The organism is Pseudomonas ovata (genome assembly GCF_003131185.1).
Lineage (GTDB): Bacteria > Pseudomonadota > Gammaproteobacteria > Pseudomonadales > Pseudomonadaceae > Aquipseudomonas > Aquipseudomonas ovata.
In genome coordinates, this window is the sequence record NZ_QFFU01000029.1 from 1 (window position 1) to 57,671 (window position 57,671).

At 64.0% G+C, this 57,671-nt stretch carries 40 protein-coding genes and 2 pseudogenes (1 of these 42 running past the window's edge); 26 read left to right on the forward strand and 16 right to left on the reverse strand.

Annotation, left to right across the window (positions count from 1 at the left end):
• On the forward strand, positions 1 to 89 hold an 89-nt coding region (locus DGA31_RS30955), incomplete at its 5' end, for an IS3 family transposase (protein ID WP_152035083.1).
• 219 nt (positions 90 to 308) lie between these two features.
• Here the strand turns inward: DGA31_RS30955 and DGA31_RS26050 are convergent.
• The 3 genes from DGA31_RS26050 to DGA31_RS26060 all read right to left on the reverse strand — a co-directional run bounded on the left by DGA31_RS26050 (position 309) and on the right by DGA31_RS26060 (position 5,093).
• A complete protein-coding gene (locus DGA31_RS26050; protein WP_109514449.1) occupies positions 309 to 1,910 on the reverse strand; it encodes an ABC transporter substrate-binding protein in 1,602 nt (533 codons plus the stop codon).
• Positions 1,911 to 1,996: 86 nt separating this feature from the next.
• Positions 1,997 to 4,183, reverse strand: coding sequence for an HET-C-related protein (locus DGA31_RS26055; protein ID WP_109514450.1), 2,187 nt, complete (start codon positions 4,181 to 4,183; stop codon positions 1,997 to 1,999).
• Positions 4,184 to 4,379: 196 nt separating this feature from the next.
• Positions 4,380 to 5,093, reverse strand: a complete 714-nt coding sequence (locus DGA31_RS26060; protein ID WP_109514451.1) for an SIMPL domain-containing protein — start codon at positions 5,091 to 5,093, stop codon at positions 4,380 to 4,382.
• Positions 5,094 to 5,297: 204 nt separating this feature from the next.
• Between DGA31_RS26060 and DGA31_RS26065 the strand changes: the two genes are divergently transcribed.
• The 7 genes from DGA31_RS26065 (at position 5,298) to DGA31_RS26095 (ending at position 13,171) form a co-directional block, all read left to right on the forward strand.
• Positions 5,298 to 6,557, forward strand: coding sequence for an ATP-binding protein (locus DGA31_RS26065; RefSeq protein WP_056835956.1), 1,260 nt, complete (start codon positions 5,298 to 5,300; stop codon positions 6,555 to 6,557).
• Positions 6,554 to 7,123, forward strand: a complete 570-nt coding sequence (locus DGA31_RS26070) for a response regulator transcription factor (RefSeq protein WP_056835954.1) — start codon at positions 6,554 to 6,556, stop codon at positions 7,121 to 7,123. Before DGA31_RS26065 ends, DGA31_RS26070 begins: the two co-directional genes overlap by 4 nt.
• Before the next feature lie 185 nt (positions 7,124 to 7,308).
• Positions 7,309 to 8,058 (forward strand): FadR/GntR family transcriptional regulator, encoded by a 750-nt coding sequence (locus tag DGA31_RS26075; RefSeq protein ID WP_109514452.1) that lies wholly within the window; start codon positions 7,309 to 7,311, stop codon positions 8,056 to 8,058.
• 401 nt (positions 8,059 to 8,459) lie between these two features.
• Complete coding sequence (gene kdgD / locus DGA31_RS26080) at positions 8,460 to 9,371, forward strand: 5-dehydro-4-deoxyglucarate dehydratase (RefSeq protein WP_109514453.1); 912 nt, start codon at positions 8,460 to 8,462, stop codon at positions 9,369 to 9,371.
• A 167-nt stretch (positions 9,372 to 9,538) separates the two neighbouring features.
• Positions 9,539 to 10,918, forward strand: a complete 1,380-nt coding sequence (locus DGA31_RS26085) for an MFS transporter (RefSeq protein ID WP_109514454.1) — start codon at positions 9,539 to 9,541, stop codon at positions 10,916 to 10,918.
• A 10-nt stretch (positions 10,919 to 10,928) separates the two neighbouring features.
• A complete protein-coding gene (gene garD, locus DGA31_RS26090; RefSeq protein WP_056835945.1) occupies positions 10,929 to 12,482 on the forward strand; it encodes a galactarate dehydratase in 1,554 nt (517 codons plus the stop codon).
• Between the two features lie 473 nt (positions 12,483 to 12,955).
• Positions 12,956 to 13,171, forward strand: coding sequence for a PLD nuclease N-terminal domain-containing protein (locus DGA31_RS26095; protein WP_056835943.1), 216 nt, complete (start codon positions 12,956 to 12,958; stop codon positions 13,169 to 13,171).
• A gap of 13 nt (positions 13,172 to 13,184) precedes the next feature.
• Here DGA31_RS26095 and DGA31_RS26100 read toward each other — a convergent pair whose 3' ends face one another.
• Together DGA31_RS26100 and DGA31_RS26105 are read right to left on the reverse strand one after the other, a co-directional pair.
• Positions 13,185 to 13,955 (reverse strand): alpha/beta hydrolase family protein, encoded by a 771-nt coding sequence (locus tag DGA31_RS26100; RefSeq protein ID WP_109514455.1) that lies wholly within the window; start codon positions 13,953 to 13,955, stop codon positions 13,185 to 13,187.
• Positions 13,939 to 15,066 (reverse strand): DUF3182 family protein, encoded by a 1,128-nt coding sequence (locus DGA31_RS26105; protein WP_109514456.1) that lies wholly within the window; start codon positions 15,064 to 15,066, stop codon positions 13,939 to 13,941. Before DGA31_RS26105 ends, DGA31_RS26100 begins: the two co-directional genes overlap by 17 nt.
• A 209-nt stretch (positions 15,067 to 15,275) precedes the next feature.
• Here DGA31_RS26105 and DGA31_RS29715 point away from each other — a divergent pair, with 209 nt between their 5' ends.
• Positions 15,276 to 15,479, forward strand: coding sequence for a hypothetical protein (locus tag DGA31_RS29715; protein ID WP_152035081.1), 204 nt, complete (start codon positions 15,276 to 15,278; stop codon positions 15,477 to 15,479).
• 182 nt (positions 15,480 to 15,661) lie between these two features.
• On the opposite strand, the gene DGA31_RS26110 is transcribed toward DGA31_RS29715, so the two are convergent.
• Positions 15,662 to 16,447 (reverse strand): sulfite exporter TauE/SafE family protein, encoded by a 786-nt coding sequence (locus DGA31_RS26110; RefSeq protein WP_056836075.1) that lies wholly within the window; start codon positions 16,445 to 16,447, stop codon positions 15,662 to 15,664.
• A gap of 277 nt (positions 16,448 to 16,724) precedes the next feature.
• Here DGA31_RS26110 and DGA31_RS26115 point away from each other — a divergent pair, with 277 nt between their 5' ends.
• Together DGA31_RS26115 and DGA31_RS26120 are read left to right on the forward strand one after the other, a co-directional pair.
• Positions 16,725 to 17,111: a con-10 family general stress protein gene (locus tag DGA31_RS26115; protein WP_109514478.1), complete on the forward strand. Its 387-nt coding sequence runs from the start codon at positions 16,725 to 16,727 to the stop codon at positions 17,109 to 17,111.
• Positions 17,112 to 17,383: 272 nt separating this feature from the next.
• The gene (locus DGA31_RS26120) at positions 17,384 to 18,676 is read left to right on the forward strand and encodes an MFS transporter (RefSeq protein WP_109514457.1); all 1,293 of its coding nucleotides are present in this window, start codon (positions 17,384 to 17,386) and stop codon (positions 18,674 to 18,676) included.
• Positions 18,677 to 18,874: 198 nt separating this feature from the next.
• Here the strand turns inward: DGA31_RS26120 and DGA31_RS26125 are convergent, their stop codons facing one another.
• The 7 genes from DGA31_RS26125 to DGA31_RS26155 form a co-directional block, all read right to left on the reverse strand.
• Positions 18,875 to 19,795 (reverse strand): EamA family transporter, encoded by a 921-nt coding sequence (locus tag DGA31_RS26125; RefSeq protein ID WP_056835931.1) that lies wholly within the window; start codon positions 19,793 to 19,795, stop codon positions 18,875 to 18,877.
• Positions 19,796 to 19,869: 74 nt separating this feature from the next.
• Positions 19,870 to 21,150, reverse strand: coding sequence for a TRAP transporter large permease (locus tag DGA31_RS26130; RefSeq protein ID WP_109514458.1), 1,281 nt, complete (start codon positions 21,148 to 21,150; stop codon positions 19,870 to 19,872).
• A complete protein-coding gene (locus DGA31_RS26135; RefSeq protein ID WP_109514459.1) occupies positions 21,151 to 21,678 on the reverse strand; it encodes a TRAP transporter small permease in 528 nt (175 codons plus the stop codon).
• 67 nt (positions 21,679 to 21,745) lie between these two features.
• Positions 21,746 to 22,717, reverse strand: coding sequence for a TRAP transporter substrate-binding protein (locus tag DGA31_RS26140; RefSeq protein ID WP_109514460.1), 972 nt, complete (start codon positions 22,715 to 22,717; stop codon positions 21,746 to 21,748).
• Between the two features lie 61 nt (positions 22,718 to 22,778).
• The gene (locus DGA31_RS26145; RefSeq protein WP_056835923.1) at positions 22,779 to 23,657 is read right to left on the reverse strand and encodes a glucurono-1,5-lactonase; all 879 of its coding nucleotides are present in this window, start codon (positions 23,655 to 23,657) and stop codon (positions 22,779 to 22,781) included.
• Positions 23,658 to 23,683: 26 nt separating this feature from the next.
• Positions 23,684 to 24,490, reverse strand: a complete 807-nt coding sequence (locus tag DGA31_RS26150; RefSeq protein WP_109514461.1) for an NAD-dependent epimerase/dehydratase family protein — start codon at positions 24,488 to 24,490, stop codon at positions 23,684 to 23,686.
• Positions 24,491 to 24,720: 230 nt separating this feature from the next.
• Positions 24,721 to 25,959 (reverse strand): OprD family porin, encoded by a 1,239-nt coding sequence (locus DGA31_RS26155; protein ID WP_109514462.1) that lies wholly within the window; start codon positions 25,957 to 25,959, stop codon positions 24,721 to 24,723.
• Positions 25,960 to 26,012: 53 nt separating this feature from the next.
• Here DGA31_RS26155 and DGA31_RS26160 point away from each other — a divergent pair, with 53 nt between their 5' ends.
• Positions 26,013 to 26,342 carry a hypothetical protein gene (locus tag DGA31_RS26160; protein WP_152035082.1) on the forward strand — a complete coding sequence of 110 codons (330 nt, stop codon included), beginning with the start codon at positions 26,013 to 26,015 and terminating at the stop codon, positions 26,340 to 26,342.
• A gap of 266 nt (positions 26,343 to 26,608) precedes the next feature.
• Here DGA31_RS26160 and DGA31_RS26165 read toward each other — a convergent pair whose 3' ends face one another.
• Positions 26,609 to 27,232 carry a TetR/AcrR family transcriptional regulator gene (locus DGA31_RS26165; protein WP_109514464.1) on the reverse strand — a complete coding sequence of 208 codons (624 nt, stop codon included), beginning with the start codon at positions 27,230 to 27,232 and terminating at the stop codon, positions 26,609 to 26,611.
• A gap of 143 nt (positions 27,233 to 27,375) precedes the next feature.
• Between DGA31_RS26165 and DGA31_RS26170 the strand changes: the two genes are divergently transcribed.
• From DGA31_RS26170 to DGA31_RS30965, 6 genes and pseudogenes are all read left to right on the forward strand, one after another.
• Positions 27,376 to 28,644, forward strand: coding sequence for a serine hydrolase domain-containing protein (locus DGA31_RS26170; RefSeq protein WP_109514465.1), 1,269 nt, complete (start codon positions 27,376 to 27,378; stop codon positions 28,642 to 28,644).
• A gap of 129 nt (positions 28,645 to 28,773) precedes the next feature.
• A complete protein-coding gene (locus DGA31_RS26175; RefSeq protein WP_109514466.1) occupies positions 28,774 to 30,108 on the forward strand; it encodes an alginate export family protein in 1,335 nt (444 codons plus the stop codon).
• 35 nt (positions 30,109 to 30,143) lie between these two features.
• Positions 30,144 to 30,632, forward strand: coding sequence for a DUF3237 domain-containing protein (locus DGA31_RS26180; RefSeq protein WP_338322870.1), 489 nt, complete (start codon positions 30,144 to 30,146; stop codon positions 30,630 to 30,632).
• Positions 30,633 to 30,725: 93 nt separating this feature from the next.
• Positions 30,726 to 31,898, forward strand: coding sequence for an MFS transporter (locus tag DGA31_RS26185; RefSeq protein WP_056835911.1), 1,173 nt, complete (start codon positions 30,726 to 30,728; stop codon positions 31,896 to 31,898).
• A gap of 209 nt (positions 31,899 to 32,107) precedes the next feature.
• Positions 32,108 to 32,266, forward strand: a pseudogene (locus DGA31_RS30960) (HAMP domain-containing protein); the annotation flags it as partial.
• A gap of 348 nt (positions 32,267 to 32,614) precedes the next feature.
• Positions 32,615 to 33,136 (forward strand): annotated as a pseudogene (locus DGA31_RS30965) (methyl-accepting chemotaxis protein); the annotation flags it as partial.
• A 279-nt stretch (positions 33,137 to 33,415) separates the two neighbouring features.
• Here the strand turns inward: DGA31_RS30965 and DGA31_RS26195 are convergent.
• Positions 33,416 to 34,306 carry a LysR family transcriptional regulator gene (locus tag DGA31_RS26195; RefSeq protein ID WP_109514468.1) on the reverse strand — a complete coding sequence of 297 codons (891 nt, stop codon included), beginning with the start codon at positions 34,304 to 34,306 and terminating at the stop codon, positions 33,416 to 33,418.
• Positions 34,307 to 34,540: 234 nt separating this feature from the next.
• On the opposite strand from DGA31_RS26195, the gene DGA31_RS26200 reads away from it, so the two are divergent.
• The 6 genes from DGA31_RS26200 to DGA31_RS26225 all read left to right on the forward strand — a co-directional run bounded on the left by DGA31_RS26200 (position 34,541) and on the right by DGA31_RS26225 (position 42,514).
• The gene (locus DGA31_RS26200; protein ID WP_056835908.1) at positions 34,541 to 35,923 is read left to right on the forward strand and encodes a glutamine synthetase family protein; all 1,383 of its coding nucleotides are present in this window, start codon (positions 34,541 to 34,543) and stop codon (positions 35,921 to 35,923) included.
• Positions 35,924 to 36,164: 241 nt separating this feature from the next.
• A complete protein-coding gene (locus DGA31_RS26205) occupies positions 36,165 to 37,658 on the forward strand; it encodes an aldehyde dehydrogenase (RefSeq protein WP_109514469.1) in 1,494 nt (497 codons plus the stop codon).
• 34 nt (positions 37,659 to 37,692) lie between these two features.
• The gene (locus tag DGA31_RS26210) at positions 37,693 to 38,970 is read left to right on the forward strand and encodes an NAD(P)/FAD-dependent oxidoreductase (protein ID WP_109514470.1); all 1,278 of its coding nucleotides are present in this window, start codon (positions 37,693 to 37,695) and stop codon (positions 38,968 to 38,970) included.
• A 226-nt stretch (positions 38,971 to 39,196) separates the two neighbouring features.
• Positions 39,197 to 39,952, forward strand: a complete 756-nt coding sequence (locus DGA31_RS26215; protein WP_109514471.1) for a gamma-glutamyl-gamma-aminobutyrate hydrolase family protein — start codon at positions 39,197 to 39,199, stop codon at positions 39,950 to 39,952.
• Positions 39,953 to 40,057: 105 nt separating this feature from the next.
• Positions 40,058 to 41,584 carry an APC family permease gene (locus DGA31_RS26220; RefSeq protein WP_109514472.1) on the forward strand — a complete coding sequence of 509 codons (1,527 nt, stop codon included), beginning with the start codon at positions 40,058 to 40,060 and terminating at the stop codon, positions 41,582 to 41,584.
• 3 nt (positions 41,585 to 41,587) lie between these two features.
• Positions 41,588 to 42,514 (forward strand): cation diffusion facilitator family transporter, encoded by a 927-nt coding sequence (locus tag DGA31_RS26225; protein WP_056835897.1) that lies wholly within the window; start codon positions 41,588 to 41,590, stop codon positions 42,512 to 42,514.
• On the opposite strand, the gene DGA31_RS26230 is transcribed toward DGA31_RS26225, so the two are convergent.
• The gene (locus DGA31_RS26230; RefSeq protein WP_056835895.1) at positions 42,515 to 43,060 is read right to left on the reverse strand and encodes an RNA polymerase factor sigma-70; all 546 of its coding nucleotides are present in this window, start codon (positions 43,058 to 43,060) and stop codon (positions 42,515 to 42,517) included.
• Between the two features lie 301 nt (positions 43,061 to 43,361).
• Between DGA31_RS26230 and DGA31_RS26235 the strand changes: the two genes are divergently transcribed.
• Positions 43,362 to 56,264, forward strand: coding sequence for a non-ribosomal peptide synthase/polyketide synthase (locus tag DGA31_RS26235; protein WP_109514473.1), 12,903 nt, complete (start codon positions 43,362 to 43,364; stop codon positions 56,262 to 56,264).
• A 206-nt stretch (positions 56,265 to 56,470) separates the two neighbouring features.
• Positions 56,471 to 57,671 carry the 5' portion of an aspartate aminotransferase family protein gene (locus DGA31_RS26240; protein WP_056835890.1) on the forward strand. Its footprint extends 197 nt past the window's final position, so only the first 1,201 of its 1,398 coding nucleotides appear in the window; it begins with the start codon at positions 56,471 to 56,473; its stop codon lies off the right edge, out of view.

Consider the following 57,671-nt stretch of genomic DNA (forward strand, 5'->3'; position numbering starts at 1 on the left):
ATTACTACAATCATGACCGGATAAAAGTAAAGCTTGGTGGATTGAGTCCTGTGGAGTTCAGGACTCGCTCTGTAGGCGTATGGCAATAGACTGTCCAACTTTTTGGGGTCAGATCAGTCTGATGCCAGGCCCGAGATCCAGGGCAATCTGGTGGGAGGCGGCTTGCCGGCGATGAGGCCGGCAAGGTCCATACCCCTGCTGCGCCTGTTACACCGTGATCGCCAGCATAGCTGCCTCCCACAGGTCCGCGTCGAGGCTTGACTGATCAGCGCTACCCGTAGACCAGCCCGGCGGGTGACGGGATCGTGCTATTTACCCAGACTCACCCCATAGAACGGCGTCAGCCCGAACGGGCTGATCTTGAAGTCCTGCACCTCTTTGCGCATCGGCTGGAACACTCTGGAGTTGGCAATCGGGGTGATCGGCACCTGGGTCTTGAGAATCTGCTGGGCCTGTTGATACAGCTTGATGCGCTCATCCTGCGACGCCGTGACCTTGGCCTGCTGCACCAGCTTGTCGTAGGACGGGTCGCACCATTTGGCGTAGTTGCTGCCCTTGACCGCTGCACAGCTATAAAGCACGCCCAGCCAGTTGTCCGGGTCGCCATTGTCGCCGGTCCAGCCGTAGATCATGGCGTCATGCTCGCCGGCCTTGGCGCGCTTGATGTACTCGCCCCATTCATAACTGACGATGTTGGCCTTGATGCCGACCTTGTCCCAGTCAGCCTGAATCATCTGCGCCGAGAGCCGGGCGTTGGGGTTGGAGGCGCGCTGCACGGTCATGGCCCACAGGTTGATGACCGTGCCTGGCGCGATGCCGGCTTCCTTGAGCAGGCGGCGGGCCTTTTCCGGGTCGTGCGGGGCGTCCTTGATGCCCGGATCGAAACCCCACTGGCCCGGCGGCAGGGCATTTTCGGCCAGTTGGCCGGCGCTGCGGTACACCGCCTTGATGATCGCCGGCTTGTCGATGGCCATGTCCAGTGCCTGGCGCACCTTGAGCTGGTCCAGCGGCGGATGGGTCACGTTATAGGCCAGGAACCCCAGGTTGAAACCGGGCTGGCTGAGCACCTTGAGATTCGGGTCCTTGCTGATGTCTTCGATGTCCTGCGGGCGCGGGTAACCGCTGACATGGCATTCGCCGGCCTTGAGCTTTTGCAGGCGCACGGCGGCGTCGGTGTTGATGGCGAAGATCAGGTTGTCGATCTTCACGTCTTCAGGTTTCCAGTAGGCGGTGTTGGCGGTGTAGCGGATCTGCGAGTCCTTCTGGTAGCGCTTGAACACAAAGGGGCCGGTGCCGATCGGCTTCTGGTTCAGGTCGGCGGCCTTGCCCTGCTTGAGCAACTGGTCGGCGTATTCGGCCGACTGGATCGAGGCAAAGCTCATGGCCAGGTTCTGCACGAAGGCGGCGTCGACGTTGTTGAGGGTGAAGCGCACGCGCTGGTCGTCGAGCTTTTCGACACTTTTGATCGTGGTGTTCAGGCCCATGTCGACGAAGTAGGGCGATTCGGACGGGTAGGCCTGGCGAAACGGCTGGTTGGCATCCAGCAGGCGGTTGAAGGTGAACAGCACGTCATCGGCGTTGAAGTCGCGGCCGGGGGTGAAGTAGTCGGTGGTGTGAAACTTCACGCCCTGGCGCAGGGTGAAGGTGTAGGCCAGACCATCGGGGCTGACCTCCCAGTCGGTGGCCAGCCCCGGCTCGACCTCGGTACCGCCGCGCTTGAACTGGGTCAGGCGGTTGAACACGGTTTCGGCCGAGGCATCGAAATCGGTGCCGCTGGTGTACTGGCTGGGATCGAAGCCGGCCGGGCTGGCCTCGGAGCAGTACACCAGGGTGCTGGCGGCCTGGGCCATCGGGGCGCAGGCCAGCAGTGCGGCGGTCAGCAACACCGGTTGCAAGACAGTCTTGTCCATGAAGTCCCCATCGTCGGGCAGTGGAAAATGTGTCGATGGAGCATGCCGCACTGTTGGCTTTTCCTACAAGGGCTTGCGGCCTGCGGTCAGGGCCTGACGTTGATCCATGGCAGATTGCCCGGGTTTTGCGTTTCGGCCAGTTTGATCAGCCAGGTTTCAAAGAGGTCCTGAATGTAGTCCCAGGTCTTGCGGCTTTCGTCGGTCAAGGTGTTCAAGACCTGACGGCTGGCATTCAGGATCTGGTCCTGGAGCTTTTTCAGATCCTTCAGGGAACCCGCCTGCTTGATCCCTTCCGGATGCTGCTCTGCCCAGTCGCTCAGCAGCCTGTCCTGCCAGTCGGCGTCATAAGGGTGGGTGAAATAGCTGGCCGCAATCGCCAGCGGGTCTTCGCCGGGCCTGCTGTTCCAGTGGTCGAGCATGGCCTTGGCCACTCTGGCAGAGGCTTGCGAGGCCAGTAGCGCTGCCGGCTCGTGTAAGGGGTGGTCGGCATGATCCTTGGCCAGTTGCGAGTGCGAGGGGTCGGTGGAACCGTCCTTGTTAGGGTCGCCACCGAGCCAGGTCTGCGCCTCATCGACGCTGTTGCCCACCAGCGTCAGCAGGCTGCTTTGCAGTTCGTTCCAGGCATTGCTCAACAGGCGCAAGGGGGAGAGCTTGATCCAGCTCAACAGCTTCAGATACGGATAGGCCTCGGTGGCACGCAGTTCGTCACAGAACGCCAGCCACTTTTCATAGCCCTCCAGCAGGGCCGGATTGTGATGCTCACGTAACAGCACCCGCGTCATCCGCTCATTGGCGGTGCGTTCGTCAGGCTGGCTGAGGCTGAACTGCCAGCTTTCGGAGGGCGCAATCAGCTGGGCGAGAGGCTGGGCCAGGCTGGCGATGATATCGGCACCGCCAAAACGGCCGGTCACCAGGGGTAACTTGTGACGACAATCGGCTTGCGAGGTCCATGGCAGCACCGCATGGCCGAGCTTGATCAGGCCCAGTTCGACGAAGTTGGAGTGGGCGAACAAGTCTTCCAGCACATGCAGGGCCGACCCCAGGCTGTGCAGCCCATCGGTCGTCCGGCCCTGCTGCATGGCTTCCCGAAGCTGGCCCTGCATGAACTCGACCGAACGCTGGATGTAGCGTTTCATCGAGGTGTCGGGGTCGACCTGTAATAACGCGTCCCCGGTCACCACCCAGGGTTCGAAGTCTGGGTCGCGCTCGGCCAGGTCGAAGGTATCGGCCGCCTCCACGCGCGGGTTGTCGATGTGCTCGCTGGGGCGATAGACGCCAAGCCGGGTGCGGGTGACCAAAAAGCTGCCCTTGTCTTCCAGGCGCGGCGCGGCGAAGTGGCGGCTTGCCAGGATGTCGACGACAACGATCAAGGTGTCACGGGACAAGACCTGCGGAAAGTTCTTTTCCATTTCTTTTCCGCGCACCAGCTTGGGGTCCAGCACCTGCGAGTGGTCACGCAGCCAGTTGCCGAAGTAGACCTTCTGGCATTCGTTTTCGCTGAAGCCCAGCTCCAGCAGGACGTTCTCGATCCGCTCATGGCTGAACTTGCCGTCCTCCTCACCGGTGGCCTCGAAAGGCTCCCGGTGCGCGGTGGAGGGGGCTTGGCCGTGATTGCCCAGGGTCGCACGGCAGGACAGCATGCGATGCAGCGCCTTGCGAGGCTCCACCTCAAGGGTGACCGGCTGACCTGCTGCATTCATGTAGCGGGCAATCGTGATCTGCAGCGGTCCGTCCCAGCCGGTCGCGGCCATGCGTTTCACGTAGCGCGTGCCTTCTTCGCTGATGGCGTCGCGTGACAGCGGCGGCGCGCCGGCAGACAGATCCTCGCGCAACAGAGTGTCGAGGTGATGGCCGAATTCATGCAGCAGGATTTCCAGCAGCTCCCAGGTGACCTGTGGGTGGGCCTGCACATAGTCCAGCGCTGCGCTGTGAATACGCATTGTACGGGTGTGGGTGTCGTATTCGGCCGGGTAAAAGCCATCGTGGACGATATGGCACTGAGGGGCACGAATCTGCCCCTCGCGCAGGGCTGCTTGCAGGTTCAGGTAGGTCTGCGGTGCGATATCCAGGCCGAACACCGTTGCCAGCAGCATGACGAATTCCGGCTCGGGGCAATGCCTGGCCAGGCGGGTCAATTGCTCCAGAGCAAAGGTGCTGTGCATCAGGTGGCCGGTCGGGCGATGGCCCTGGAAGGCATGGCGCGGTCGCCCGCCGGCCAACAGCATGGCAGTGCGATGACGGGGACGGCGGGCAGGGGAATTAAGAGGATTCATCCGTGATTCCTTGTCTGGTTGTAAGTAATGTTTACAAGGCCGAGTGTACGGCTCACCAGCAGGATGAAAATCGGACGCAATCGATGCGGCCTGTCAGATCGTCAGGTGCAGAAGAGGGAATCAGGACCGCGAGGGGTAGGAATGCGACCTGACAGGCCAGGAGGGCGAGCCGCGACTCGCACTCCTGGCCAGACGGTCAGGGAATCTGCACCTCGATCATGCCGTCGGCCGCCACGGTGACCTTGCTGGTGCCGGCCTCGACATCCGGGGCAACAGCTTCGGCGCGATCGGCCTTCATCATCATGGGCGCCGGCGAGCGCAGGTACGGTTGTGGGTAACCTGAAGTGTTGAGGTTCAGGTTGACCACTTTGTAGCCCTGGCCGCCCATGGCGTCGGTGACCAATTGTGCGCGGGACTTGAAGGCGGCCACCGCTTCCTTGAGCAGGTCGTCTTCGCTGGCCCGGCGGGTGGCCGACGAGATGGAGAAGTCCATGCTGTCCATCTTCAGGATGGTGAGCAGGTCGCCGGTCAGTTGCGACAGGGCGGCGAAGTCGGCGCTTTCCAGGCGCAGTTCAGCGCGCTCGCGCCAGGCGATGATCTTCTGGCCCTTGTCATCGTAGACCGGCGAGCTGTTGCGGCTGCCCTGGCGTACTTCGACGGCCTTGACCTGGCGCGCCTGGCCGACGGCCTTGTTGAGGCTTTCGGTGACCTGCGCGGCCAGCTTGCCCGGGTCGCGGTCCTGGGCTTCGGTGTAGAGGGTGACCTGCATCAGGTCGCGGGCGACTTCCTTGTTGACCTCGGCGCGCAGCGACACCTGGTTGAAACGCGGCTCATCGGCGGCAACGGCGGCGCTGGCCAGGACAGTGGCGCTCAGGGCCAGCACAGCGGCGGCAGGACGAAGCTTGGACATGTGAACTCCTTGTTGGCGAACAGCGGTCCAACGAGTGTTGGACAGCAACCTGCATCAGACTTCGCACCCGGGGTGCGGTTCAGGTGCCCACGACTTTACCGTAAAAATCCTGTGGCGCATTGCCGCAGGATTCCCGGTCGTGGCCCGTGGCTGGTTATACTCGACCCGATCCACCCGCCCTTCGGGCGTCCAGCAGGAGAGCTCATGCTCGTCCCCGTCCAAATGCTTTCGGCCACACGGCAAAACCTGTGGCGCCTGACGTTCATCCGCGTGATGGTCCTGGCCGCCCAGGCCGGCTCCGTGGGCATCGCCTGGCTGTTCGATGTGTTGCCGCTGCCGTGGCTGCAACTGTCGGTCACCCTGGCCTGTTCGGCCGTGCTCTGTGCCCTGACCGCCATCCGCCTGCGCACGCCGTGGCTGGTGACCGAGCAGGAATACGCCGTGCAACTGGCCCTGGACCTGATCATCCACAGTGCGCTGCTGTATTTTTCCGGTGGCTCGACCAACCCGTTCGTGTCCTATTACCTGGTGCCGCTGACCATTGCTGCGGTGACCTTGCCGTGGCGTTACTCGCTGGTGTTGTCCGGCATCGCCCTGGCGCTGTATACCTGGTTGCTGGCGCAGGCCTATCCACTGGAAAACTACCCCATCTCGCGGGAAAACATGCAGGTCTACGGCATGTGGCTGAGCTTTGTGCTGGCCGCCGGGGTGATCACATTCTTTGCCGCGCGCATGGCCGAAGAGCTGCGCCGCCAGGAGCAATTGCGCGCCGAACGCCGCGAAGAAGGGCTGCGCGACGAGCAATTGCTGGCCGTCGCCACCCAGGCCGCCGGCGCCGCCCATGAACTGGGTACGCCGCTGGCAACCATGAGCGTGCTGCTCAACGAGATGCGCCAGGACCACCACGATCCGGGCTTGCAGGAGGACCTGGCGGTCCTGCAGGAGCAGGTCGGGCAGTGCAAGCACACCCTGCAGCATCTGGTGCGCGCTGCCGAAGCCAACCGGCGCATGGCCGTCGAGTTCCAGACCGTGTCGCGCTGGCTCGACGAGTCGCTCAACCGGTGGCACCTGATGCGCCCGGAAGTGAGTTATCGTTTCCATCAACTGGGCAAGGGCAGCGTACCGATGCTGGCGCCGCCGCCGGACCTGACCCAGGCGCTGCTCAACCTGCTCAACAACGCCGCCGATGCCAGCCCCGACAACCTGCAGGTGATGCTCGACTGGGACAGCGACGAGATTTGCCTGAGCATTCGTGACCACGGTCCGGGCGTGCCGCTTGCCATTGCCGAGCAGATCGGCAAGCCGTTTTTCACAACCAAAGGCAAAGGCTTCGGCCTGGGTCTGTTTCTGAGCAAGGCCAGTGTCACCCGGGCGGGTGGTTCGGTCAGGCTCTATCGTCACGAAGAGGGCGGCACGCTCACCGAGCTGCGCCTGCCGCGTGACAAGCGAGGAGAACAAGCATGAGTGATGACACTACGGTCGAACCGGTCGAGGGCGAAGAACTGCCGCACCTGCTGCTGGTCGACGATGATGCCACCTTCACCCGGGTCATGGCCCGGGCAATGACCCGTCGCGGCTTTCGCGTCAGTACCGCAGGTTCGGCCGAAGAGGGGCTGGCGCTGGCCCAGCAGGACATTCCCGAATACGCCGCCCTCGACCTGAAGATGGACGGTGACTCGGGCCTGGTGCTGCTGCCCCGGCTGCTGGAGCTGGACCCGGACATGCGCGTGGTGATCCTGACCGGCTATTCGAGCATTGCCACGGCGGTCGAGGCCATCAAGCGTGGCGCCTGCAACTACCTGTGCAAGCCGGCCGATGCCGACGACGTGCTGGCGGCCTTGTTGTCCGAGCACGCCAACCTGGACAACCTGGTGCCGGAAAACCCCATGTCGGTGGACCGCCTGCAATGGGAGCACATCCAGCGCGTGCTGACCGAGCATGAAGGCAATATTTCCGCGACCGCGCGTGCCTTGGGCATGCATCGACGTACTTTGCAACGCAAATTGCAGAAACGCCCGGTACGCCGTTGAAACCCTGACCGCCACTGGCAAAGCCGCAGGCTTGAGCGGTGGCGGCCCGGACCAAGAGAGTCAGTTCGCCAGCATCGGGCGATTACGGCATGACCGGCTGGCTTACCCGCATTTTCATGGCGTGTGATCATACAACCGCTGCGCTATGATTGGCCGTCTACAGATCGAGAAGAACCTTGCAGGATATGGAAAATCAGAGCGCTCCACCTCGCGCACGTCGTAAACATCGCAGTCTTGCGCAGGAACTGGTGACCGAACTGTCCGAGCGCATTCGCTCCGGGCAGCTCAAGCGTGGCGACAAACTGCCCACCGAATCGGCCATCATGGAAGAGCAGGGCGTCAGCCGCACCGTGGTGCGCGAGGCCATTTCCCGCCTGCAGGCTTCGGGCCTGGTCGAAACCCGCCACGGCATCGGCACTTTTGTACTGGACATGCCAAGCCCCAGCGGCTTTCGCATCGACCCGGCGACCATTGTCACCCTGCGTGACGTGCTGGCCATCCTTGAGCTGCGCATCAGCCTGGAAGTGGAGACCGCCGGGCTCGCTGCCCAGCGCCGCACCGAGGAACAACTGGCTGCCATGCGCGCCGCCCTTGATGCCTTGAACGAAAGTGCGTCCCACGCCATCGATGCGGTGTCCATGGACTTCCAGTTCCATCTGCACATCGCCCTGGCCACCGGCAACCGCTACTTCACTGACATCATGACCCACCTGGGTTCGAGCATCATTCCGCGTACCCGGGTGAACTCGGCGCGGCTGGCTCACGATGACCAGCAGCATTACAACCTGCGCCTGAGCCGCGAACACGAAGAGATCTACGAGGCCATCGCCCGCCAGGACGCCGACGCCGCCCGCGCCGCCATGCGCCTGCACCTGACCAACAGCCGCGAACGCTTGCGTCACGCCCACGAAGAAGCCGCCGCGCAAAACGCCTGACCCTGCGGCGCGCCGCGTAGACAGCACCCGATCCGTAGGAGCGACCAGCGACCAGCGGTCGCGAAACGACCCGCATGATTGACCGCGGCCTTCGCGGTCTTCGCGACCGCTGGTCGCCCCTACGGGGGATTTCCATACCGATCATGGGGTGTGTCTGATGAGCGCGATTTCCTGCCGATGCCCATCACGCTCCGGGTAGAGTGATCGTATAACTTCTTTCCTCGATCAACCCCCGCAAACGCCTTGTAATCAAAGGCTTACCCCCTCCAGCCAAGCCCCCGCAGAAAAATTTTGCAAATCCCTGTTGAGACATTTTATTTTCAGTTGTACGATGACTTACGACATCGGCACACGGCTGATGACTTATTCACCACAACAATGTCCCCCAGGGTGTTCGAACAATGAATCCACAAGAACTAAAGTCCATCCTTTCCCACGGTTTGCTGTCTTTCCCTGTCACCGACTTCAATGCCCAGGGCGATTTCCATCGCGAAGGCTATATCAAGCGCCTTGAGTGGCTGGCCCCGTACGGTGCCAGCGCCCTGTTCGCCGCAGGCGGCACCGGTGAGTTCTTCTCGCTGACCTCCGGCGAGTACTCGCAGATCATCAAGACCGCTGTCGACACCTGCGAAAAGACCGTGCCAATCCTGGCCGGCGTCGGTGGCCCGACTCGCCAGGCCATCGAAATGGCTCAGGAAGCCGAGCGTCTGGGGGCCAAGGGCCTGCTGCTGCTGCCTCACTACCTGACCGAAGCCAGCCAGGACGGCGTTGCCGCCCACGTTGAAGCGGTGTGCAAGTCGGTCAAGATCGGCGTCGTGGTCTACAACCGCAACGTCTGCCGCCTGACCGCGCCACTGCTGGAAAAACTGGCCGAGCGCTGCCCGAACCTGATCGGCTACAAGGACGGCCTGGGCGACATCGAACTGATGGTTTCGATCCGCCGCCGCCTGGGTGACCGTTTCTCGTACCTGGGTGGTCTGCCGACCGCTGAAGTCTACGCTGCCGCCTACAAGGCCCTGGGCGTACCGGTCTACTCGTCGGCCGTGTTCAACTTCGTGCCGAAGCTGGCCATGAACTTCTACCACGCCATCGCCCGTGACGATCACGAGACCGTCGGCAAGTACATCGATGATTTCTTCCTGCCTTATCTGGACCTGCGCAACCGCAAGGCCGGTTATGCCGTCAGCATCGTCAAGGCCGGCGCCAAGATCGCAGGCTATGACGCAGGTCCCGTCCGCGCACCGCTGACCGACCTGACTGGCGAAGAAGTCGAAATGCTCGCCGCGCTGATGGACAAGCAAGGCAAGCAGTAAGTCTGGTTACAGCCAAAGACCGCAGAGTACGCTCCGCGGTCTTTGTCGTTGCATCGTCTGCAGGTGGAACACGTTGTCGCCACGGCGTTTCCAAGGGGCCTGCAAGGCTACACCTCAAAAAAACAGCAGCACCCGCGTAAAAAAATAAAGAGTGGGAGTTTCACCGCATGCAAAAGTCCAAGCCGACGCACGTCCGCTATTTGATCCTGTTGATGCTGTTCCTGGTCACCACGATCAACTACGCCGACCGCGCCACCATCGCTATCGCAGGTTCCAGCCTGCAGAAAGACCTTGGCATTGATGCCATCACCCTGGGTTATATCTTCTCCGCATTCGGCTGGGCCTATGTGGCCGGCCAGATTCCTGGCGGCTGGCTGCTCGACCGTTTCGGTTCGAAGAAAGTCTACGCCACGAGCATTTTCACCTGGTCGCTGTTCACCCTGCTGCAAGGCTATGTCGGTGAATTCGGCGTCTCCACGGCCATCGTCGCGCTGTTCATGCTGCGCTTTCTGGTCGGCCTGGCCGAAGCGCCATCCTTTCCCGGCAATGCCCGCATCGTGGCGGCCTGGTTTCCGACCGCCGAGCGCGGCACGGCGTCGGCGATCTTCAACTCGGCGCAATACTTTGCCACCGTGTTGTTCGCCCCGCTGATGGGCTGGATCGTCTTCACCTACGGCTGGCAGCACGTATTCGTGGTCATGGGCGCGGCCGGTATCGTGTTTTCCGGCGTCTGGCTGAAAGTCATCCACAGCCCGCGCCAGCACCCGATGATCAACGAAGCCGAGCTTGAGCACATCGCCAACAACGGCGGCATGGTCGACATGGACCAGGACAAGGGCAAAGGCAAGGACAAGCCGGCCAGCAGTGGTCCGAAGTGGGATTACCTGCGTCAGTTGCTGACCAACCGCATGATGCTCGGCATCTACCTGAGCCAGTACTGCATCAACGGCATCACCTATTTCTTCCTGACCTGGTTCCCGGTGTACCTGGTCCAGGAACGCGGCATGACCATTCTCAAGGCCGGCATCATTGCCTCCTTGCCGGCCATCTGCGGCTTTATCGGTGGCGTACTGGGCGGGGTGATCTCCGACTACCTGCTGCGCAAGGGCCATTCCCTGACCTTTGCCCGCAAGGCACCGATCATCTGCGGCCTGCTGCTGTCGACCTCCATCGTCACCTGCAACTACGTCGATCTGGAGTGGGTCGTGGTCGGCTTCATGGCCCTGGCGTTCTTCGGCAAAGGCATCGGTGCACTGGGCTGGGCGGTCATGTCCGACGTGTCGCCCAAGCAGATCGCCGGCCTCAGTGGCGGGTTGTTCAACACCTTCGGCAACATCGCCTCGATCACCACCCCGATCGTGATCGGCTACATCATCAGCACCACAGGCTCGTTCAAGTGGGCCCTGGTGTTCGTGGGCGCCAACGCGCTGCTGGCCGTCATCAGCTACATCTTTATCGTCGGAGACATCAAGCGTGTGGAATTGAAAGAGCCGCCTGTACAGGGGCCTGCGCTGAACGACAGCGACCTTTCCCAAGCCAAATCCTGAGGAAACCGTGATGAACCTGATTCAACATGCCGATTCGCCACGGCATATCCGGCTCCACCCGCTGGATAACGTGGTTGTAGTGGTCAATGACCAGGGTGTGCCTGCCGGCACCCGCTTCGAGGATGGCCTGGAGACGATCGATAACGTCCCCCAGAGCCACAAGATCAGCACCGTCGACCTGGCCGAAGGGGATCCGGTGATCCGCTACGGGCAGACCATCGGCTATGCCTTGCAGCCGATCCCGCGCGGCAGTTGGGTCAGGGAAGACCTGTTGCGCATGCCGTCGGCGCCGGAGCTGGACAAGCTGCCGATGTCCGATGCCGTGCCGGAAAAGGAAGCGCCGCTGGAGGGCTACACCTTCGAAGGCTACCGCAACGCCGACGGCACCGTCGGCACGCGCAATATCCTGGGCATCACCACCACGGTGCAGTGCGTGACCGGTGTGCTGGACCATGCGGTCAAGCGCATCCGTGACGAACTGCTGCCCAAATACCCCAACGTCGACGACGTGGTGGCCCTGACCCACACTTACGGTTGTGGCGTGGCCATCACCGCCACCGACGCCTACATTCCGATCCGCACCGTGCGCAACCTGGCGCGCAACCCGAACCTGGGTGGCGAGGCGCTGGTGATCAGCCTGGGCTGTGAAAAACTGCAGGCCGGGCAGGTCATGCACGAGCAGGACCCGTCGGTGGACCTCAGCGAACCGTGGCTGTACCGCCTGCAGGATGCCAGCACCGGCTTCAACGAAATGATCGAGCAGATCATGGAACTGGCCGAAGTGCGCCTGAAAAAACTCGACCAGCGCCGCCGTGAAACGGTGCCGGCCTCCGAGCTGATCCTGGGCATGCAGTGCGGCGGCAGCGATGCGTTTTCCGGCATCACCGCCAACCCGGCGCTGGGCTATGCCTCGGACCTGTTGCTGCGCGCCGGGGCCACGGTGATGTTTTCCGAGGTCACTGAAGTGCGCGACGCCATCTACCTGCTGACCTCGCGCGCCGAGAATCAGGAGGTGGCCCAGGCACTGGTGCGCGAGATGGACTGGTACGACCGCTACCTGGCCAAAGGCGAGGCCGACCGCAGCGCCAACACCACGCCGGGCAACAAGAAGGGCGGGTTGTCGAACATCGTCGAGAAATCCCTGGGGTCGATCGTCAAGTCCGGCAACAGCGCCATCAACGGCGTGGTTGGCCCCGGGGAGCGGGTCAGCAGCAAGGGCCTGATCTTCTGTGCCACCCCGGCCAGCGACTTTATCTGCGGCACGCTGCAACTGGCGGCCGGCATGAACCTGCACGTGTTCACCACCGGCCGCGGCACGCCTTATGGGCTGGCGATGGCGCCTGTGGTCAAGGTCTCGACCCGCACCGAACTGGCCCAGCGCTGGCCGGACCTGATCGACGTCGACGCCGGCCGCATCGCCACGGGGCGCGCCAGCATCGAAGAACTGGGCTGGGAGCTGTTCCAGTACTACCTGGACGTGGCCAGCGGCAAGAAAAAGACCTGGACCGAGCACTACCGCCTGCACAACGACCTGGCGCTGTTCAACCCGGCACCGGTGACCTGATCGCACGCAGGACTGATGCCAGTCAGTCAAGCTGAACGTCGTCGAGCGCGGGTCGCTGTTTTTGTGGGAGCGACCCGCGGTCGCGAAAGGGCCGGTGGATTCAAGATCTTCAGTGCCTGACCGCCTGCATTCGCGACCGTTGGTCGCTCCTACGGGTAAGGCCAGGCACTCAAGCTGAATTTCGTCGAGCGCAGGGCGCTGTTGTGGAAGGCGGCTTGCCGGCGATGACGGCCTGACAAGCCCTGCGCCTGTACCGCCGCATTCGCCAGCAGAGCGGCCTCCCACAATTGAGTGTCAGACGCAAAAGCGGGTGAAAACCGGCTTGACTGAGCGGCATTGGCACGCAGGACCGTCCGGCAATTGCCCTGCGTTTTATCCGACTTCTCTGAACTTTCCCCAGCGTGCCGCCTCTTCTATTCAAGAGCGTCGCATTTGGCGCCGAGGCAATAAACCGAAAGGTCAGGAGGTTTCAGATGCCAATGTCAGAAACAGGGCTGTGGGGAGTCGTACTGCTGGTCGCGCTTATCATCCTGTCGGACCTGTGGGCCGTGATGCGGGTCCGCTCCAGCCACACCAGCGCAAGTAACAAAGCCATGTGGATCATCGGCATCGTAGCCGTACCGGTTCTCGGCGTACTGGCCTGGGTGGTTGCCGGTCCGCGACATCAATCGGGCCCGGCGCGTTATTGATATCCACCCGTGTTCAAGACCAGGTGGCCGAATGATGGGGATAGCCCGTCAAGCGGTCACCGATCACCATTTCACTGACCCAGTTGGTCAACATCGAGCTGTATACGCTCTGGCTGATGTCGCTGCTCAGCGCATGGTCAGCGCCGTCTACCAGACGGTACGTCAGTGAATGGGCCTGCTCGAAGGCGCTGCGGTAACTCATCAGGGTCGCGTGCGGCACATAGTCGTCCTGCTCTGACTCGATCAGCAACACATCCCCCTTGAATTCCTTGCACGCCGCCAGCGCGCGGTTGTCGGCCGCGGTCACCACCGAGCGCCGGTAGTGCGCCAGCCGGTCACGATCCAGCGCCTGTTTGGGCATTTCCCAATCGGCGTCCCAGTACAGCGCCGGCACCCGCAGGGCCAGCCATTTGACCGGCCGCAGACGGCTCAGAATGGTCGCCAGGTAACCGCCATAACTGCTGCCGATCACGGCAATGGCAGCAGGGTCCACAAGCGGATGGCTGACCAGCTTGTCGTAGGCCGCCAGCAGGTCTTCCAGGCTGTGTTCGCGTGACACGGTGGTGCGCAGCGCCTCGGTGCGTTCATGGCCGCGCAGATCGAACGTCAGGCACACGCAGCCCAGGCCGGTGATGTTCTTGGCCCGTGCCAGGTCGCGTTGCTGGCTGCCGCCCCAGCCATGCACGAACAGGATCCCCGGCATTCTGGGGCTGGGGGTCAGGACGGTGCCGCAGATCGCTTGTTCACCGACGGCAATTTCAATGCTTTCACTGCTCACAGTCATAAGGCTGGACCTGTGTGTATTTACGAAGAAAGCCCAGCTGAGGGTCGTCACCCTCGTACAACACCTGGGCATGGGAGGGCAGCGGTGCGTCCCGGCCGTAAACCTCATGGGTCGAGACACACAAGCGTGACAGCGCCGGATCGGCGGCAAAGGCCAGCAGGGCGTGGATCTCGGCGGCGCTGGCACCGCCGATGCGCCAGGACTGCTCCAGCACCCCGGAACAGGCCTGGCCTCGGGCATTGACGCCTTGGGCAATGTCGTAATTGCGCCGTGAGGCAATAAAGCCTGGCAGGCAGGCCTGTGCCGCCCGGTCATAGGCGATGGCCTGCTGCACGGCACGGCGTACCGGCGCCTGCAGTGGCTGGTCGAGCAGTACGTCAAAGCCGCCGCGCACAATCCACAGGCATGAACCGCCATACACGGTGGCGCCCTGATTGTCGCGGGTCAGGCTCTGGGTGCCGTGGTAACTGGCCACGCCGCCTGCAACTGAAACCTGGCCGACGCTGTAGGTGACTACGTCCTGCAAGTCCTGCTCGATCACCAGGCCCCAGCGCGCCACTTCGGCAAAGTCCTGCTCGCTCAGTGCCGCAGTCAGTTCGGCAGAGTCCTGTGCGACGATCTGGCCGCGCCCGGCGGTGGCGCGCACCGGCTTGATGCGCACCGGGCCGTCAGCCAGCATCTGCTGCCCGGCCTGACGGGCGTCGGCCTCGCTGAACACGCTGAAACCGGCCAGCACGGCATCGCCGGCCTGATCATGAAAGGCCTCGGACCACCCTGGCGGGCGGGCACTGGCTTGATCGGGCAAGGCATGCGAAATGGCTTTGGTGGCCATGAATGGCTCACTCACCAGGCCGCCAAACACATCATCCGCACTGCGAATGTTCAGCTGTCGGGCGCGCGGCGGGTCGACCAGCGTGTCGGAAGGCACGAAATACAGCGAGCGACCTTGAGGCTGCGCCGCATCGAAGGTGCCGGTGAACTCGCCGCCCAACAGTTGAGCCAGTTGCCGCCCCAAAGCCTGGTGTACGACGACCTCATGCTGGCCGAGGATTTTTTCAGTGGGAAGCAGAACGACTTCGATACGACCCTGGCCTGTTCCTGATCCGCGCATGGACTGACTCCTTGGCGATGCCTTGTCTGCAATCACGAGGGCCGTCCCTTGCAGTTGCAGCAGACTGGCCTTGTGAAATATGGAAGGGCAACGAAGCCGATGGGTTCCAGCTCACGGATAAGCGGTCTGCTTCAGCGAGGTATTGCAATGGCATTGCAACAGAGCGATGGTTATATCGCCGGCATGCAAACGATCAGGGGAGAAATACCATGGCAACGCTTACCCGCTGGACATTACAGATGACTGCATTGCTATTGCTGGCCTGGCTGGCCAGTGTCGTCGGGCAGTGGAGCAGCCAGGTGGTCAACGGCAACAGCAGCGAACGGCTGGCGCAACTGCAGGCGCCCGGTGCGCTCAACGGGCCGGTGATGGTGTCGACGCTCAAGAGCAGCGAAGAATCTCAAGTGCGGTGACGCCAGAGGTGTCAAACATCCGTAACGGGCAAGAAAAGGCAGGCAAAAAAATGGCTCACCGGGGGAGGTGAGCCAAGGGGATTCATCAAAGGAGTGGGGTAACTTTAAGATCGCTGACGTGAAGAGGATGTGAAAGGGATGTGGACGAAACGAGAACGCGCTCGATTTATCCAGCCTGCCAGTCAGAACGCCAGCTTGAAGCCGATCAACCCCAGCATCACCGCCAGGCAAGGGCGCAATAGCTCATCGGAAACCCGCCCCGCCATATGGCTGCCCATGTAGATGCCCGGCAGCGAGCCCAGTAGCAGAAACCCGAGCAGCTCCCAGTTCATGTTGCCCATGCTCGCGTGGCCGATGCCGGCCACCAGGGTCAGCGGCACGGCATGGGCGATCTCGGTGCCCACCAGGCGGCGGGTCGGCAGCAGCGGGTAGAGAATGAACAGTGCCACCGTGCCCAGGGCGCCGGCGCCGATGGAGGTCAGGGCCACCATGGTGCCCAGCACCAGGCCGGTGATGACCGTCAGCCCATTGAGGCTGGAGTCCTTGAACAGCGAATGACCGTCGGCACGGTCATGGGCAAAGGCCAGCAGGCGCTTCTTGAACAGGATCGCCAGCGCGGTCAGCAGCAGCACAAAACCCAGGGCCTGCTTGATGATGGCGTTGAGCGCATCGGGCGAGCTGTCCAGGCTGCTGAGAAACCACAGCGTCAGCAGGACCGCCGGCACGCTGCCCAGGGTCAGCCAGCCGGTGATCTTCCAGTCGATGTTGTCGTTCTTCTTGTGCACGTACACGCCGCCAGCCTTGGTGATGGCCGCATACAGCAGGTCCGTGCCCACGGCAGTCGCCGGGTTGATGCCGAACCACAACAGGATCGGCGTCATCAACGAGCCGCCCCCGACGCCGGTCATGCCGACGATAAAACCGACCACCAGGCCGGCCACTACAAAACCAAGACCGCCAACTTCCATCATCGCGCCCTACACCACAGTTATCTGTTGTCAGGTAAAAAGTGGCGGGCAGCATAACGGCTTATATACCCGATGGTTATGAATATATGGACTAAGGTTATAACCATTTGTTTTTTTATTGCCTGATGATTGGTTGCTGCACGGCTTTAGAAGGGCTGGATATAGCCTGTCCATTCGTCTGGCCACTGGTCGATTGCACGGATCAACTGTTTCTGTCGCCGCCTCATACAGGGTGCGACCGCACTGAAGCGGCTCGCCATGACAAGAGGATATGGAAATGGCCGAATCAGAAAATACCGGCAAAGAAAACCCCGGAAACTTTGCCAACGATCCTGAGCGCGCCTCCGAAGCAGGGAAAAAAGGCGGCCATGTGTCAGACGGCAATTTTGCCAATGACCCTGAACGCGCCGCCGAGGCCGGTAGAAAAGGAGGGCAGGCTTCGAGTAGCGGTTCCCGGCAGAATGATGCTGCACAACAATCCGGCAGCGGCGGGCAGCAAGACGACGACATGCAGCAAGAGGACGACAGCGCCGGGCAGCAAGACCAGGGCAGCGACCAACAGGGCCAGGGCGGCGGCCAGCAGGATGAGGACAGTGGCCACCAAGGCAAGCGCGGAGGACAACAGGGCCAGGGCGGTGGTCAGCAAGGGCAGGACCAGGAGTAATGGCACGCAGCAGTGAAGCAAGGGGGCAATGCCCCCTTGCTTGTGTATAGCCCCCATCTGCGCACTTTCTCGCGCATTGAGACCTTTCCCGACTTCTTTTTTCAGGGCGCACCACGACCGGTGCGCCCGGCGTTGAGCCATAGACCAACGGCTAATCAAAATTCGTTGTACGACGTCTGGTAACATGCCAGAATTATTTTGAAACAAATTGTCTCGAAGATTTTTCGACGTCGAGGCAATCACCCGCCCTCTAAAAATAATTCAGGTGAACCATGAAGATTAAAGGCATCCGCTGGTGGATGGTCAGCCTTGTCACGGCCGGACTCGTCGTCAATTACCTTGCGCGCAATACCCTTTCGGTCGCCGCCCCGACGCTGATGACCGACCTGTCGATCTCCACCGAGCAGTACGCCAAGATCGTTGCGGCCTGGCAGATCTGCTATGCCCTGATGCAGCCGGTCGCCGGCTGGTTCATCGACTTCATCGGCACCAAGCTGGGCTTTGCGGTCTTCGCCATGGCGTGGTCAGTGGCCTGTGCAGGCGCGGCCCTGGCCACCGGCTGGCAGAGCATGGCGTTCATGCGTGGCCTGTTGGGCATGACCGAAGCGGCAGGCTTGCCGGCCGGGGTCAAGGCCACCACCGAATGGTTTCCGGCCAGAGAGCGCTCGGTGGCCATCGGCTGGTTCAATATCGGCTCGTCACTGGGCGCCTTGCTGGCGCCGCCGCTGGTGGTCTGGGCCATCCTGCACAGCGGCTGGCAGTTGGCATTTTTGATCGTCGGCGCCTCGGGCATCGTCTGGACCTTGCTGTGGCTGCTGCTGTACAAGCACCCCAGGGACCAGAAGCTGCTAAGCAACGAAGAGCGTGACTACATCCTCAGCGGCCAGGAAGCGCACTTTCAGGTCACCCGGCGCGAGAAGGGTGCCTGGAAGAAGATTTTCAAGGAGCGCAACTTCTACGCCATTGCGTCGGCGCGCATCCTCTCGGAGCCGGCCTGGCAGACCTTCAACGCCTGGATCCCGCTGTACCTGATGACCGAACGGCACATGAACATCAAGGAAGTGGCGATGTTCGCCTGGCTGCCGTTCCTGGCCGCCGACATCGGTTGTGTGCTGGGCGGCTACCTGAGCCCGCTGTTTCACCGTTACTGCAAGGTGTCGTTGTTCACCTCGCGCAAGATGGTGCTGGTGTTCGGTGCCAGCTGCATGATCGGCCCGGCCTGCATCGGCCTGGTGGACAGCCCGTACACGGCCATTGCGCTGTTGTGCATCGGCGGCTTTGCCCACCAGACCCTGTCGGGTGCCTTGTACTCGATCACCTCCGACTCGTTCAGCAAGGACCAGGTGGCAACCGCCACCGGCATGGGCGGGATGTTCGGCTACCTGGGCGCGGCGGTGTTTACCCTGGTCTTTGGTGTGTTGGTCACGCAGATCGGCTACAGCCCGCTGTTCGTGGTGCTGGCAGCGTTCGACATCGTCGCCGCCGTGCTGGTATGGAACCTGGCCCGCGAAGTGCGCAGCGAGCCGGCTGCGCCACCTGGGGAGACGCTTGCACAACCGGCCTGACTGTCAGGCGCCCGATCTGTAGGAGCGCGCTTGCCCGCGACCGGCTGCGTTAGCAGTCGTAAATTTTCAGCGTTTCGCAGATTTACAGTCGTAAATTTTCAGCGTTTCGCAGATTTACAGTCGTAGATTTTCAGCGTCTACACAATTTTTGCGAGCGCTGCGCACTCGGTCGCGGGCAAGCGCGCTCCTACCGGGGGATCACGCCTTGCGCCAGGTCAGTAGCACGATCGCGCTGATCACCACCGCCGCCCCCAGCACCTGTCCGGTGCTCAGGCTCTGGTTGAGCAGCGCCCAACCCAGGATCAGGGTCGCGATCGGCTCGATGTTCATCACCGGCGCGTTCTGCGCCATGTTCAGGCGCGGCACGCAGACGAACAATAAGGTGAACGCCATGCCATACAGCACCACCAGGCTGGCCAGTGCCACCCAGCCGGTGCTGCTGGACGGTGCCGACAACCCCGAAGGCATCACGCCACTGGCCCCGGCGACCATCATGCTCACGAACACCACCAGCAGGGTCAGCAGGCTGCGCACCGGGCCGCGCACCGCGGCCAGTTTGTGATCGGTGATCCACAAGGCACAGGCAAATACACAGGCCGCGCAGAAGGCCAGGCTGACCCCCAGGGTCCAGTGCGGGTTGGACTCGCCACTGCTGGCCAGGCGCGCCGGCACGTCCAGCGCCAGCACCAGGCCGACCAGAATCATGCCCATCAACAACACCGTGCGCCGCGTCGGGCGCGGTCCGCCCAGCGCCCAGCCGAGCAGCACCAGCAGGATCGGGAAGGTGTTGCCCACCAATAACGCCAGCGCCACCGGAATGCGCGCCACTGCCGAATACAGGCACAAACTCTGGGTGGCGATCAGCAGGCCCAGCAGCAATTGCCAGCGCCAGCTGCCCTTGGGCAGGCTCAGTGACTGGCGCTGCCACAGCAGCAGGCCGGCCAGGGCCAGCAAGGTGATCCCGGAGCGGCACAGGATCGCCAGCAAGACGCCGGTGCCGTCATCGAAAGCGAAGCGCGCCGCAATGTGATTGCCGGCAAAACAGCAGGCCAGCAGCGCGAGCAGGGCCACGGCCACGTGGCGTGGCAATGGAACAGGAGAAGATGCGGAAACCGCCATGAGCACAATCCATTTGCAAAAGGCCAGAAAAAGAAAAGGCGGGCCAGGATGGCCCGCCTTTCATTCATGCAGTATCAGAGAACGACGCTAGGCAACCACAGCGACAGGGCCGGAATGTAGGTCACGGCCAGCAGTACCAGAAACAGCGCGGCATAGAACGGCAGCAACGCCTTGACCGTCGATTCGATACTGACCTTGCCGATCGCCGAGCCGACGAACAGCACCGCGCCCACCGGCGGTGTGATCAGCCCGATGCCCAGGTTGACCAGCATGATCATGCCGAACTGCACCGGATCCACGCCGATACCGGTCACCACCGGCAGCAGGATCGGGGTCAGGATCAGGATCAGCGGGGCCATGTCCATCACCGTGCCCAGCAACAGCAGCATGACGTTGATGCACATCAGGATCACGTAGCGGTTGTCCGACAGGGTCAGGAACGCCGTGGTGATCTTGGCCGGGATCTGCATCAGGGTCATGACGTAGCCGAAGCTGGCGGCAAAGCCGATCAGGATCATCACGATGGAGATGGTCCGTACCGTGCGGTGCATCAGCTTGGGCAGGTCGCGCCACTTGTAGTCGCGGTAGATGAACATGGTCACGAAGAACGACCAGACCACCGCGATGGCCGCCGATTCGGTCGCGGTAAACACGCCCGACAGGATGCCGCCCAGAATGATGACCATGGCCATCAGGCCCCAGAGCGCGTCGGCTGCAATCTTCAGCGCCTGGCGCAGCGGAATCACTTCACCCTTGGGGTAGTTGCGCTTCTTGGCGAAGATCAGGCACAGGCCCATCAGAATCGCGCTCATCAACAGCCCCGGCACGACACCGGCCATGAACAGCGAGGCGATCGACACCGTGCCGCCGGCGGCCAGCGAGTAGAGCACCGAGTTGTGGCTTGGTGGCGTCAGCAGGGCCTGCACCGAGCCGCTGACCGTTACGGCAGTGGAGAACTCGCGCGGATAGCCCTTGCGCTCCATTTCCGGAATCAGCACCGAACCGACCGAAGCGGTGTCGGCCACCGAGGAGCCGGAGATGGCGCCGAAGAAGGTCGAGGCCACGATGTTGACCAGTGACAGGCCGCCGCGGACAAAGCCCACCAGCACCCCGGCAAAGGCCACCAGGCGTCGTGACATGCCGCCCTCGGCCATGATTGCGCCGGCCAGGACGAAGAACGGAATGGCCAGCAGCGAGAACTTGTTTACCCCGCCGGCCACCTGGATCAGCATGGCTTGCAGGGGAATGTCGATCCACCAGGCGCCGATCAAGGCCGACAGGCCCAGTGCATAGGCGACCGGCATTCCGATGAGGATGAGCAGGATGAAACTGCCCAGGAGAATCAAGGCATCCATTCAGGCGGCTCCTTCGTTTTCTTCGATGTGGTCGAAGCGCACGACCTTGCGGTGGCTCTGATCGCCCAGGATGAGTTTTTCCAGCACAAAGACCAGGGTCAACAGCCCGCCGATCGGGATCGGTGCGTAAGTCATGCCGACCCGTACGCCCGGCAACGAGGCCATGAACTGGTTCCAGGTGGTCATGCACAGGCGCGCGCCGTACCAGGTCATGTACACGCACACCGCGATCATCAGAAATTGCACCACCACGGCCAATAGCTTGCGCAGTGGCTCGGGCATGCGGTCGGTGGCCATCGACACGGCCATGTGCGCACCGGCCCGGTAGCTGGCGGCCGCACCGATGAAGCAGAACACCATCATCAGCAGGATCGCCACCGGCTCCGGCCAGCTGGAGCCGGTGCCCAGCACGTAGCGGGCAAAGATGCCCCAGGGAATGATCAGCGTCATGGTCAGGATCGACAGGCCCGCAATCCAGATGCAACTGCTGTACAGCGTGTCGTTCAGGCGCAGGAAGAACGTTTTCATAGGCACATCCAAGGCTGCAGGGCGGTGGTGGCCGCGCCTGCAGGGGTCATCTGGGTGGGGAACGGTATTACTGGACGGCAGCGATGCGTTTCATCAGGTCGGCATACGGCGCGCCGTATTTCTCGCGAACCGGTGCAGTGGCGTCGAAGAAGGGTTTCTTGTCGACGGTGATGAACTCGACACCGGCGGCCTTGAGTTTTTCTTCGCTGGCGGCCGACTTGGCGTCCCACAGGGCGCGTTCTTCCATCTGCGCTTCGCGGGCGACCTTCTTGAGCAGCGCTTGCTGGTCAGGCGTCATGTTGTTCCAGGTGGTCTTGGAAATCACCACCGGCTCCGGCAGGATCAGGTGACCGGTCAGGGTGTAGTACTTGGCGCTCTGGAAGTGGTTGTGTTCCAGCAGGGTCGGCGGGTTGTTTTCCGCGCCGTCGATCACGCCGGTCTGCAAGGCACTGAAGATCTCGCCGGTGTCCATCGCAATGCCGTTGCCGCCCATGGCGTTCATCATGTCGATGAACAGCGGGTTGCCCTGCACGCGGATTTTCATGCCCTTGAGGTCTTCGATCTTGCGCACCGGTTTCTTGGTATAGAGGCTGCGAGTGCCGCCATCCATCCACGCCAGGGCCACCATGTTGAATTGGGAATTGGTGATCTTGTCGAGGATCTCCTGGCCGATCTCGCCGTCGATGATCTGGCGCATGTGAGCGTGGTCACGGAACACGAACGGCATGTTGAACACGTTCACGTCCGGCACGACAGGGCCGACGATGCCCAGGCTGACGCGGGCCATCTGCACGGCACCGATCTGCACCTGCTCGACCACTTCTTTCTCGGAACCGAGTACGCCGCCGGCGAACATCTGGAACGTGATTTCGCCGTTGCTGGCCTCTTTCAGTTTCTTGCCCATGTTCTCTTCGGCCACCACGGTCGGGTAGCCGGCCGGGTGGATTTCGGCGAATTTGATTTTCACCTCAGCGGCGGTCGCGGAGAGGCTGATCGCCAACGGAAGAACGGCAAGAAGCAGCTTGCGTTTGAAGGTCATGGTGAAACTCCGGTGTTGTTATTATCTGGTTTCGTTCGAATGTGAGTGCGGCAGTCAGGCATCAGCGTCGGCAGGCAGGCTCCTCCAGGCCCTTGACGCCAGGGTTCAAGGCAAAGACTCCGCCCGCCAGGGGCTGGTCGCTGAGGTCGATGCCGCCGGGGCGTATCGAGGTGACAAACAGGGTGTCCAGGTTCGCGCCGCCAAAGGCGCACATCGCCGGTTTCTTGACCGGTACGCTGAGCGAGCGGTCCAGACGGCCGTCCGGGGTAAAGCGATGAATCTGACCGGCGTCGTTGCCACAGATCCAGTAGCAGCCGTCCTGGTCGATGGCCGCGCCGTCCGGGCGACCGGGCAGGGCGCGCATGTCGACGAACAACTGCTGGTTGTGCGGCGTGCCGCTGTCGATGTCGTAGTCGAAGGTCCAGATGGCCTGTACGTCCGGGTGCGAGTCGGACAAGTACATGCGCGTGCCGTCGGGGCTGAACGCCAGGCCGTTGGGCACGATCATCTTTTCCAGTTGCAGATGCAGACCTTCGCCGTCGTGGCGATACAGCGCGCCGACGCGGGCACCGGCCTGCATATCCATCAGCATGGTGCCGGCCCAGAACCGGCCTTGCCGGTCGCAGCGGCCATCATTGAAACGCATGCCGGGCCGGGCATGTTCGACCGCATGCAGCAGCCGGCTGTCCAGCCCGCCCTGGTCATTGGTCTGCAGTTCGAACACGCCGCTCTGGCGCCCGGCAATCCAGCCCTGGCCGCGACGAGCGATACAGGCCAGCGGCTCATCGCCCTGCCACACCTGGTGCTTGCCATCGGCCGCCCCCCAGCGATGCAGCTGGCCGGCAGGAATGTCCACCCAGTACAGGGCGTTTTCAGTGGCGTCCCACACCGGGCTTTCGCCGGTCAGGTTGCGCGCATCAACGAGCAGTTCACTGTGCATGTCAGGGCTTCCTTGCGCGTTGAAGATCAGTCGAAGGGACCGGCGGCCACGAAGGCACCACCCTGGTAGACCATGGCCGGATCGTCGGCCGCCGGCATGGGCTGGGCTTCCACGGCCGGGCGGAACACTTCGGAGGAATCCTTGGGCTGATAGCCCAGGTGCGCGGCATGGCGGTTGTCCCACCAGACATCGCGGTTGGCCGAGGCGCCGTAGACCACGGTGTGGCCGACACCGGGCGTGAACAGCCCGCGCTCGATCAACTGGGTCAGGTCGTCGTAGCTCAACCAGGTGCTGAGCATGCGGCGGTTCTGCGGCTCGGGAAACGACGAGCCGATGCGAATACTGACGGTCTCGATGCCGTAGCGGTCGAAATAGAAGCTGGCCATGTCTTCGCCGTAGCACTTGGACAGGCCGTAATAGCTGTCAGGGCGGCGCGCCGACCGGGCGTCGATCTGCTCGTCCTGCTTGTAGTAGCCGATGACATGGTTGGAGCTGGCGAAGATCACGCGCTTGACGCCGTGCTTGCGCGCCGCTTCGTAGATATGGAAGACGCCGCTGATATTGGGGCCGAGGATGTCTTCGAAAGAGTGCTCGGTCGAGACGCCGCCAAAGTGCACGATGGCGTCCACGCCGGCCACCAGGTCATGCACGGCGGCCTTGTCGGCCAGGTCGCACTGCACGACTTCTTCGTGCGGACCTGCCGCCGGTGCCATCGGGCTGATATCGGAAAGGCGCAGGATCGCGGCGCTGCTCTTGAGGCGTTCGCGAAGAACCTTGCCCAGTCCGCCTGCTGCACCGGTGAGCAGCAGGCGATTGAAAGGTGTTGTGGTCATGGCCAGCTCTGCTAGTTGTTTAAATTGTTGTGCGTTATATGTTGTCGTATGACCGTGGTGATTATCAGCAGTCATTTTGCCGCTTGTCAATTTGTCCCGACACGGTCTGCCTGATACAGCGCAGACCTGTGGGAGGCGGCTTGCCGGCGATTGCTGCGGCAAGGGCCCTGCAAATGTGCCGGGTTACCCGCAGGGTGGCGGGCAATCCGAGCGTCGAGCGTTTTCAAGTCCTACAGAATCGACAGAGGGTAGTTGATGATCAGGCGGTTCTCGTCGAATTCGTTGGTGCTGAAATCGCGACGAATGCTGGAGTTGCGCCATTTCACGTTCAGGTTCTTGAAGGTGCCGCTCTGGATGACGTAGGCCAGTTCCGACTCGCGGATCCACTCCTTGCCATCGGTGATCGCGCCGGTGTGCACGTCCTGGCCGCTGATATAGCGGTTCATCAGGGTCAGGCCAGGCACGCCCAGGCCGGCGAAGTTGAGGTCGTGACGCACTTGCCAGGAGCGCTCGTTGGCGTTGTCGAAGCTGGCGTTGTAGCTGTCGTTGGCCAGGGTGCCGCCGCTGGTGCCGTTGACGCGCATCCAGGTGTCGCCGCTGACTTTCTGCAGGCCGACATAGAAGGTGTTGACGCCGTACTTGGCCGAGAACATGCCCGAGTAGGTCTTGTTGTCCAGGCGGCCGGCGCGGCGCGAGCCATCGTCCTCGCCCTGGAAGTAGCCCAGGTTGGCGCCCAGGATCCAGTCGCCGATCGGCTGGCTGTGGGTCAGTTGCACATATTGTTGCTCGTAGACGTCCTTGAGCACCGCGTTCCAGACGCCCACCAGGGTGCGGTTCTGGTTGAAGGTGTATTCACCCCCGACGAAGTTGAAGCGGTCCGACAGGCCGCCGCCGTAGCTCATGTCTTCCATGCTGGCGTCGTTGCGCGGGCTGTTGGCGCGGAACTGGCCGCCGTAGAGGGTCAGGCCTTCGATTTCCTTCGAGGTGATCTGGCCGCCACGCAGGGTCTGCGGCAATGAGCGACCGTCGTCGGCGCGCAGGATCGGCAACACCGGCATCCACTCGCCGATTTTCAGTTCGGTCTTGGAAAACCGCGCTTTGGCCGCCACGCCCAGGCGTCCGTAATCATCGGCCGGGCGGCCGTCGCTGTGCCGTGGCAGAAGCGCCGTGCCATAAGTGCCGCCACCGCCGTCGAGCTTGAGCGACCACATGCCCAGCACGTCCACGCCGAAACCGACCGGGCCTTCGGTAAAGCCCGAGCGGGCATCCAGAATGAAGCTTTGGGTCCATTCCTCGGCCTTGCTCTGGGCGTTGGCCGGGTCGACAAAATTACGGTTGATGTAGAAGTTGCGCAGGCCGAGCGTGGCCTTGCCGTCCTCGATGAAACCGGCAGCAGAACTGACGCCGGGCAGGCTGGCGAGCAGGCTGGCACTGAGAAGGGCAAAGGGAAGGGGCTGGCGTATTTTCATTATTGTTGTGCTTCCGTTCAGGGTGAGACAGCCCGTCCACAAGGCATATGGCCGTGGCAAGGGCAGAGGTTGTCAGGGTCGTTGCGGGCCGCCCCTCGGGCGTGCAGGCAGGCCGCTACGGATTCTCGACAGCGCTTGGTGAACTGAAAGAATGGGCCGGTGGCGAAGTACAGGAATGCGGTGCGCGGACGCGCGGGGATAAAGGCGACATAGGCGACTCACTCATTGTTGTTTTTGTTGTGCGTTATCGTATGACTGTCGCGATTATTAAGAAGCGTGAAAAACTTGTCAACGGCTGGGTTATTAGCCTTAAGTCGCAGTTACTGGAGGTTTCCCGGGCAATTCATAGACATAGCGGCTTGTGGCCAGCTAAAAATAATTAAAAGACATCTGATGACATGCTCGACCGTCCCGATAATGGCCGGTTTGCCCTTGCCTGCCTGGGGTCACCGCCACATTCATCAAACACAAAATAACGTGTTGATCTTATCGATTTTGAAATCACTTGTAGGAGCGCGCTTGCCCGCGACCGGCTGCGTTAGCAGTCGTAAATTTTCAGCGGCCACACAATTTTTGCGAGCGCTACGCACTCGGTCGCGGGCAGAGCGCGCTCCTACGCTGTTTGCTGCGCCTCTGGTGCAGTAGACGATCAGCCCGGCATCAGCGGGTTGCGCATGCCTTCGAACATGAAACGGGTGGTCATGCGCACGTTCTCGCGGTGCGCCTGCAGGTCGGGCGTGACGCTGCTGGTCAGGCGCAGCAGTTGCAGATGGGAGTAGTCATTGAGCATGAACGCCGCTTGCATCACGTCCAGGTCAGGGCGCAGCTTGCCGGCGCCTTGCAGCTCGCGCAGCACACCGGCAATCTCGGCCTGCAGGCCGCCGTTGAGTTGGCGATAGGCTTCGGGCAGGTCGGTGCCGCCGGTAAGAATCAGCGGCAGCAGTTCTTTCCACAGCGACGCCGGCAACACTTCGAGGCTGTAGCCCACCAGCAGGCTTTCCATGTGGCAGAGCGCATCGACCGGGTCGTCGATATCGCGCACTTGCTCGCGCAGGTCATGAATGGCGCGACGGTCGGCTTCCCTGACCATTTCCAGAATGATTTCCTGCTTGCTGCCGAAATACTTGAACACCGTAGGCGCCGACACTCCGGCGACCTTGGCGATCTGCTCGATAGTGGTGGCCTGGAAACCCTGGCGCTGAAACAGCTCGATCGCCGCCGAGGCAATGGCCTGGCGTCGCTGCTGCTTTTGATGTTCCCGCAATCCGCTCACATGCACTCCTGAAAATCCCGATCCACGGCCGGATGATAGGCAGCCAGCGTTTCATTGGGCAAATATTTTATTGACTAAAGGTTTTTATAGGTTTAATTGTTTTACCCAATTCCAACGCAGAGTCATTTTTCAGGACCCGTCCCATGAGCGAGATTGTCGAGCACCCCCTGGTCAACCAGTACCTGCAAGCCCATTCGGTCGCCAGGGCCGAGCAGGATGAACCGGCCCTGATGCAAGGCTTTCCCGCCGGGCAGGCGCAGCGGGTGACCTGGAGCAACTGGATGCGTCCACCGTTCAACCGTTGGGGCTTTCGGCATCTGGCGCGACTGCGTCCGAGCATCGACGTGCAGGCAGGCCTGTCGAGCGAACCCTTGCCGGTGGCGCTCCAGCCGCTCGACGCGTTTTCGTTCCAGAGCGTGTGCGGCCTGTCGGTCAATGTCATGGACCATTTGCTGGCCAGCAAGACCGACGGCTTTCTGGTCATGCACAAGGGCCAGGTGGTGCACGAGTGCTACTTCAACGGCCAGCAGGCCACTGACCGGCACATCATGTTCTCGGTGACCAAGTCATTGATCGGTACGCTCGGCGAGCAACTGATTCACCAGGGCCTGCTCGATGACACGCTGCAGGCACAGGTCTATGTGCCTGAGCTGAAAGGCAGTGCCTTTGGCGATGCCACGGTGCGCCAACTGTTCGACATGGCCGTGGGCATTGATTACAGCGAGGTCTATGACGACCCCGACTCGGAAAGCTCGCAATACGGTTATGCCTGTGGCTTCCAGCCGGCCCCGGCCGAATACGCCCGCTACGCCTCGCTGTACCAGTACCTGCCGTCATTGCACAAGCGCGGCGAGCATGGCGGCTTCTTTCATTATGTAACCGCCACCACCGAAGCCCTGGCCTGGGTCATGGAGCGCGCCTCGGGCGTTTCGTGTCACGCGCTGCTGGAGCCGCTCTGGAAAGCCCTGGGCTGTGAGCGCGACGGCTATTTCATGGCCGACCCCTGGGGGCGCAGTGTCGCCGGTGCCGGCTTCAGCGCCACGCTGCGTGACATGGCCCGCTTCGGCCAGTTGCTGGCCACCAAAGGGCTGTACAACGGTCAGCCGTTGCTTGCCCCCGAGGTGATCGAGGCGGTTGCCGCAGGCGGTGATCCTCTGATCTATGCCGACAACCAGAGCTTTGCGCAATGGACCCCGGGCGCTTCCTACCGTAGCCAGTGGTACGTGTTCAACGATCACAGTCAGGCACTGATGGCCGGCGGCATTCATGGCCAGTACCTGTTCGTCGACCTGGTGTCACAGGTGGTGATCGTCAAGCAGTCCTCATTGCCTGAAGCGGTCACCGACCTCGATGCCGACAGCGTGCGCATGTTCCGCGCCATTACCCGGCACCTGGCGCAGCAGCCCGCCTGATTCGTCCATAACAAGATTTCCGGGCACCGGTTCCACCGGTGTCCTGGCCTGGCCCCGCCAGGCCTTGTGGCCGACTGCGCCACGTTTTCACTGCCCTGTAATACAAAAACAAATGCACAGGAGCTTCATATGTATGCAACGACGCGTTTTTCCTGCGTGCTGCTCGCCTGCGGCCTGCCGTTGGCCAGCTCGCCCACCTGGGCCGGCTACACCTTCGAGGACGGCAACCTCAAGGGTGAAGTCAACCTCACCGCCGGGGCGGCGACAGTGAGCACGCGCGGGGTGAATTTCGGCGCCGGCCGGGTCGATATTCGCAATGGCAGCAATGGCGGCAGCAAGATTGACTGGCAGGAAATGTATATCAAGCCCGGCGTGACCCTGGATTATGCCCTGGGCAATGACGTCAGCCTGCTGGCCGGCGGCTCGATGGTCGCCGCCACCACCTTGGGCGATGGCGACGCCGGCGGCTTTACCCGCAGCTCCGACGGCAACGCCACCACCGAAGAACTCTACGCCGGCCTGCGCGCCGGGGCGTGGACCTTCACTGCCGGGCGGCAGAACTACAAGATCGGCACCGGCTTTATCGTCATGGACGGCAACCTTGATGCCTTTGGCGACGGCGCCTACTGGCTGGGCCCGCGCACCGCGTTCAAGGACTCGGCAATCATGGCCTGGCACCAGGGACCCTGGCAGGCCCAGGCGTTCAGCCTGCGCACCGATGATCACCTGGGCGACTTCCGCCTGACCGGTGGCAACCTCGACTACGACCTCAATGGCCAGGTTACCCTGGGCGCCACGGCCCTGAAGGTCGACGCCCTGGCGAGCCAGGGTCGGGTCCAGGCTCGTCGCGACGGCATGCAGGTCTACAACCTGCGTGCGCTCAACGCCCGCATGCCCGGCCTGCCGAACCTGAACCTCAACGGTGAATACGCCGTCGAGCGCGGCAGCGGCGCAGGGGTCGACTATGACGCCAGCGCCTGGTATGCCCAGGCCGACTACACCTTCGACAGCGTGCCGTTCACGCCCATGCTCGGTTACCGCTACGCGACGTTTTCCGGTGACGACAACCTGGCCGACAACCGCCAGAAAGCCTGGGACCCGCTCGCCAAGGGCTTTGTCGACTGGAGCACCTGGCTGGTCGGCGACGTGGTGGGCAACTACCTGCTGTTCAACAGCAACGAACGGGTCCAACAGTTCTCGCTCAAGAGCCGCCTCAACGAAGCGTTCACCCTCGGCGCCATCCACTACCAGTTCTGGCTCGACAAGGACAACTACCAGGGCGCGCCGGTCAGTGACCGCCGCTTTGCCGACGAAACGGTGGTGTACCTCGACTGGACGCCCACGCCGCGCTTGTACACCTCGCTGTCCTATAACTGGGTCACGGCCAAGGCTGCTGCCAGACAGGTGTTCGGCAATGACGAGCGCTTCAGCGCTCTTGAGTTGTACTTCACCTACCGCTATTGACCTCGGCGGCATCGCAGATGCCAGGGCTGAACGACATGATGACGACAAACGTGCAAACCGGGCGCTCGTTGCCGGCGCTCGAGTGGGTGATGACGATCGAGGTTACGGTCGCGGCCGTTGACCTGGGCGAGAGTGCCGATGGTCGGCGCAGCAACTACCCGATCCTGGGCGGGCACTTCGAAGGGCCTGCCATCCGTGGCCAGGTGCTGGCCGGGGGCGCCGACTTCTATCGGCAACGCGCCGACGGCGTGGGTGAACTGGACGCGCGCTACAGCCTGCAGACCGATCAGGGCGAACTGATCAATATCCACAACACCGGCTTGCTGCTGCTGAGCGAGCAGGGTCGGGCGCTTGAAGCGCAGGGCCACTGGCCGCTCGACCCGATGCACTACCGCTGCACCTGCACGCCACGCTTCCAGGTCCCGCTCGGGCGGCTGGAATGGCTGAGCCAAGGGACATTCATCGGTCGCGCGCTGTACCCGGCCTCCGATCAGGTGGTCATCGACTGCTATCGCCTGGCCTGACCGGACACCGTCGATGACGGTGCCACGCCCTGACAACGAACTTCACACGCTGGCATGATCGCCGAACGACGGCCAGCCGTACGGGTATTTCTCATGAAAACGACTCATCAAATGACGGTGCGTGCAGCCTGCATCTTTATTGCGGCCGCCTCGATCATCGTGATCGGCGTGCAGCCGATCTTCATCGGCCTGCTCACCGAGCGCCTGGCGCTGACCCTGGTGCAGCAAAGCTGGGTCATGTCAGCCGAGATGTGCGGCTCGATTGTCGGCACCTTGTTGTGCCTGCCGATGATCCGTCGCCTGGGGGCACGCAGCATCGGCCTGAGCACAGGGCTGTTGTTGTTTCTGTCCAACTTCTTTACCGCCAGTGTCTTGCAGTTCGACCACCTGATGGCCTTGCGCCTGGTGTCGGGCGTGTGCGCCGGCGTGCTGTACTCGTACGCCATCTACTGCCTGGGCCGGATGAGTGGCCCGGACCGTTCCTACGGCATCCTGCTGTTCGTACAGACGGCGCTGTTTGCCTTCAGCGCGGTGGTCATGCCGATGGTTGCCGAGCGCTGGGGTTTTTACTGGGCGATCGGGTTCCTGACCGGCTGGTATGCGCTGGTGTGCCTGGCCTGCCTGTGCCTGCCGGCCCGGCAGGTCGACGAGGTGGTACCGGCGCGTACAGGCGGGCACCTGTCGGGGCTGACGATCATCGGGGTCTGCTCGCTGGCCGGCATGCTGTTGCTGCAATTGTCGATCTATTCATTGTGGGGCTTCGTCGAAGGCATCGGCAGTGACGCCGGCATTGCCCCGGTAGACATTGGCTGGGCAATCAGCATGGGCCTGCTGGGCGGCTTGCCGGGTGCGGCCTTGCCCAGCCTGCTGGGGCGCCGGTTGGGACGGGTGCCGATGATCCTCGCCGGCTCGTTGATCGTGCTGGTGTCGATCTTCATGCTGGCCTACCGCATTCATGACACGGTGGACCTGGCGCTGGCGGTGTTCCTGATGAACCTGGGCTGGAACCTGGCCTTGTCCTACTACATGTCCTCGGTCGTCACCCACGACCCGCAAGGACGCCTGACCCGGCTGGTGGGCGTGGTGCAGGTCTCGGCGGCCGCCGCCGCGCCGACCCTGCTGGCGTTGTTCATGCAGGAAGACGGCCGGCAAAGCATCTTCGTGCTGTCGGCGGCCACGATCATGCTCGGCGGCGTGCTGATGCTGGTCATGCTGGCCCTGACCCGCAAGCATGCCGGCGATTCGTCACTGGGCACCTCTTCGTAATCGGCCTTGTCGCCAGGCGGCCTGCAGCGGGTCGCCGTTTTCCAACGCCTGTGCAAAGAGGTGAAGCCATGTTTGCCACATTACGTGCACAAATCATTTGCCTGGCCGGTGTCTGCCTGGCGCTGCTGACCGGCGTGCTGGTCACGCTGGCAAGCCTGGGCATGGACGAGCACCTGCCCCTGCTGGGCAGCCTGGCATTTGTCGTGCTGATGACGGCGGTGGCCGTGGTCACGGCCCGGATCGTCAGCCCGCTGCGCACCCTGGCGGCCATGCTCGGGCAGATGGCCCACGGCCGCGCCGACCTGTCCGCCCGGCTCGACGATGCCCGTGCCGATGAGCTGGGAAGGGTGATGCGTGATATGAATGCCTTTCTCGATCAATGGCAGCCGGTCATCCAGCAGGTGCAGAGGGCGGTGGGCCAAGCGACCGTCGTGACAACCCGTTCGATCCAGGCCGGCGAGCAGAACCTGGCCGTGATGGACCGGCAGCGGCTGGACATTGTCCAGGTTGCCACGGCGGTGCAGCAGATGACCGTCGCCGCCCAGGACATTGCCCGCAGTACCGCGTCGGCGGCGCAGACAGCCGGTGGCATTCTGCAGACCATCGAGGACGGCACCGGGCTGATCGAGCGCACCACGACCCTGGTCGCCAGCCAGGTCGATGAGCTGGCCCGGGCCGACCAGCAAGTCGAGCAGCTGTCGGCCAAGAGCGGGCGCATCGGCAGTGTGCTGGACATCATTCGCGACATCGCCGAACAGACCAACCTGCTGGCCTTGAACGCGGCCATCGAGGCCGCGCGTGCCGGTGACCACGGGCGCGGTTTTGCCGTGGTGGCCGACGAGGTGCGCAACCTGGCCAGGCGCACCCAGCATTCGGTCGAGGAAACACGCAGCATCATCGAGGCCCTGCAACAGGACACCGCCGGGGTCGTGCAGTCGATGGCCGCCAATCAGCAGCGCGGCCGCGAGACGGCGCAGTTGTTCGACACGCTGATCGAGTCGTTGTACGGGGTGGGCGAGGGCGTGATACAGATGTCGGCCATGAACAGCCAGATCGACGGCGCCGCCCAGCAACAGCACGTGGCGTGCGAGCAGATCAATGCCAGCGTCACCCGCGTACGCACCCTGGCGGCCGAGCTGGACCACCACGCCAGGACCGCACTGACCGACCTGGCCGCCCTGCACACCTGCGCCACCGACCCGCACGCCTTGCTGGCACGCCTCAACACCACCCCCTGACCCTGCCCCGGGTAGGAGCGCGCTTGCCCGCGACCGGCTGCGTTAGCAGTCGTAAAATTGTGGCGTTTCGCAGATTTCTGCGAGCGCTGCGCACTCGGTCGCGGTGGTCCGGCATACCGGCAAGCGCGCTCCTACCACCTGCTCCAGGGTTTCCCGCAGGCGCGGTGTCAGTTCATCGGCTGCGCAGCAGTCGTAAATTTTCAGCGGCCACACAATTTTTGCGAGCGCTACCGCACTCGGTCGCGGGCAAGCGCGCTCCTACCAGTGCAGTGCCGTGCATCAAGACAGTGTTACCACCTGCTCCAGGGTTTCCCGCAGGCGCGGGGTCAGTTCGTCGAACAGGGTCTGCACCGCGCGCAGGTCGCGGCAGTCCGGGCGGGTCAACAGCCAGACTTCGGTGCTGCAGCCCACCAGCGGCGCGCTCAGGGCTTCGACGCCGTACAGGTCGCAGGCGGTGAAGTCGGTCAGGGCCGCCACCCCCAGGCCGGCGCTGACCAGTTGCGCCACCGCCGCCATGCTGCTGCAACGATAGCGTGGCACCACCTGTGGATAAGTACGTTCGCGCCAGGTCACCGACACATGGTCGGGCATCGAATCGTCCGGGGCCACCCACGGCACCGAGGCCGGATCGTCGTGCAGGGCCTGGCGAAAATCCGGGTGCCCGCAGATCACATAGGCAGCGCTGCCCAGATGGCGACCGACCAGATGTTCCGGTGGCGTATCGGTCAGGCGCAGGGCGATGTCGGCATCGCGGCGGCTCAGGTTGGCAAAGTTGTTGGACGTCGACAGTTCCAGGTTCAGCGCCGGATACCCCGGCATGAAACGCGCCAGCGCCGGCAGCATCAGGCTGTGCAGCACCGCCTCGGTGCAGGTCAGGTGCACGGTGCCGCTGACCACCTGTTCGCCCTGGCGCAAGGCCATGCGCGCCGCGCCCAAGGCCTGTTCGGCGCGTTCGGCCTGCTCGGCCATGGCCTGCGCGACCTCGTTGGGCACATAGCCGCGCCGGCTCTTTTCGAACAGCGCACTGCCCAGCGCGCTTTCCAGCCGTCTTATCGAACGGAACACCGTCGAGATGTCGACCTGCAGCAATTCCGAGGCCCGCGCCAGGGAGCGTCCGCGCACCAGCGCCAGGACCAGGGCGAGGTCGTTGTGGTTGATCTCATATTGCATGGATGCAAACTCAGGTTGCCAAAACGCCAATATTTATTGCATCGATTGTAATTTACAGTGAGTTCGCGCTGCCAAGCTGTTTCGGCAGATCGCCATGAAAAAGCGTCAAACAGTCAACTTTCGGGGCTCAAGGCAGAACACAAACAAGAATGCCGCTCTCGCTTCATACGCCGCCTGCTTGTCCATCCTGCCGTCTGCAATGCCCCACACAAAAACCATCAAAGGTGTTCAATCATGTCGTCGGTATCCCCGCGCGCCATCGTCTCCAGTGAAGTCAGTGAGTTCCTGCGTACTCACCCCGAAGTGCAATATGTCGACCTGCTGATCTCCGACATGAACGGCGTGGTGCGCGGCAAGCGCATCGAGCGTCCCAGCCTGCACAAGGTCTACGAGCGCGGCATCAACCTGCCGGCCTCGCTGTTCGCACTGGACATCAATGGCTCGACGGTGGAAAGCACCGGCCTGGGCCTGGACATCGGCGATTCGGACCGGGTCTGCTACCCGATCCCCGGCACCCTGGCCTACGAGCCCTGGCAGAAGCGCCCCACCGCGCAACTGCTGATGACCATGCACGAACTCGACGGCGAGCCGTTCTTCGCCGACCCGCGCGAAGTGCTGCGCCAGATCGTTGCCAAGTTCGATGCGCTGGGCCTGACCATCTGCGCCGCCTTCGAGCTGGAGTTCTACCTGATCGACCAGGAGAACATCAACGGCCGCCCGCAACCGCCGCGCTCGCCCATTTCCGGCAAGCGCCCGCACTCGACCCAGGTGTACCTGATCGACGACCTGGACGAATACGCCGAATGCCTGCAGGACATTCTCGAAGGCGCCAAGGAGCAGGGCATCCCGGCCGACGCCATCGTCAAGGAAAGTGCACCGGCGCAGTTCGAGGTCAACCTGCACCACGTCGAGGACGCGCTGCTGGCCTGCGACTACGCCGTGCTGCTCAAGCGCCTGATCAAGAACATCGCCTACGACCATGAGATGGACACCACCTTCATGGCCAAGCCCTACCCGGGCCAGGCCGGTAACGGCCTGCATGTGCACATCTCGTTGCTCGACAAGGCCACCGGCCAGAACATCTTTGCCACCGAAGACCCCGAGCAGCATGCGCCGCTGCGCCATGCCATCGCCGGCATCCTGGAAACCATGCCGGCCTCGATGGCGTTCCTGTGCCCCAACGTCAACTCGTACCGCCGTTTTGGCGCGCAGTTCTATGTGCCCAACGCGCCGAGCTGGGGCATGGACAACCGCACGGTCGCGGTGCGCGTGCCGACCGGCAACCCCGCCGCCATCCGCATTGAACAGCGCGTGGCCGGCGCCGACGCCAACCCGTACCTGATGATGTCGGCGATCCTGGCCGGCATCCACCACGGCCTGACGCAAAAGCTTGAACCCTGCGCGCCGATCGAGGGCAACTCCTACGAGCAACTGGACCAGAGCCTGCCGAACAACCTGCGCGATGCCCTGCGCGAACTGGACGACAGCGAAATCATGAACCAGTACATCAGCCCCGCGTACATCGACATCTTCGTGGCGTGCAAGGAAAGCGAAATGGCCGAGTTCGAAGTCTCGATCTCCGACCTGGAATACAACTGGTATCTGCACACGGTGTAGGCGCGCGCTCTGCCGGAATGCCGGACCACCGCGACCGGCTGCGTTAGCAGTCGTAAATTTGTAGCGTTTCGCAGATTTCAAATGGTTCACACGCATAAATCTATGGCGTTTCACAGATTTCGAATGTGTTCACACGCATAAATTTGTCGCGTTTCATCAATTTTGCGAGCGCTTCGCACTCGGTCGCGGGCAGAGCGCGCTCCTACAGGCCATGCGGTGTCATTTCAACAAGAGAACAACCATGAACATTCCGCCACGTGATTACTGGGAACAGCTGTTCCAGAACCTGACCATCGAAGGCCGGGCCTTTATCGATGGCAAGTATGTCGCCGCCGTCTGCGATGCGACCTTCGATTGCCAGAGCCCGGTCGATGGCCGCCTGCTGGCCCAGGTGGCCAGCTGCGATGTCGATGACGTCAACCGCGCGGTCAGCGTCGCCCGTGCCCGCTTCGACAGCGGTGTCTGGGCGCGCCAGGCGCCAGCGGCGCGCAAGCAGGTGCTGATTCGCTTTGCCGAGCTGATGCAGGCCAACGCCCATGAACTGGCGCTGCTGGAAACCCTCGACATGGGCAAACCGATTGCCGATGCCGTGAAGATCGACGTGCCCGGTGCGGCCAATGCCATTCGCTGGAGCGCCGAGGCGGTCGACAAGCTGTATGACGAAGTCGCCGCCACCCCGCACGACCAGCTCGGCCTGGTCACCCGCGAGGCGGTCGGCGTGGTGGCGGCCATCGTGCCGTGGAATTTCCCGCTGATGATGGCCTGCTGGAAGCTGGGGCCGGCACTGGCGGCCGGCAACTCGGTGATCCTCAAACCGTCCGAGAAATCGCCGCTGACCGCGATCCGTATTGCCGCACTGGCGGTCGAGGCCGGGCTGCCGGCCGGGGTGCTCAACGTGCTGCCCGGCTTCGGCCACACCGCTGGCAAGGCGCTGGGCCTGCATATGGACATCGACACCCTGGTGTTCACCGGCTCCACGCGCATCGCCAAGCAACTGATGGTCTATGCCGGCGAGTCGAATATGAAGCGCGTCTGGCTGGAAGCCGGCGGCAAGAGCCCCAACATCGTCTTCGCCGATGCACCGGACCTGCAGGCGGCAGCCGAAGCCGCCGCCAGCGCCATTGCCTTCAACCAGGGCGAGGTGTGCACCGCCGGCTCCCGCCTGCTGGTCGAGCGCTCGATCAAGGCGCGCTTCGTGCCCATGGTGGTCGAAGCGCTCAAGCAGTGGCAGCCCGGCCACGCCCTGGACCCTGCCACCCGGGTCGGCGCGCTGGTGGACGCCACGCAGCTGGACACCGTGCTGGGCTACATCGAGGCCGGGCATGAGGACGGCGCGCACCTGCTCAGCGGCGGTCGGCGCACCTTGCAGGAGACCGGCGGGCTGTATGTCGAGCCGACCCTGTTCGATGGCGTCGACAACGCCATGCGCATCGCCCGCGAGGAAATCTTTGGTCCTGTGCTGTCGGTGATGACCTTCGACAGCGTCGAAGAAGCCATCCGCATCGCCAACGACACCGTCTACGGCCTGGCCGCCGGGGTCTGGACCGCGGATCTGTCCAAGGCACACCTGACCGCCAGGGCGCTGCGCGCCGGCAGCGTATGGGTCAATCAATACGATGGCGGCGACATGACCGCGCCGTTCGGGGGCTTCAAACAGTCGGGCAACGGTCGCGACAAGTCGCTGCATGCCTTCGACAAGTACACCGAACTCAAAGCCACCTGGATCAAGTTGTAAGGGCGCAGGCCTCCTGCGCCCCGGAGAATCGACCATGCAGCAACATGTACAGAGCTACTACGCCGACTCGCGCAACCGCCACGACGAGTACCCGGTGCTGACCGAAGCCATCGAGACCGATGTGTGCGTGATCGGCGCCGGCTACACCGGGCTGTCGACCGCCTTGTTCCTGCTGGAACACGGCTTTTCGGTCACGGTGCTGGAGGCGGCCAAGGTCGGCTTCGGCGCTTCGGGGCGCAACGGCGGGCAGATCGTCAACAGCTACAGCCGCGACATCGATGTCATCGAGAAGACCGTCGACCCGCACCAGGCGCGCCTGCTGGGGGACATGGCCTTCGAAGGTGGACGTATCATCCGCGAGCGGGTGGCCAAGTACGGCATCCAGTGCGATTTGAAGGACGGTGGTGTGTTCGCGGCCCTGACCAGCCGGCAGATGGGTCACCTGGAGTCGCAACAACAGCTCTGGGAACGCTATGGCCATAAACAGCTGGAGTTGCTCGACACCGCGCGCATCCAGCAGATCGTTGGCACCGACCGCTATGTGGGCGGCATGCTCGACATGAGCGGCGGCCATATCCACCCGCTGAACCTGGCGCTGGGCGAGGCCGCTGCGGTGGCCAGCCTGGGCGGGCGCATTCATGAGCAAAGCCCGGCCACGCGTATCGACCGTGGGCCGAACCCGGTGGTGCATACGCCGCTGGGCCAGGTCCGGGCGAAGTTCGTGGTCGTGGCCGGCAACGCCTATCTGGGAGACCTGATCCCGGAGCTGGCAGCCAAGTCGATGCCGTGCGGCACCCAGGTGATCACCACCGAACCGCTGGACGATGAACTGGCCAACAGCCTGTTGCCGCAGGACTATTGCGTCGAAGACTGCAACTACCTGCTCGACTACTACCGCCTCAGCGCCGACAAGCGCCTGATCTTCGGTGGCGGCGTGGTGTATGGCGCCCGTGATCCGGCCGACATCGAGGCGATCATCCGGCCCAAGCTGCTCAAGGTTTTCCCGCAGCTGAAAAACGTCAAGTTCGACTACACCTGGACCGGCAACTTTCTGCTGACCCTGTCGCGCCTGCCGCAGGTCGGTAGGTTGGGCGACAACATCTACTACTCCCAGGGCTGCAGCGGCCATGGCGTGACCTACACCCACCTGGCCGGCAAGCTGTTGGCCGAGGCCCTGCGCGGCCAGGCCGAGCGCTTCGACGCCTTTGCCGGTCTGCCGCACTACCCGTTCCCGGGCGGGCGCCTGCTGCGTGTGCCGTTCACGGCGCTGGGGGCTTCGTACTACCAACTGCGCGACCGGCTGGGGGTGTAAACCCCCGCCGGGTAGGAGCGCGCTTGCCCGCGACCGAGTGCGTAGCGCTCGCAAAATTGCTGAAACGCTACAAATTTATGCGTGTGAACACATTCGAAATCTGCGAAACGCTACAAATTTACGACTGCTAACGCAGCCGGTCGCGGGCAAGCGCGCTCCTACTGGGGGCGGTTGTACCGTCAGATACGGATTTATCACGAATATTGCTTTGATGCGGGGATCCACCATGTCTCGTCTTCCTCTGATTGGCGTCACCGCCTGCCGGCAGATGCTGGGTAAATACGCCTCGCACACCGTGGGCGACAAATACGTCGAGGCGGCGGCCTTTGCCGGCCTGCCGCTGGTGTTGCCGGCCCTGAGCACACCCACCGACCCACAGCTGTTGCTGCAACAGCTCGACGGCATCCTGTTCACCGGCTCGCCCAGCAATGTCGAACCACACCACTACCAGGGCGCGCCCAGTGCCGAAGGCACGCAGCATGACCCTTTGCGCGATGCCACGACCTTGCCGCTGCTGCGTGCGGCCATCGCCCAAGGCGTGCCGGTGATGTGCATCTGCCGGGGTTTCCAGGAACTCAACGTGACCCTGGGCGGCACCTTGCATCAGCGGGTGCAGGAACTGCCGGGCTTTCTCGACCACCGCGAGCCGCACAGCGACTCGCTGGCCGAGCAGTACGCGCCGCAACATGGCGTGGCGGTGCAAGCGGGCGGGGTGCTGGAACGCCTGGGCCTGGCAACGCAGTTCCAGGTCAACTCCCTGCACAGCCAGGGTATCGACCGGCTCGCCCCGGGCCTGCGCGCCGAAGCGCTGGCGCCCGACGGGCTGATCGAAGCGGTGTCGACCCAGGATTCGCCAGGCTTTGTGCTGGGGGTGCAATGGCACCCCGAATGGCGCTTTCTGGAAAATCCCGAATCGCTGCGGATGTTCGAGGCGTTTCGTGAGGCCTGTCAGGCCTACGCGCAGACACGCAACCCGTCGTAGGCGTGGCGTTGGCCGCGAATGATGCGCCGCACGATCAGGTGGCGCCCGTTCCCGGTTGAAACCGGTCCTACAGGCCAATAATTCCAATAAAGCGGCGGACACTGAATGAGTCACAACGGCGAAACTTCTGCGCGCACCAGCTCCAAGGGGCTGGCCAGTGGCAGCCTGGGCCTGCTGGCCTGCGTGGTGCTGGGCATCTCGACCATCGCGCCGGTCTATACCCTGACCGGTGCGCTGGGCCCGACCGTGCGCGAGGTCGGCGCGCACCTGCCGGCGATCTTCCTGGTGGGCTTTATCCCCATGTTGCTGGTCGCCCTGGGCTACCGCGAGCTCAACGCTGCCGAACCCGACAGCGGCACCTCGTTCACCTGGTCGGCACGCGCCTTCGGGCCGGTGATGGGCTGGATCGGCGGCTGGGGGCTGGTGGCCGCCACCACCATCGTGCTGTCGAACCTGGCCGGGGTGGCGGTGGATTTCTTCTACCTGTTCCTGGGCCAGTTGACCGGCCGCGCCGAGCTCATCGCCCTGAGCGATAACGTGTGGATCAACATCCTGACCTGTTGTGCGTTCATCGGCATCGCGGTGTGGATCTGCTGCCGCGGCATCGGCACCACCATGGGCGTGCAGTACGTGCTGGTGGCCTTGCAACTGTTCGTGCTGCTGGGCTTTTGCATCGCCGCCTTTGGCCAATCCCCGCAGGGTCCTGCGCTGGCATTCGACCTCAACTGGTTCAACCCCTGGAGCATCGGCTCGTTCTCCTCGTTTGCCGCCGGGCTGTCGCTGTCGATCTTCATTTTCTGGGGCTGGGACGTGTGCCTGACCGTCAGCGAGGAGTCAGTCAGCAGCCATGCCGTGCCAGGCCGGGCCGCCGCGCTCACCGTGCTGGTGATCCTGGGGCTGTACCTGGTGACCGCGATTGCCACCCTGCGCTTTGCCGGCGTGGCCGACAATGGCCTGGGGCTGGGCAACCCGACCATCCAGGAAAACGTCTTCGCCCACCTGGCCGGTCCGGTGATGGGCCCGCTGGCGATCCTGATGTCCATCGCTGTGCTGGCCAGCACCGCCGCCTCCTTGCAGTCAACCTTCATTTCGCCGGCCCGCACGCTGTTCGCCATGGGCTACTACCAGGCCCTGCCCAAGCGCTTTGCCAGCATCTGCCCGCGCTCGCTGACACCACGCTTTGCCACCCTGTGCGCCGGCGCTGCGGCGGCGATCTTCTACGTCAGCATGCGCCTGCTCAGCGAGAACGTGCTGGCCGACACCATCACCGCGCTGGGCATGATGATCTGCTTTTACTATTCGCTGACCGCCTTTGCCTGCGTGTGGTATTTCCGCGCCAGCCTGTTCGACAGCCTGCGCCATTTCCTGCTGCGCGGCCTGTGCCCGCTGCTGGGCGGCAGCGCGCTGGCGGTGATCTTTGCGCAGACGGCGGTGGACAGCGCTTCGCCTGACTTCGGCAGCGGCTCGCACATCGGCGGGATAGGGCTGGTGTGCATCATTGCCGTGGTGATCCTGCTGCTGGGCGTGGTGCTGATGGGCATCTTCCGCTGGCTGATCCCGGCGTACTTTTCCGGGCAGACCTTGCAACGGGCGACCCTGCGTGCACCGCAAGCGCTGGAAGCCGGAGCCTGAATCATGCACACCGAGCAAGGGCTGCTGCGCCTGTCGATCGCGGTCACCGTGCTGGTGGCGGCCTTCGGCATTGTCTTCGGCCTGCTGTCGGGCTCGTTCTCGATTGTCTTCGACGGCGTCTATTCGCTGGCCGATGCGAGCATGAGCGTGCTGGCGCTGATCGTCGCCACGCTGATCCGCCGGCACACCACCGAGGGCGAGGCCAGCCGGCGCCTGGCCGAGCGCTTCAACATGGGCTTCTGGCACCTGGAGCCGATGGTGCTGGCGATCAACGGCACCTTGCTGTGCGGGGTGTCGCTGTACGCGTTGATCAACGCCATCGGCAGCCTGCTCAATGGCGGACGGCACCTGGAATTCGGCTTTGCGATTGTCTATGCGGGCTTGACCACCCTGGTGTGTTTCAGCCTGGCGGCGCTGGCGTTTCGGGCCAATAAACGCATCCGTTCGGATTTCGTGGCGCTGGATGCCAAGGCCTGGGTCATGTCCGGCAGCATCTCATTGGCACTACTGATCGCCTTTATCGTCGGGGCGCTGGTGGAGGGCACGGCCTATGCCTGGCTGGCGCCGTATATCGACCCGGCCGTGCTGGCGATCATCTGCCTGATCATCATCCCCATTCCGCTGCTGACCATCCGCCAGGCGTTTTCGGATGTGCTGATGGTGACCCCGCCGGCCCTCAAGCAAGCGGTCGACGAAGTGGCCGCGCAGGTGGTGGCCCGCTATGGCTTTATCGACTGGCAGGCCTATGTGGCCAAGGTCGGTCGCGCCCGGCAGATCGAGCTGTACTTCATCGTGCCTCAGGACTGGCCGGCCTGGACCCTGGCCGAGTGGGACGCGGTGCGCGATGTCGTGGGCGAGGCCATCGGTGCCGAAGGCCCGAACCGCTGGCTGACCATCGCCTTTACCACTGACCCGCAGTGGGCGCGCTGATTACTGCACGCGCTCGCCCAGCGCCTTGCGGCAATGCACCATCGCATCGCGGATCATGAAGTTGACCAGGGTCGGTGACACGCCCAGTTCCTTGGCGATGTCCTTTTGCGGCACGCCGTGCAAACGGTAGCTTTCAAAGGCGTAGCGGGTGCGCCTGGGCAGTTCGCCGAGCGCAGCGTCGACGATCATCAGCGTTTCATGGTCCAGGTTCTGGCTTTCTGGGGTGGAGCCCTGGATGGCGACGTTCAGGCCTTCCTCTTCGGTGCCGGAGTATTTCTGCTCCATGGCCTGCTTGCGGTAGTGATCGATCGCCAGGTTACGCACGATACGAAAGACATAACTGATCTGTGCTCTGAGGGGCAACGCCATTTTTGGCGTCTTGGCCAGTCTCAGAAAGGCATCCTGCACCACATCTTCAGCCCGACTGTGGCAGCCGGTGATCCGCGCCGCCGTCTTGATCAGGGTGGTACGGTTATCCAGTAAGGCTTCCAGAAGTGACGGTGCAGAAGTCTCTTGAGCGGGCTTTACGGATCCATATTCCTGCATGATTGTGCCTATGCGACGTAAGTTATAAAGAGGTCGATATCCCTGTGGCGGACACAAGGTAGTGCTGGTACTAAAGGCTGTCAAATGATAATCATTATTTTTTAGATTATTAGTAAAGTGCCATTTTTGTGCTATTACAGGCCGCCTGTGCGCCTCGCCGGTGCACTCCTGGCCATCATCACGGGCTAATTTTTTTCACGCGTTGCCCGTCTTCAACTGCATGTAAACGCGGTCGTCTCCCAGCCACGCAGGCTGATACAGAGCGCCGTGCCCCACGCATGGATTGAGGACAGGTACAGCGATGGCAAACTTCTTCGAGCGCCCGACAACTCTGGCTCACGCCTTGATGCGCCATGCCGTGCGGCGTGGCGATGAACCGGCCTTGCGGTTTCTCGATGGCCAGCGCGAAGACGGCCTGGTGCTCACCTACCGCCAGCTCGATGCCCGGGCGCAGGTTATCGCCCAGGCCCTGCACCGCCAGTTCCAGCCCGGCGAGCGCGCCCTGTTGCTGCTGCCCAGCGGCCCGGACTACGTGGCGGCGTTCTTTGCCTGCCTGTACGCCGGGGTGATCGCGGTGCCGGCCTACCCGCCGGAGTCGACCCGCGCCCAGCACCTGGAGCGCCTGCTGTCGATCGTGGCGGACGCCGAGCCAAGCGTGATCCTGACCACGACGCACTTGCTGCCGGCCCTGGGTGAAACCGAAGCGCAGCACGGCACGCGCCTGCCCCGGCTGCTGGCCGTCGATGAACTGGCCGGCGAGACCGCCGGTGCCTGGACAGCCCACACGCCAGCGGCCGGCGACATCGCTTTCTTGCAGTACACCTCCGGTTCCACCTCGACGCCCAAGGGCGTGCAGGTCAGCAATGCCAACCTGGAAGCCAACTCGTTCCTGATCCGCCAGGGCTATGCCATCGACGCCGGTGACGTGATCGTCAGCTGGCTGCCGCTGTACCACGACATGGGCCTGATCGGCGGCCTGTTGCAAGGCATCTACAGCGGCGTGGGCGTGGTCTTGATGTCGCCGCAGTATTTCCTTGAACGCCCGCTGCGCTGGCTGGACGCGATCAGCCGCTTCGGCGGCACCATCAGCGGTGGCCCGGACTTCGCCTACCGCCTGTGCTGCGAGCGCATCAACGACAGCAAGCGGGCTGAACTGAACCTGCGCCACTGGCGCGTGGCCTTTTCCGGCGCCGAACCGATCCGCCAGGACAGCCTGCAGGACTTTGCCACACGCTTTGCCGCCTGTGGTTTTGATGCCAGCCACTACCTGGCCAGCTACGGCCTGGCCGAGGCCACACTGTTCGTTACCGGCAGCCGGCCGGGGCAGGGCATCGATAGTCTGCAGCTGGACGCCGAGGCGCTGGGTGCCCACCGGGCCGTGCCGGGGCAGGGCAGCACCCTGGCCAGTTGCGGCTGGCCACAGCCGGACCATCCGGTGCTGATCGTCGATACCGCGACCGGTGCAGCGCTGGGTGAAGGCCTGGTGGGCGAAATCTGCAGCGGCGGGCCGAGCATCGCTTGTGGCTACTGGCGCAACCCCGAAGCCACGGCCAAGGCGTTCTTTGAGCGCGACGGTGGCCACTGGCTGCGCACCGGTGACCTGGGCTTCCTGTATCAGGGTCAGTTGTACGTCAGCGGGCGGATCAAGGACATGCTGATCGTACGCGGCCAGAACCTGTACCCGCAGGACATCGAGCGCACCGTCGAACGCCACATCGACGCGGTGCGCAAGGGCCGGGTCGCGGTGTTTGCCGTGCAGCACGACGGCGTCGAATCCTTTGGCGTTGCCGCCGAGGTCGGACGCCGCGCGCACAGCCAGCAAGCGCCCGGGCAGTTGATCGAACAGATTCGCCAGGCCGTCGCCGAGGTGCATCACGAAGCTCCGGCGCTGGTGGCCCTGCTGGAACCGGGCAGCCTGCCCAAGACCTCCAGCGGCAAGTTGCAGCGCTCGGCCTGCGCCGCGCAGCTCAAGGACGGCACCCTGCAGGCGCTGACCCTGTGGCGTCTGGGCGAACAGGCGGCTGCAACCAAGACAGTCAATGTCCAGACCCTCGCACAACGCATTCAGCATGCCTGGTGCCAATCGCTCAAGGTCGAGACCCTGAGCCCCGAGGCCAGCTTCTTCGGCCTGGGCGGCAACTCGATCCAGGCCATCCAGATGATCGCCGAGCTGCGCGACGAACTGGGCCTGGACGTGCAACTGCGCACGCTCTACGAGGCCCCGACCCTGGCGCAATTCACCGCCGCTGTCGAAGGTCGCCGTGCACCGGCCACCGGCATTGCGCGGGTGCCACGCGACGGCGCCCTGATCCAGTCGGCGGCGCAGAACCGCCTGTGGTTCCTCTGGCAACTGCAACCGGACAGCGTGGCCTACAACATCCCTGGCGGCCTGCGCCTGCGCGGCGAGCTGGACGTGGTGGCAGTCGAGCGCGCCTTCACCACCCTGATCGCGCGCCACGAAGCCCTGCGCACGCACTTTGGGCAACAGGACGGCATCGGCCTGCAACGCATCCTCGGTCATAGCGGCTGGGAACTGGTGCGCGAAGACCTCAGCGAACTCCCGGCGTCCGAGCGTGAAGCCCGCGCCCGTACGCTTCAGGAAGCCGAAGCGCACAACCGGTTCGACCTGGAGCAAGGCCCGCTGTTGCGCATCAAACTGGTCAGCCTCGACGACGAGGATCACCTGCTGCTGGTGACCCTGCACCACATCGTCGCCGACGGCTGGTCGCTGGGCATTCTGCTGGACGAATTCGCCCGCCTGTACGCCGGCTACAGCCAGGGCCAGGACCCGCAGCTGGCGCCGCTGGGCATCCAGTACGCCGACTACGCCGCCTGGCAGCGCGACACGCTCGATGCCGGCGAACAACAGCGCCAGCTCGACTACTGGCGCGAAGCCCTGGAGGGCGAGCGCGAGCCGCTGGCCTTGCCGCTGGACCGTCCGCGCAGCGCCACGCCCTCGGCCGCCGAACGCCTGGGCCTGCGTCTGGACAAGGCGCTGGGCGAGCGCGTGCAGGGCCTGGCGCGCAGTTGTGGGGTCAGCACCTTCAGCCTGTTGCTGGCCGCGTTCCAAGCCTTGCTGCAACGCTACACCGGCCAGCACGACATCCGCGTCGGGGTGCCCAATGCCAACCGTCCGTTGCTCGAAACCCAGGGCCTGATCGGCTTTTTCATCAACACCCAGGTGCTGCGTGTGCAGGTTGATTCACGCCAGGATTTCCTTAGCCTGCTGAGGGCGGTCAGCGCCCGCGTGCAAGCGGCCCAGGCCAATCAGACGATCGACTACGAACAGGTTACCGCTGCCCTCGGCGATGCAGCCGGTTTCGAGGCGATGTTCAACCACCTGCAACGCAACACCGATGCGCTCAAGCGTCTGCCCGGCCTGCTGGCCGAAGAGCTGCCGTGGCACAGCCGCGAGGCCAAGTGCGACCTGCAACTGCACAGCGAAGAAGACCCGCAAGGGCGCATCCGCCTGTCATTCGACTACGCCGTCGCGCTGTTCGACGCCGCCACCGTCCAGCGCCTGGCCGGGCACTTCGTCAGCCTGCTGGAGCAGGTCTGCGCCCACCCCGACCAGGCACTCGGCGACCTGCCGTTGCTGGCTGAACAAGCCTCCCGGCAACTGCACCGCTGGGGCAGTAATCCGCAGCCGCAACCGGGCTGGCAACTGGCGCAGCGCCTGTCGCTGCAAGCCGCCCGCACACCGGGGCAAACCGCACTGAGCTTTGCCGGCCAGTCGCTGAGCTATGCCGAACTCGAGCGTCAGGCCAACCACCTGGCGCTGCGTCTGCAAGCGCAAGGCGTCGGCCCGGAAGTACGCGTCGGCGTGCTGGCCGAGCGTTCGCTGGAGTTGATGATCGCGGTGGTTGCCCTCGTCAAGGCCGGCGCTGCCTATGTGCCGCTGGACCCGGATTACCCGCGTGAGCGCTTGCAGTACATGCTCGCCGACAGCGCCATTGCTTTACTGCTGGGCCAGCAACAGGTGCTGGACACCTTCGACGTACCGGCACGCATCGTCACCTTGGCGCTGGACGATGTCGCCTGCAGCCCGGGCGCCGACAGCGCACCTGTCATCGACGTACACCCGCACACCCTGGGCTACGTGATCTACACCTCCGGCTCCACCGGCCAGCCCAAGGCGGTCGGCAACAGCTACGGCGCGCTGGTCGAGCGCCTGGACTGGATGCAGCGCGAATATGCGGTCGGCCCGACTGACGTGCTGCTGCAAAAGGCGCCACTGAGCTTCGACGTTTCGCTGTGGGAATGCTTGCTGCCGCTGATCTCGGGCAGCCAGCTGGTGCTGGCCGCCAATGGCGAACACCGCGACCCGCAGCGGCTGGTAGAGCTGGTGATCGAACACGGCGTGACCCTGCTGCACTTCGTGCCGCCGCTGCTGCAATTGTTCATCGACGAAGATCAGGTCGAACACTGCGCCAGCCTGCGTCACCTGTTCTCCGGTGGCGAGGCGTTGCCGGCCGAACTGTGCCGGCGCATCCGGCAGCGCTTGCCGAATGTGACGCTGCACAACCGTTATGGCCCGACCGAAAGCGCCATCAACGTCACCCACTGGACCTGTGGTGCAGAGCGCGGCGCACGGGTGCCGATCGGTCGGCCACTGAGCAATGTGGTCACCGAGATTCGCGAGGCCGACTGGCAACTGGCACCCCCCGGTGCCCGGGGGGAATTGCTGTTGGGCGGCAGCGCCCTGGCGCGTGGCTACCTCGGCCAGCCGGCGCTGACCGCCAGCCGCTTTCTGCCGGCTGAAGAGGGCGCTCGCGTGTACCGCAGCGGCGACCTGGCATGCTGGCGCAGCGACGGCGTGCTGGACTACCTCGGTCGTCTTGACGAGCAGGTCAAGCTGCGCGGCGTGCGCATCGAGCTGGACGAAATTCGCAGTGAAATGCTTACCCAGCCCGGCGTGCGCCAGGCCGTGGTCATTCTTGGCGAAGGCGCCGGTGGCGGGCAGTTACTCGCCTATGTGGTGGCTGACGGCGACGAGTCGCCGGTGCAACTGAGCGAGCGTATGCGTGCCGCGCTGCGCGCCGCCTTGCCCGAGCCGATGATTCCCGCCCATGTGCTGCGTCTGGCGGAACTGCCGTTGACCCCAAGCGGCAAACTCGACCGCCGCGCCTTGCCGCAACCGCAGGCCGCGCAGCGTGAGTACCGTGCGCCGCGCAGCGGTCTGGAGCGCGGACTGGCGGCGATCTGGAGCGACATGCTCGAACTGGAACAGGTCGGCCTTGATGACGACTTCTTCGAACTGGGCGGGCATTCGTTGCTGGCCACGCGCATCGTCTCCCGTGCGCGGCAGGCCTTCGGTGTCGAACTGCCGCTGCGCAGCCTGTTCGAATCGCGGACCCTGGAAGCCTTTGCCGCCTGGGTGACCAGGGCGCAGGCCGATGGCCTGGTCGACCGCCAGGGCGCCATTGCGCTGATTGACCGCACTCTGCGCGTGCCGCTGTCGTATTCGCAGCAGCGCATGTGGTTCCTCTGGCAACTGGACCCGGACAGCCCGGCGTACAACGTCGGTGGCATGGCGCGCTTGCGCGGTGCGCTGGATATCGATGCCTTCGAGCGGGCCTTGCAGGCTTTGATTGCGCGTCATGAAAGCTTGCGCACCACCTTCCCCAGCGCTGACGGCAAGCCCTGGCAGCGCGTGGCGGCGCAGTCCGATGTGCGCATGGCACAACGGGACATCAGCGCGCAGTCGCCTGCCCAGCGGCAGGCGAGTATCGAGCGCCTGGCCGATGAGCAGGCGCATGCGCCGTTCGACCTGGAGCACGGCCCGTTGCTGCGCGTCTGCCTTGTGCGCAGCGGCGAGCAGGAGCATCACCTGCTGATCACCCTGCACCATATCGTCACCGAAGGCTGGGCGATGGACATCTTTGCCCGGGAGCTGTCGGCGCTGTACGGCGCCTTTGTCGAAGGCCATGAATCGCCACTGGCGCCGCTGCCGGTGCAATACCTGGACTACAGCGCCTGGCATCGCCAGTGGCTGGAAGCCGGCGAACTGCAACGCCAGCGCGAATACTGGCTGGCGCAACTGGGTGGCGAGCAGCCGCTGCTGAGCCTGCCCACCGACCGGCCACGCCCTGCGGTGCAGAGTCATCGCGGCGAGCTGTACCGCTTCGACCTGGATGAGGCACTGGCCCGTCAGGTCAGCCGCTTCAACCGCGAGCGCGGGCTGACCCTGTTCATGACCATGACCGCCGCCCTGAGCGTGTTGCTGTACCGCTACGGCGGTCAGGACGACCTGCGCATCGGCGTGCCGCTGGCCAACCGCATCCGCCCGGAAAGCGAAGGGCTGATCGGCGCGTTCCTCAACACCCAGGTGCTGCGTATCCAGCCGCACGGGCAGATGCGCGTCAGCGAACTGCTCGACCAGGTGCGCCAGGTGGCCATCGACGGCCAGTCGCACCAGGACATTCCGTTCGACCATCTGGTCGAAGCCCTGCACCCGCAACGCAGCGCCGCGTTCAACCCGCTGTTCCAGGTGATGTGCAATGTGCAGCGCTGGGAATTCCAGCAGCAGCGCACACTGGCCGGCGGCGTGCAGGTTGACTACCTGGTCAATGATGCCCGCGCCACCAAGTTCGACCTCAACCTGGAAGTCACCGACTTCGACGCGCAACTGCGCTGCTGCCTGACCTACAGCACCGACCTGTTCGACGCCGAGCGCATCGAAGCCATGGCCGGGCACTGGCAACAACTGCTGCGCGCCATGCTCGACGCACCGGACACCCGCCTGAGCGAACTGCCGCTGTTGAGCGCCCCTGAACACCAGGCCTTGCTCGACAGCGGCCGTGGTCCGGCGCTGAACGAAACCCCGCCCGGCGTGGCGGCGCTGTTCCAGCGTCAGGTCCAGGCCACGCCGTACGGCCGGGCGCTGACCTGCGCCGGCGAGTCGCTGACCTACGCCGAACTCAATGCCCGGGCCAACCGCCTGGCGCATCGACTGATCGAACGGGGCGTCGGCCCCGAAGTGCGCGTGGGCCTGGCCCTGCGCCGCTCGCTGGACATGGTGGTCGGCCTGTTGGCGGTGCTCAAGGCCGGGGGCGCCTATGTGCCGCTGGACCCGGAATACCCGCAGCAGCGCCTGCGCTACATGATCGAAGACAGTGGTATCCAGGTACTGCTGGGCCACGACGCCTTGTTCGAACAACTGGCGCCGCTGCCCGCGAACGTGCATGCCTGGAGCCTGGAGCAGGACTATCATGCGTTGGCGGGTTACCCGAGCAGCGACCCGGCCGACGGCTGTCAGCCGGCGCACCTGGCCTACCTGATCTACACCTCCGGCTCCACTGGCCTGCCCAAGGGCGTGGCCGTGGAACATGGCCCGCTGGCCATGCACTGCCAGGCCGTGGGCGAACGGTTCGGCACTAACCCGGCTGACTGCGAGCTGCATTTCTACTCGATCAACTTCGACGCCGCCACCGAGCGCCTGCTGGTGCCGCTGCTGTTCGGCGCCGAAGTGGTGCTGCGCGAACAGGGCCAGTGGGACGCCGAGTCGATCTGCGGTCTTATTCGTACCCACAGCATCAACGTGCTGGGCTTTACGCCCAGCTACGGCGGGCAACTGGCGCAGTGGCTGCGCAGCCGCGACGAGCAATTGCCGGTGCGCCTGATCATCACCGGCGGCGAAGCGCTGACCCCGGAGCACTTGCACACCCTGCGCGACAGCTTCAGCCCGCAGACTGTATTCAACGCCTACGGCCCGACCGAAACCGTGGTCATGCCCACCGCCTGTGCCGCGCCCGAGACGTTGCCCGAAGGGCTGGGCAGCGTGCCGATCGGCCGCGTGGTCGGCGCCCGCCAGTTGTATGTGCTGGACGCCGACCTGGCGCTGGTGCCGGCCGGTGCCAGTGGCGAGCTGTATGTCGGCGGCTACGGCCTGGCGCGGGGGTATCTGGGCCGTGCCGGCCTGAGCGCCGAGCGCTTTGTCGCTGACCCGTTCAGTGCCGAGGGCGGGCGTCTTTACCGCACCGGCGACCTGGTGCGTCAGGGCCGCGACGGCCAGCTGGAATACCTGGGGCGTATCGACCAGCAGGTCAAGGTGCGCGGTTTCCGCATTGAACTGGGCGAAATCGAAGCCAGCCTGTTGGCCCATGAAAACGTCCGTGAAGCGGTGGTGCTGGCGCTTGACGGCCCGTCCGGCAAGCAACTGGTCGGCTACCTGCTGGCCGAGTCGGCGCAGGCTAACGATGAGCTGATTGCCGAGCTGAAAGCACAGCTGCTGGTCGCGTTGCCCGAGCACATGGTGCCCGCGCACCTGATGGTGCTGGAGCGCTTCCCGCTGACCGCCAACGGCAAGCTCGACCGTCGCGCCCTGCCGCAGCCGGACCTGGCCGCTGCCCAGAACGACTACCAGGCACCGCGCAATCCGGTCGAGCAGAGTCTGGCCGAGGTCTGGCAATCGGTGCTCGGCGTGCCGCGCATCGGCATCGACGACAACTTCTTCGCGCTGGGCGGCGACTCGATCCTGTCGATCCAGGTGGTCAGCCGTGCGCGCCAGGCGGGCGTGCATTTCAGCGCCAAGGACCTGTTCCTGCACCAGACCGTACGCACCCTGGCCGCCGCCGCCAAACAGAGCCAGCGCCTGAGCATCGACCAGGGCCCGGTGCTGGGCGAGACGGCGCTGACGCCGATCCAGCACTGGTTCTTCGAGACGCCGCAAAGCAATCCGCAACACTGGAACCAGTCGCTGCTGCTGCAAAGCGCCCAGCCGCTGCAGGCGCCGCTGCTGGAGCAGGCCCTGCAAGCACTGGTTGCCCATCACGACGCTCTGCGCCTGCGCTTTACCGCACTGGCAAAGGCCGAATACGTGGCGCACGATGCCACCCAGACGCTGCTCTGGGTGCATGAGGCGGCGGATGCTGCGCAGCGTCTTGCGCTGTTCGAACAGGCCCAGCACAGCCTCGACCTGCAACACGGCCCGCTGCTGCGGGCGGTGCAGGTGCCGGGCACGCCGCAGCGTCTGCTGCTGGCCATCCATCACCTGGCGGTGGACGGCGTGTCGTGGCGGGTGCTGCTTGAGGACCTGCAAACGGTGTATCGCCAACTGGAACAAGGCCAGACAATCAACCTGCCGGCCAAGACCAGTTCGCTGCGTGACTGGGCCGGTCGCCTGCAAGCCTATGCCGGCAGCGAGTCGCTGCGTGAAGAACTGGGCTGGTGGCAGGCGCAGTTGCAAGGTGCAAACAACGAGCTGCCGCGGGATTTCAGCGGTGAGCCGAACCTGGAGCGCGATGCGTGCCGGGTCAGCCTGACCCTGGACGCCGACACCACCCGCCAGTTGCTCAACCAGGCCCCGCAGGCCTATCGCGCCCGGGTTGACGATCTGCTGCTGACCGCCCTGGCCCGCACCCTGTGCGCCTGGACCGGGCAAGACTCGGCCCTGGTGCAGCTTGAAGGCCATGGCCGCGAAGCGTTGTTCGACGACATCGACCTGAGCCGCACGGTAGGCTGGTTCACCAGCGCCTACCCGCTGCGCCTGACACCCGCCAGTGATCTCGGCGCCAGCCTCAAGGCCATCAAGGAACACCTGCGCGGCGTACCGCACAAGGGCCTGGGGCATGGCGTGCTCAGCTATCTGGCTGATGCGCACAGCCGTCGCTCCATGGCTGAATTGCCCGAAGCGCGGATCACCTTCAACTACCTGGGCCAGTTCGACCAGGGCTTTGCTGCCGACGCGCTGCTGCGGCCGCTGGACGAGGCGGGCGGTGCACAGCATGCGCCGGATGCCGCACTGCCGAACTGGCTGAGCGTCGACGGCCAGGTGTACGGCGGCGAGCTGACCCTGCGCTGGACCTTCAGCGACAAGCTGTTCCGCCCGGAAACCATCGAGCATCTGGCCGCTGCCTATCAGGCCGAACTGCGCGCACTGATCGCCCACTGTGTGGCGCCCGAGGCCGGCGGCATCACACCATCGGACTTCCCGCTGGCGCACCTGAACCAGCCGCAGCTGGACGCCTTGCCGCTGCCGTTCAACGCCATCGACGACATCTTCCCGCTGACCCCGATGCAGGAGGGCATGCTGTTGCACACCCTGCTGGAAGCCGGCACCGGCATCTACTTCATGCAGGACCGCTACAGCATCGACAGCGTGCTGGATGTACCACGCTTCGAGCGTGCCTGGCGTCTGGTCGTGGCCCGCCACGAAGCGCTGCGTGCCTCGTTCGTGTGGAACACCGGTGAGCAAATGCTACAGATCATCCATCGCGGCGACGGTGACGGCGTCGAGTTCCTCGACTGGAGCGCGCTGCCCGCCGACGGCCATGAAGACCGCCTGCAAGGGCTGCTGGAAACCGAGCGCCTGGCCGGCTTCGACCTGCTGCAAACGCCGCCGCTGCGCTTGCGCCTGATTCGCCTGGCCGCCGATCGCCACTGGTTCATCATGAGCAACCACCACATCCTCATCGATGCCTGGTGCCGCTCGATCATGATGGGCGACTTCTTCGCTTTCTATCAGGCGCTGGGCGAAGGCCGCGAGGCCAACCTGAGCACGCCGCCGCGCTACCGCGAGTTCATTGCCTGGCTGCATCACCAGGGCCTGGAGCAATCCAGTACGTACTGGCGTCAGGCGCTGAGCGGCTTCGAACGCCCGACGCTGATCCCCTGCGACCGGCCGATCCTGCACGACAACGGCGGCATGCAGGTGGGCGATGCCTACAGCCGCCTGCTGCCTGAGCAAGGCCTGCGCCTGAAGGAACTGGCGCAAGCGCATCAGTTGACCGTCAACACCTTCGCGCAAGCGGCCTGGTCGCTGGTGCTACGTCGCTACAGTGGCGAGCGCGACGTGCTGTTCGGCGTCACCGTGGCCGGTCGCCCGGCGAGCCTGCCGCAGATGCAAAACTGCGTGGGCCTGTTCATCAACAGCATCCCGCTGCGGGTGCCGATGCCGGCCGCCGGCGAGCGCCTGAGCGTGCGCCAGTGGTTGCAGCAACTGTTCGAGCGCAACCTGGCGCTGCGCGAGCATGAGCACCTGCCGCTGGTGAGCATTCAGGAGTGCAGCGAACTGCCCAAGGGCCAGCCGCTGTTCGACAGCCTGTTCGTGTTCGAGAACGCCCCCGTGGACGCCACCGTGCTGCAAGGCGCCGAAGGCCTCAATGCCCGCTCAGGTTCCGGCCGTACCCACACCAACTACCCGTTGACCGTGGTCTGCTACCCCGGCGACGACCTGGGCCTGCACCTGTCCTACGACCAGCGCTTCTTCGACGCCCCGACCATCGAGCGCCTGCTGGGCGACTTCCAGCGCCTGCTGCTGGCCCTGGCCGACGGCTTCGAACAGGACTTCTCGGCGCTGGCGCTGGTGGCTGATGAGGAGCGCCGCTTCCTGATCGAAGACTGCAACCGCAGCGAACGTGACTACCCGCTGCAACAGGGTTATGTGCCGCTGTTTGAAGCAAACGTGGCCGCCCACCCGCAGCGCATCGCCGCCGCTTGCATGGGCGAGCAGTGGAGTTATGCCGAGCTGGACCGTCGCGCCAATCGTCTGGGTCACGCGTTGCTGGCGGCCGGGGTGCAGCCCGACCAGCCCGTGGCGCTGCTGGCCGAACGCAGCCTGCCGCTGCTGGGCATGATGATCGGCACCTTCAAGGCCGGCGCCGGCTACCTGCCGCTGGACCCGGCGCACCCGCAACAGCGCCTGGCGCAGATCGTCGACACCAGCGCCGCGCAAGTGCTGGTGTGCAGCGCCGCCTGCCGCCAGCAGGCCGAAGAGCTGCTTGAAGAGCTGGGCTGCGCCGGTGGCCGGCCGCGCTTGCTGGTCTGGGAGGACCTCCAGGCCGGCGAGGGCGATGATTCGTCTCCGAACATCGCCGTGACCGGCCAGCACCTGGCGTACGTGATCTACACCTCCGGCTCTACCGGCGTGCCCAAGGGCGTGGCGGTGCAGCAGGCGGGCATGCTCAATAACCAGCTGAGCAAGGTGCCGTACTTCAACCTGGACGAACAGTCGGTGATCGCCCAGACCGCCTCGCAAAGCTTCGACATTTCGGTGTGGCAATTCCTCGCGGCTGCCCTGTGCGGTGCGCGGATCGAGATCGTTCCCGACCTGATCGCCCACGACCCGGCCGCCTTGCTGCGCCATGTGCAGGACACCGGCATCAGCGTGCTCGAAAGCGTGCCGTCGCTGATCCAGAGCCTGCTCGCCGAACCGCCGGCAGCGCTGGATCGACTGCGCTGGCTGCTGCCTACGGGTGAGGCCATGCCCCCGGCGCTGGCGCAACAGTGGTTGCAACGCTACCCGGCGATCACCCTGGTCAACGCCTACGGCCCGGCCGAGTGCTCCGATGACGTGGCGCTGTTCCCGGTGGATCAGGCGTCCACCGCCGGCAGCTACCTGCCGATCGGCACGCCGACCGACAACAATCGCCTGTACCTGCTCGACGATGAATTGCAGCCCGTGGCGACCCTGGCCCAGGGCGAGCTGTTCATTGCCGGCACCGGGGTCGGCCGTGGCTACCTCAACGATCCGGCGCGCACGGCGGCGGCGTACCTGCCCGATCCGTTCGGCGCGCCGGGTGAGCGCGTGTACCGCAGTGGCGACCTGGCCCGGCGTCGTGATGACGGCGTGCTGGAGTATGTCGGTCGTGTCGACCATCAGGTGAAGATTCGCGGCTACCGCATCGAGCTGGGCGAAATCGAAGCGCGGCTGCGCCAGTGGCCACAGGTGCACGACGCCGCCGTGGCGGCGCAACACACCGCCACCGGCCAGTACCTGGTCGGCTATGTGGTCGGCAAAAACGCTACGCCAGACGTTGACGCACTCAAAGCGCACCTGGCGCAGAGCCTGCCCGAGTACATGGTGCCGCGCCACTGGCAGGTGCTCGACAAGCTGCCGCTCAACCCCAACGGCAAGCTCGACCGTAAGGCCCTGCCGGCGCTGGCGTTCAGCGTCAGCGACTATCAGGCCCCGACCACCGGACTGGAAACCACCCTGGCGCGTATCTGGGGTGAGGTGCTGGGCGTGGAGCGGGTTGGCGTCACCGATAACTTCTTTGACCTGGGCGGGCATTCGTTGCTGGCCACACAAATTGCCTCGCGCGTGCAGCAGACCCTGCAGCGCAGCGTGCCACTGCGGGCGATGTTCGAGTGCAGCACGGTGCAGGAACTGGCCCGCCACATCGAACAACTCGACGGCACGGCACTGACCGAACAGAAAGTCAGCGCCCTCGACGACCTGATGTCCCGCCTGGAGGCGCTGTAACGGTGACCCCTGTGTAGGAGCGCGCTTGCCCGCGACCGAGTGCGCAGCGCTCGCAAAATTGATGAAACGCCACAATTTTACGACTGCTGCGCAGCCGGTCGCGGGCAAGCGCGCTCCTACCGGGTCTCTGTTGGCCAGGCAATAGCGTTGTATCAGGGACACAGTGGAATTTTCCAAGGCTTTTTACATCATTCAGGAGCGCACCCATGAGCACAGCGTTTGCCGAAAGCCCGATCAAGGCCCACGACGAAGAAAAGGACTACCGGTTCGAGGACAACCCGATCCTGGCCCGGCAAAAACAGCAGGAGTCCAACGCACGCAGCTACCCGCGGCGGATTCCGCTGGCGCTCAAGCGCGCCCGGGGCCTGTATGTCGAGGACGTCGAAGGCCGCACCTTCATCGACTGCCTGGCCGGTGCCGGCACCCTGGCGCTGGGGCATAACCACCCGGTGATCACCGATGCCATTCGCCAGGTGCTTGACGATGAACTGCCGCTGCACACCCTGGACCTGAGCACGCCGGTCAAGGACCGCTTTGTCCAGGACCTGTTCGCCATCCTGCCGCCGGCCTTTGCCGCCAGGGCAAAGATCCAGTTCACCGGCCCGACCGGCACCGACGCGGTAGAAGCGGCGCTGAAACTGGTGCGCATCGCCACCGGGCGCAGCACAGTCATTGCCTTTCACGGTGGTTACCACGGCATGAGCCAGGGCGCGCTGAGCCTGATGGGCAACCTCAAGGCCAAGACCCCGCTGGGCGCGCTGCTCAGCACCGGCGTGCAGTTCATGCCGTTCCCGTACGACTACCGCTGCCCGTTCGGCCAGGGCGGCGAGGCGGGGGTGCAGACCAACCTGCATTACCTGGACAACCTGCTCAGCGACCCGGAAAGCGGCGTGCAGCCGCCGGCGGCGGTCATCGTCGAAGCCGTGCAGGGCGAAGCCGGTGTCATTCCGGCGGCCAACACCTGGCTGCGTGGCCTGCGCGAAATCACCGCGCGGCACAAGATTCCGCTGATCATCGACGAGATCCAGACCGGTTTCGGTCGTACCGGCAAGCTGTTCGCCTTCGAGCACGCCGGCATCGTGCCGGATGTGGTGGTGATGTCCAAGGCCATCGGCGGCAGCCTGCCGCTGGCGGTGATGGTCTATCAGGACTGGCTCGACAGCTGGCAACCGGGTGCGCATGCCGGCACCTTCCGCGGCAACCAGATGGCCATGGCCGCAGGCTCTGCGGTGATTCGCTACATCGAAGAGCACAACCTGGCCGGCCACGCTGCCGACGTCGGCCAGCGCTTGCGCCACCACTTGCTGGAGCTGCAAAAGAAAGTGCCGCACCTGGGCGACGTGCGCGGCCTGGGCCTGATGCTCGGCGTCGAAGTGGTCGACCCGCACGGCCAGCCCGACGCCCAAG

What these genes read in the sequence shown, in the direction of transcription:
- DGA31_RS26110 (WP_056836075.1), bottom strand. Translation starts at nt 16,447, where the DNA reads ATGGAAGTTGGCGGTCTTGGTTTTGTAGTGGCCGGCCTGGTGGTCGGT.
- DGA31_RS26225 (WP_056835897.1), top strand. Translation starts at nt 41,588, where the DNA reads ATGCACACCGAGCAAGGGCTGCTGCGCCTGTCGATCGCGGTCACCGTG.
- DGA31_RS26220 (WP_109514472.1), top strand. Translation starts at nt 40,058, where the DNA reads ATGAGTCACAACGGCGAAACTTCTGCGCGCACCAGCTCCAAGGGGCTG.
- DGA31_RS26180 (WP_338322870.1), top strand. Translation starts at nt 30,144, where the DNA reads ATGATGACGACAAACGTGCAAACCGGGCGCTCGTTGCCGGCGCTCGAG.
- DGA31_RS26135 (WP_109514459.1), bottom strand. Translation starts at nt 21,678, where the DNA reads ATGAAAACGTTCTTCCTGCGCCTGAACGACACGCTGTACAGCAGTTGC.
- DGA31_RS26060 (WP_109514451.1), bottom strand. Translation starts at nt 5,093, where the DNA reads ATGTCCAAGCTTCGTCCTGCCGCCGCTGTGCTGGCCCTGAGCGCCACT.
- DGA31_RS26170 (WP_109514465.1), top strand. Translation starts at nt 27,376, where the DNA reads ATGAGCGAGATTGTCGAGCACCCCCTGGTCAACCAGTACCTGCAAGCC.
- DGA31_RS26105 (WP_109514456.1), bottom strand. Translation starts at nt 15,066, where the DNA reads ATGCGCGGATCAGGAACAGGCCAGGGTCGTATCGAAGTCGTTCTGCTT.
- DGA31_RS29715 (WP_152035081.1), top strand. Translation starts at nt 15,276, where the DNA reads ATGGCAACGCTTACCCGCTGGACATTACAGATGACTGCATTGCTATTG.
- DGA31_RS26175 (WP_109514466.1), top strand. Translation starts at nt 28,774, where the DNA reads ATGTATGCAACGACGCGTTTTTCCTGCGTGCTGCTCGCCTGCGGCCTG.
- DGA31_RS26205 (WP_109514469.1), top strand. Translation starts at nt 36,165, where the DNA reads ATGAACATTCCGCCACGTGATTACTGGGAACAGCTGTTCCAGAACCTG.
- DGA31_RS26115 (WP_109514478.1), top strand. Translation starts at nt 16,725, where the DNA reads ATGGCCGAATCAGAAAATACCGGCAAAGAAAACCCCGGAAACTTTGCC.
- DGA31_RS26215 (WP_109514471.1), top strand. Translation starts at nt 39,197, where the DNA reads ATGTCTCGTCTTCCTCTGATTGGCGTCACCGCCTGCCGGCAGATGCTG.
- DGA31_RS26200 (WP_056835908.1), top strand. Translation starts at nt 34,541, where the DNA reads ATGTCGTCGGTATCCCCGCGCGCCATCGTCTCCAGTGAAGTCAGTGAG.
- DGA31_RS26065 (WP_056835956.1), top strand. Translation starts at nt 5,298, where the DNA reads ATGCTCGTCCCCGTCCAAATGCTTTCGGCCACACGGCAAAACCTGTGG.
- DGA31_RS26210 (WP_109514470.1), top strand. Translation starts at nt 37,693, where the DNA reads ATGCAGCAACATGTACAGAGCTACTACGCCGACTCGCGCAACCGCCAC.
- DGA31_RS26185 (WP_056835911.1), top strand. Translation starts at nt 30,726, where the DNA reads ATGAAAACGACTCATCAAATGACGGTGCGTGCAGCCTGCATCTTTATT.
- DGA31_RS26095 (WP_056835943.1), top strand. Translation starts at nt 12,956, where the DNA reads ATGCCAATGTCAGAAACAGGGCTGTGGGGAGTCGTACTGCTGGTCGCG.
- DGA31_RS26150 (WP_109514461.1), bottom strand. Translation starts at nt 24,490, where the DNA reads ATGACCACAACACCTTTCAATCGCCTGCTGCTCACCGGTGCAGCAGGC.
- DGA31_RS26075 (WP_109514452.1), top strand. Translation starts at nt 7,309, where the DNA reads ATGGAAAATCAGAGCGCTCCACCTCGCGCACGTCGTAAACATCGCAGT.
- DGA31_RS26120 (WP_109514457.1), top strand. Translation starts at nt 17,384, where the DNA reads ATGAAGATTAAAGGCATCCGCTGGTGGATGGTCAGCCTTGTCACGGCC.
- DGA31_RS26235 (WP_109514473.1), top strand. Translation starts at nt 43,362, where the DNA reads ATGGCAAACTTCTTCGAGCGCCCGACAACTCTGGCTCACGCCTTGATG.
- DGA31_RS26085 (WP_109514454.1), top strand. Translation starts at nt 9,539, where the DNA reads ATGCAAAAGTCCAAGCCGACGCACGTCCGCTATTTGATCCTGTTGATG.
- DGA31_RS26230 (WP_056835895.1), bottom strand. Translation starts at nt 43,060, where the DNA reads ATGCAGGAATATGGATCCGTAAAGCCCGCTCAAGAGACTTCTGCACCG.
- DGA31_RS26050 (WP_109514449.1), bottom strand. Translation starts at nt 1,910, where the DNA reads ATGGACAAGACTGTCTTGCAACCGGTGTTGCTGACCGCCGCACTGCTG.
- DGA31_RS26125 (WP_056835931.1), bottom strand. Translation starts at nt 19,795, where the DNA reads ATGGCGGTTTCCGCATCTTCTCCTGTTCCATTGCCACGCCACGTGGCC.
- kdgD (WP_109514453.1), top strand. Translation starts at nt 8,460, where the DNA reads ATGAATCCACAAGAACTAAAGTCCATCCTTTCCCACGGTTTGCTGTCT.
- garD (WP_056835945.1), top strand. Translation starts at nt 10,929, where the DNA reads ATGAACCTGATTCAACATGCCGATTCGCCACGGCATATCCGGCTCCAC.
- DGA31_RS26155 (WP_109514462.1), bottom strand. Translation starts at nt 25,959, where the DNA reads ATGAAAATACGCCAGCCCCTTCCCTTTGCCCTTCTCAGTGCCAGCCTG.
- DGA31_RS26145 (WP_056835923.1), bottom strand. Translation starts at nt 23,657, where the DNA reads ATGCACAGTGAACTGCTCGTTGATGCGCGCAACCTGACCGGCGAAAGC.
- DGA31_RS26130 (WP_109514458.1), bottom strand. Translation starts at nt 21,150, where the DNA reads ATGGATGCCTTGATTCTCCTGGGCAGTTTCATCCTGCTCATCCTCATC.
- DGA31_RS26100 (WP_109514455.1), bottom strand. Translation starts at nt 13,955, where the DNA reads ATGACTGTGAGCAGTGAAAGCATTGAAATTGCCGTCGGTGAACAAGCG.
- DGA31_RS26070 (WP_056835954.1), top strand. Translation starts at nt 6,554, where the DNA reads ATGAGTGATGACACTACGGTCGAACCGGTCGAGGGCGAAGAACTGCCG.
- DGA31_RS26055 (WP_109514450.1), bottom strand. Translation starts at nt 4,183, where the DNA reads ATGAATCCTCTTAATTCCCCTGCCCGCCGTCCCCGTCATCGCACTGCC.
- DGA31_RS26140 (WP_109514460.1), bottom strand. Translation starts at nt 22,717, where the DNA reads ATGACCTTCAAACGCAAGCTGCTTCTTGCCGTTCTTCCGTTGGCGATC.
- DGA31_RS26195 (WP_109514468.1), bottom strand. Translation starts at nt 34,306, where the DNA reads ATGCAATATGAGATCAACCACAACGACCTCGCCCTGGTCCTGGCGCTG.